Below are 47929 nucleotides of genomic sequence, written 5' to 3' on the forward strand. Positions count from 1 at the left end.
GTCCACCGGCGTCCAGGCGGCGATGACGGCGATCCTGTCGAAGGTCGGGATCTAGGCCCTCCGGGCCGGTGCGCCTTTCTGGTTGTTCCAGCAACCAGAAAGGCGCACGGGTGGCGGAGCCGCCTCAGTGGGTGGTCAGCGGCGCATCCGCGGTGGCGTCCCCGGCGTCCACGCCGGTCTTCTCGAACCGCAGTCGCGACACGGCGAGTCCGGCGAGGACGAAGGACACGGCCACGAGGATGTACAGCTGGGTGGGCGACCAGTCGCGGTCGAGGAGGGCGCCCGCGACGATCGGGGACGCGATGGCGCCGACGCGGCCGATGCCGATGCCCCAGCCGACGCCGGTGGCCCGGACGGCGGGCGAGTAGACCGACGGCGTGATCGCGTACAGCCCGGCGATGCAGCCGTTGGCGAAGACGCCGATCAGGGCGCCGAGCCCGAACGCGATGACGATGGACGCGGTGGCGGGAACGAAGACGACGAGCAGTACGCCCGCGATCGCCATGTAGGCGATAAGCACACGCTTCAGGGCGAAACGTGCGGACAGCGCCCCGAGCAGGGTGGCGCCGAAGATGCCGCCGAGGTTGAGGAGCACTCCGCCGGTGACGCCCTGGTTCGCGGACATGCCCGCCTCGACCAGCAGTTTCGGGGTCCAGCTGGTGACGAAGTAGAAGCCGAACATCGCCATGAAGAATGCGAACCACACCAGGAGTGTGCTGCGGCGGCGCTGCGGTGACAGCAGGACGCGCATCGCGAATCCGGCGTCGGCGGTGGCGGCGGCACGCGGTGCGGGCAGCTCGTCGAGTCGCGGCTGACCGACCCGCTGGGCGAAGGCATTGATCCGGTCGAGTGCGTTGGCCGGTCGCCGGACGAGCAGGAAGTCGATCGATTCGGGGAGCCGGGCGTAGACGACGGGGATGATGGCCGCCGTGCACAGTCCGCCGAACAGGAACACCGAGCGCCAGCCGAGCGAGTTCTGCAGGACGACGGCGATGATTCCGCCGAGGGTGGCGCCGACGGCGTAGCCGGTGGAGTTGAGACTCACCGCGAGCCCGCGCCAGCGGTTCGACGCGTACTCACTGGCGATGACGTTGCTGCTGGCGAGGATTCCGCCGATGCCGACGCCGGTGAGGGCGCGGAGCAGGCCGAGTTGCATCGCGTTCTGGCTGACCGCCGACAGCAGCATGCCCGTCGACGCGAGTGCCAGGCACAGCAGGATCATGGCGCGGCGGCCGATGGTGTCAGCCCACGGCGCCAGGAACAGCGATCCCGCGGCCATGCCGAACAGTCCGGCGCTGAGCAGGAGGCCGACGACCGAGCCGGACAGATCCCACTCCTGCGATACCGACTGGGCGGTGAACGCCATGACGAGGACGTCGAAGCCGTCGAGCACGTTGAGTAGACCGCAGATGGCGATGGCGCCCCATTGGTAGCGCGTCATCGGGCTGTTGTCGATGCGTTCGCGTAGGTCGAATTGCATGCGCGGGACCTGTTCTTCCTCGGAGGTGGGCTGTGATGTGGCTCACGACTCACCTACCGTGGCGGACGGGTCACTCGTTTCCAACTTCGCTTCCGAATGTCGGAATACAGAAGTGGCGGTTGCACGCGGTACTGGGCCATGATTTCTCTGTTGACAACTGGAAGGGTCCGGGCGACCGGCAGTGGGCGAAAGGTCCATGGATGTGACTGGCTCGGGTTTCGGTAATTCCTGGTCGGCGGAGCGGTTGTTCGCCGGGCCGGGCGAGACACGGGAGCGGCTACGCCGCACCGATTGGGCGGCCACGCCGCTGGGCCCGGTCGAGACCTGGTCTGTCGAGTTGCGGGCGGCGGTACGCACGGTGCTGCCCTCCGAGGTCCCGATGTTGCTCTGGTGGGGTCCTGAGCTCGTGCAGATCTTCAACGACCCGTACACCCGGGTCCTCGGCGTCAAGTATCCCGCCGCGATCGGCGAACCCGGGGCGCAGTGCTGGGCGGAGATCTGGGACGAGGTGGGACCGCTCGCCGAGCAGGTGATGTCGGGCGGCGCGGCGACCTACACGGAGAATCGGCCGCTGTACCTGCTGCGGCACGGGTACCTCGAGGAGACGTACTGGACGTTCTCCTACAGTCCGGTGCAGGACGAGGACGGGAACGTCGCCGGCATCTTTGTGGCGACGACCGACGTGACCGCGACCGTGCTCGGGGAGCGGCGACTGGAGACGCTGCGGCAACTGGGCACGGTATCCACCGCGGGCGGCGACGATCCGCTCGTCGACGCCTGCCGTGCGGTCGTGCGGGTACTCGGCGACAGCGGACAAGACGTTCCGCTGGCCGCGATCTACCTCCGCCGGGAGGTCGCCGGCGGCTCGGGCGACGACGCCGCCGACGACCTCGTGCTCGTCGGTGCCGTCGGAGTGGACGACGACGGCGAGTTCAGGCCCGCCCGGATCCCGGCGACCGACGTCACCAGCCACCGTGTCCGGGTGCCGGGCGAGTTCGAGTCCGCCGGGTCGAAGGCGGTGACGGAGGTGCGGCTGTGTCCGTTGATCGTGACGGGTCACGCGGAGCCGGTGGGTGTGCTCGTGCTCGGGATCAGTCCGTATCGCGCGTTCGACGACGCGTATCGGGGCTTCGCCGAGTTGGTGACGGCAAAGGTGTCGACGCTGATCTCGGACGCTCTGGCCTACGAGTTCGAACGGGACCGCGCGGCTGCGCTGGCGGAACTGGACGCGGCGAAGACGCGGTTCTTCCAGAACGTCAGTCACGAGTTCCGTACCCCGTTGACCTTGCTGCTGGGCCCCCTCGAGACTCTGCGAGAGCGGACCGGGGACGAGTCGCCCGCAGATCAGCGTGACGCTATCGCGGCCGCCCACCGGGCAGCGGTCCGGCTACAGCAGCTCGTCGACGACCTTCTCGATCTGTCCAAGGCGGAAGCCGGCCAGCTGCTGCCCCGCCCGGAGCCGACCGATGTCGGCCGGTTGACCGCCGAATGCGTGAGCATGTTCGATTCCGCCGCCGTGCAGGCCGGACTCGCGCTCCGGGCCGACATCGACGAAGGCGCCGGTCCGGTCGAAGTGGACCGCGAGATGTGGGTGAAGATCGTGCTGAACCTCGTGTCGAACGCGGTCAAGTACACCCGGTCCGGATCCGTATCCGTGGCGCTCCGCCAGGACGCCGGCCGGCTGGTGCTCAGCGTGACCGACACGGGTGTGGGCATTCCCGCCGAAGAACGGGAACGCGTATTCGACAGGTTCTATCGCGTCGAGGCCGGCGGATCAGGCGGCGTCGGCATCGGGCTTTCCCTGGTGGCCGATTTCGCCGCTGCACTCGGTGGTTCCGTCGATCTCGACAGCGCACCGGGCCGGGGCAGCACCTTCACCGTCCGCCTACCGCGGGTCCCGGCGCCGGACGGCGTGACCCCGCGGGCAGACGACCGACCCGTCGGCGCGGTGACGTCCTTCGGCGACATCGACCAGCGGGAACCGTTCGCCGAGGTCGCGCCGTCGACCGAACCCGGAGCGGACCGCCGCCGCATCCTGCTCGTCGAAGACCATCCGGACCTGCGGGCCTATCTCACACGATTGCTGCACGAGCAGGGCTGGCACGTCGACGCCGTCGCCGACGCGGAGTCCGCGCTGAAGCGCGTCGCCGTCCGCACGCCGCATCTCGTGCTCAGCGACATCATGCTTCCCGGTCGCGACGGCATCGACTTCCTCCGCGAGCTGCGATCGGAGCAGTCGACGGCACGGCTCCCGGTCGTTCTGCTCACCGCCCGAGCGGGAACGGAGTCGACCATCGACGGACTGAACCACGGCGCCGACGACTACATCGTCAAACCGTTTCAGCCGAGCGAACTCGTCGCGCGGGTGCGTGTTCATCTCGAAATGTCGTGGCTTCGTGAAACTCTGGTCACGGACAGCGAGCTCGAAACGGAACAACTGCGCAAAGCACTGGATACGCGAACAACCCTCAGCCAAGCTGTCGGGCTGACGATGGCCGCCTTCCAGTGCGACGCCGACACCGCCTTCGACAAACTCGCTTCCTATTCGCAGAACCGCAACGTCAAACTTCGGGAGATCGCGGCAGAGGTCGTCGCGAACTTCACCGCAGGCACCGACCGCGAATAAGGCCCCAGTTTCCCCGACCTGCGTTCCGGGTAGGCGTGACCGATGAACGACGATCAGCACGCCGAACCGGAACCCGACGATCCGCGTAAGCCGGATTCGCCCGCGGACCTGACGAAACCGTCCTGGTGGTACGTCATCAGGAAGACGGCGCACGAGTTCACGCGCGACCAGTGCACCGACCTGGCCGCCGCTCTGACGTACTACGCGGTCCTCTCGCTGTTTCCTGCGCTGCTGGCGCTGGTCTCGTTGCTGGGAGTGTTCGGTCAGGGACAGCGCACCACCGACGCGGTCCTGCAGATGGTCGACGACCTCGGGCCGTCCTCCGCCGTGGACACGTTGCGCGACCCCATCGCGCAACTGGTCGCAGCACCGACCGCGGGAATGGCTCTCGTCCTCGGCCTGCTGGGTGCGGTGTGGTCGGCGTCAGGCTACATCGGGGCGTTCGGACGCGCGATGAACCGCATGTACGAGGTCGAAGAGGGGCGTCCCGTGTGGAAGCTCCGGCCCCAGATGCTGGCCGTCACCATCGTCGGCCTGGTCCTGGTCGCGGCCGCTGCGGCGATGCTCGCCCTGAGCGGCCCCGTCGCACGCTCGGTGGGTGACACAATCGGATTCGGCGACACCGCCCTGACCGTGTGGAACATTGCCCGCTGGCCGTTCGTCCTCGGCATCGTCGTGGTGGCCGTGGCCATCCTCTACTACGTCACGCCCAACGTGAAGCAACCCAAGTTCCGCTGGATCAGCGCCGGCGCGTTCCTCGCCATCGTGACGTGGATCGTGGCGTCGGTCCTGTTCGGTCTGTACGTCGCCAACTTCGGCAGCTACAACAAGACGTACGGCTCCCTGGCCGGCGTGATCGTGTTCCTGCTCTGGCTCTGGATCACCAACCTGGCGTTGCTCTTCGGCGCCGAACTGGACGCCGAACTCGAACGCGGACGGGAATTGCAGGCTGGCATTCCGGCCGAGGACGAACTGCAATTGCCGGCCCGCGATACGCGGGTCTCCGACAAGAACGCCGAGAAGTACGAGCAGTACGTGCAGGAGGGCAAGGCGCTGCGCGAGAGCGAGGCCGCGGGCCCGTGAGTACTTGTTAACCGCGGGCGGTTAACAAGTACTCACGGGCGGAACGCCATCGCGTCGTCCAGGATCTTGCCGTGCCGCAGCGCAACCAGGTCGCGGAAGTAGTTCATCCGCAGCCGCCACGGCGCTTTCGAACCCTGCTTCGGGAAAGATTCCACCGACCGCAGCACGTATCCGGCGGCGAAGTCGAGGAACGGCTCCTCCTCGACCGAACTGTCGCGCTCCGGGGCGCACTGCGTGAAGCCGTTCGCGTCCATGTGCGCGAGCAGACGGCAGACATACTCGCACACCAGGTCGGCCTTGAGCGTCCAGGACGCGTTGGTGTACCCGATGACGAACGCGAAGTTGGGCACCCCGCTGAGCATCATTCCCTTGTACGCCATGGTTTCGGTGAGGTCGATGTCGTGGCCGTCGACGGCGAGCGTCATCCCGCCGAACGCGAGCAGGTTCAAACCTGTTGCGGTGACGACCACATCGGCGTGCAATTCCTCACCGGACTTCAGCGTGATCCCGGTTTCGGTGAAGGTGTCGATGTGATCGGTCACGATCGACACCTCGTCGTTCCGAATGGCGCGGAACAGATCCCCGTTGGGCACCAGGCACAGTCGCTGATCCCACGGGTTGTATCGGGGCGTGAAGTGGGTGTCGATGTCGTACCCCTTCGGCAGCCACTTCTCCTGGAGTTGCCGGATGCGGCCCTTCATGAATTCCGGGTATCGCTGGCACAGTTGGTAGATCGCGGTGGCGACCGATGCGTTCTTCAGGCGGGTGAGGTCGTAGGCGAGCTTGGCGGGCAGGTGACGTCGCAGCCTGTTGGCCAGCTTGTCCTTCGCCGGCATCGAGATGATGTAGGTGGGCGACCGCTGCAGCATCGTCACGTGTGCGGCGTCGGCGGCCATGGACGGCGCCAGCGTCACCGCGGTGGCGCCGCTGCCGATGATGACGACCCGCTTGCCCGCATAGTCGAGGTCCTCGGGCCACTGCTGCGGGTGCACGACGCGACCACCGAAGCGGTCGAGCCCGGGGAACTCGGGGGTGTAGCCCTCGTCGTAACGGTAGTAGCCGCTGCAGGACATCAGGAAGTCGGCGGTGAACCGGACCGTCTCGCCGGTGTCTGTGCGCTCGGCGTCGACCGTCCAGCGCGAATCGGCGGTGGACCACTCGGCACGAACGACCTTGTGCTGGAACCGGATGTTCCGGTCGATCCCGTGCTCGGCGGCGGTTGTGCGGACGTACTCGAGAATCGACGGCCCATCCGCGATGGACTTCTCACCCGACCACGGCTTGAACCGGTAGCCGAGGGTGTACATGTCGGAGTCGGAGCGAATGCCGGGGTAGCGGAACAGGTCCCACGTGCCGCCGATCGATTCGCGGCTCTCCAGGATCGCGTAGGTCCGTCGGGGAAAGTTGTCCTGCAGGTGGTACGCGGCACCGATCCCGGACAGTCCGGCCCCGATGATCAGCACGTCGACGTGTTCGACGGGCGTCTTCGCCCCGGTGGTCTCGGCGGCGGTCTCGGTGTGTGACATGAACACTCTCTCGCTGGCGGGGAAGGGTGGTTACTTCGGGTCTACGGCGACGTCGCCGAGAGCGACATTACGTGCGCTGGTGGACCGGCCGAGTTTCGCGGCCTCCTCGTCCATCAACGGAAGAATCCGGGGAACGGGCGGCAGCAGGGCGCGGTCCCCGATCCGCGACGTCACCACCGCCTTCAGCCAGGCGAAGATTCCGACCCACCGGGGCACGTAGACCCGGCGTTTCCGCTTGGCCAGGGCATCCACGAACGCGTCGACGCAGGAGCCCACCGATGTCGTCTTGCCGAGCGGTCCCGGCAGCGAGGCGAGAAATTGGTTGAACGCGGTGAGGTCGGCTTTCGCGTCCTGGACGAGTGGTGTGTCGATCCACGACATGTGGGCCGAGCCCACGGTGACGCCGTGGTGCGCGACYTCGAGRCGSAGGGCGTTGGCGAARTGCTCGATGCCGGCCTTGCTCGCGTTGTAGGCGGTCAACCCGGCCACGGGCGCGAACGCGGCGAACGACGAGACGACGAGGATGTAGCCCTTGCGTTCGATCACGGACGGCAGTGCAGCGCGGACGGTGTGGAAGACGCCGAGAATGTTGATGTCGATGACCCGCTTGAACGTGGCCGGATCGACGTGCAGGACCGAGCCGAAACTGGCGATGCCGGCGTTCGCGAGTACGAGGTCGATGCCGCCGAACTTCGCGACACCGGCGTCGACGGCCTTCTGCACGGCGGCCAGATCGCACACGTCGGCGGCCGCGGCGACCGCGACGTCGTCGCCGAGTTCGGCGGCGAGCGCCTTCAGCGGTTCGGCGTCCAGATCGATCAGAACCAGTTTGACGCCCTTGCGGGCGAGGGCGCGCGACGTTTCTGCGCCGATGCCCCGCGCGGCTCCGGTGACGAGTGCGACTTTGTTCCTGAGCGTGGGCATGGGATCTCCTGGCGTGTGATCTGGCACCGTTCGGTGTCAGTTTGTATCTGGAACTGGACGGTGTCAATATGGGGGTCGTGAGTTCGCCCAGGCTCGACGACACGGGCCGCACCTACCGCGGTGCGGGTCCGCGCCAGCGTCAGGAAGAGCGCCGCGTGCGCCTCGTCGATGCGGCCGTCGAAGTGTTCGGGACCAGCGGTTACCGGTCCGCGACGGTGGAGAAGATCTGTTCGACCGCCGGGCTCACCAAGCGCTACTTCTACGAGTCCTTCGACGGCAGCGAGGCCCTGCTCCTGGCCGCGTACGCGAGTGTGACCGACCGTCTGCGGGACAGCGTCCTGCGCGGTGCGGGGGACGGCGGCGCCGATCTCGATGCGCGGGTTCGCGGTGCGCTGACCGCGTTCTTCCGATCCGTCGCCGACGACCCACGAATCCCGCGGATCGCATTCCAGGAGGTCCTCGGTGTCGGGCCGGAGGTCGACAACGCCTATCGCCGCGTCACCCTGTCGTTCGTGGACGCCGTTCTCGTCGTCATCGGTCCGGCCGTCGACCGGACCGCCTTCCCCGACTTCCACCTGCGCACTCTCGCGACCGGACTGGTGGGAGCCGTGCTGATGATCGCCCAGCAATGGGTGCTGTCGGAGAACCCGCAGCCGATCGAGTCCGTCATCGGCAGCGCGCACACCATCCTCTCGGCCGTGCTGGGCCAGCTCGGTCCCCAGCCTATGTGAGTGGCAAGGCGTCCGGGGGCACGCTTTGCCACTCACGTGCGCTGACCTGGGATTGCATTGCGCCGGCGGCAATCCGGGCAAACCCCTGACGCCATAACATATATGTTGTTAAATACCTGACATGCCCGGTGCTGTGCACTGCCAATCACCGTGGGTCCGCACCACGACGATCCGCGCGGTGCTCGTCGCGCTGCTCGGGGTGGTCGCGCTCGTGGCGCCGACGCCGATCGTCGCGCACGCCACCGACTATGAGGGCCTGCTCGACATCACACCGGCGAACGCGGCGGCGGAGACCATCGGCGGACTCGACCCCCGGCTGCCCACCGACTCCGCCGTACTCGGCGCCGCGCTGGCGGCCGCCCGCTCCGACGGTGTCGCTCCGACGCGGTATTCCGCTCTTCTGCAACAGTATTGGCTCGCTCGAGGATCCGAGGCGTCCGGCATCGACCTGGCCGCCTGGGATCCGAACGCAGGGCTGATCGCCAACGCAGCGGTGGTCGACCGGGTCTACGAGAGCTACGGCCGGTACCAACTCCAGCGCACCGAGCTCTACTGGTCCGGCATGGCCGGGTTGGCGGGAGGGTCGTTCGCCGCCGGCTTCTGGGACCTCGACCTCGGCCGCACCGTGCTCGGGGTCGACGCCGTCCACACCCTCGGCAACGCCGTCGCGTCGACGGTCCGGGGGTTGCCCGGCGAGGCGATGACGCTCCTGCCTGCGGACCCGAGAACGCTCGCCACCGTCGGCCCGGCGATGACCGCCGAGGACATGGACTGGTACCAGAAGCGCCTGCTGATGATGCAGAAGCACATCTACTTCGACATGGTGCCCATGCACGAGGCGTACCTGCACGAGGGCACGGCCGCTGTCGAGGAGATGGCCGCCGCCGGACTGCTCGACGACAACGCCCAGATCGCGTGGAGCGGCATCTTCTCCGGTACTCCGGCGGGGTACGCGGACGCGCTGTTCCGGATGGCGTCGCGCGAGCAGAATCAGATCATCGCCGATCAGTGGGACGTCACCGCGGCAGCCCGTGACGGCGTCGGCCGCGCGCTCACGTACGCCACCACCGTCGCGGCGCAACCGTCGGTTCCCGGCTCGCGCGCACCGGGACAGGTTGTGCCGATGTCGGTCGACGGCGACGTGAACGGCTCGGCCTACCGTCTCCGCACGCCCCTGCCCGGTTTCAACTGGGCCGATCGCGAACCGCGCTGGCAGTACATCGTCAGTGACATCGCGTCGTCCTACCAGCGGCTGGCCGAGGGTCGTCCGGGAGAGTTGCGGGCCCTGCTGGCCATCCCGTTCCGCGACTTCGTCGAGAGCCAGCGGGTGCTGCGGCGGGTGCCCGACCTTGCCCGCGACATGAGCACCGGCTGGGAGTTGTCCCCGGTGCAGCCGTAGCCGTTGCCGTCCCCGGACGAACGGGACGCTCGTTCGATCTGACGCAACGACCGTCCCGTTCGCCCGGGGCGCGAGGCCGGCTTTCCAATGGATGGATGTGACGTTGCGCACGCGTAGGTGCGGTTGGCACGTTGTGTCACACCACGCCAGGCCCGATCGCAGGAGAGTCGATGAACGTATCCGCCGTCACGCACGACAGCCCGACGACCGCGACACCCACCGAGGTCGCGAAGACGCCGAAGAAGGCGGCGCTCGCGTCGTTCCTCGGAAGTGCGCTCGAGTACTACGATTTCTTCATCTACGGATCCGCCGCGGCCCTCGTCTTCGGGCACACGTTCTTCCCGGCCGGCAACGACGCGATCGGGACGGTCGCCGCGCTCGCGACGTTCGGCGTGGGCTACGTGGCCCGGCCCGTCGGCGGAATAGTGCTGGGACATTTCGGAGACAAGCTGGGCCGCAAGAAGATTCTGCTGCTGACCCTGCTCATCATGGGTCTGTCCAGTCTCGCGATCGGATTCCTGCCCACGTACGAGCAGATCGGCATCGCCGCCCCGATCCTCCTCGTGCTGTGCCGCCTCGCGCAGGGGTTCTCCGCGGGCGGTGAGGCCGCCGGCGCCAGCACCCTCACGCTCGAGCACTCACCCGAGGGGCGGCGGGCGTTCTTCACCAGCTTCACCATGACGGGATATGCCGCCGGGATGGTCCTCGCGACCCTCGTCTTCATCCCCGTCGCCGCGCTGCCGAAGGACCAACTCGACAGCTGGGGTTGGCGAATCCCGTTCTGGTGCAGCGCCGTGATGCTCGTGGTCGCCTACTTCGTGCGCACCAAGCTCGACGAGACCCCGGTGTTCGAGGAGTCACGCGAGCACGCGGAAGTGCAGAAGCTGCCCGTCGTCACCGTCGTGACCACCCAGTGGCGGGACGTGCTGCGGATCGCGCTGTGCTCGCTGTTCGCGGTCGGGCAGACGGTGTTCACGGTCTTCGGGCTCGCCTACGCCACCGGACCCGACGTCGGCATCGACCGCACCACGATGCTGTGGGCGTCGTCGGTGTCGATCGCGGGCTCCATCGTCGCGATCCCGCTGCTCGCCAAGCTGTCGGACCGCGTCGGACGCCGCCCCGTCTGGATCACCGGTGCCCTCGGGTGCGCCGTGACGATTTTCGGGTACTTCTGGGCCATCTCGGTCGGCTCCATTCCGCTGATCTTCCTCGCCGCACTGCTCACGATGACGCTGTTCTACTCGATGGTGAACGGTCTGTGGCCGAGCTTCTTCACCGAGATGTTCGCGGCGCCCGTGCGCTACTCCGGTTTCGCGGTCGGTACGCAGATCGGCTTCCTCATCGCCGGCTTCGCCCCGGCGATCGGCTGGGCACTCCTGGGCACCGGGGTGAACGCGTGGATCCCCGTCGCGGTGTTCACGGCGCTCTGCATGCTGGTCTCGTCCGTCGCCGCCTTCACCGCCCGTGAGACGTACCGGGTGCCGCTGGCCGACCTCGGGCGTCCGTCGACCCCTCGGGAGTAGCCGGAGGACAATAGGGCGATGTCACGGACACCGACAGGAGAATCGGTCACTGCCCGCGTCGTGAGGGTCTTGTCCTCATTCGACGCGGACACACCGTCCCTGTCGGTGTCCGACATCGCGCGTCGATCCGACCTCCCCGTCGCGACGGCGCACCGCATCGTCGGGGAACTCGTGAAGTACCGCCTCCTCGAACGCAACGACACCCGAATCAGCATCGGCGTGCGGATGTGGGAACTGGGGTCCCGCGGCTCACACACCCTGAGCCTGCGCGAAGCCGCGATGCCGTTCATGGAAGACGTGAACGCCGCGATCAAGCAACACACCCAACTGGGCATCCTCGACGGCAACGAGGTGCTGTTCGTCGAACGGCTCTCCACCCGCGGGTCCGTCGTCAACGTCACCAAGATCGCCGGACGTCTGCCGGTGCACGCCTGCTCGTCCGGTCTGGTCCTGATGGCCAACGCGTCCCGTGACGTGCAGGACGAACTGCTGTCGCAGCCGCTCGAGCGCTACACCGACGCCACGGTCACCGACCCCGAACAGATGCGACGTCTTCTCGCCGAGGTCCGGCACCAGCACTTCGCGGTAGCCGCAGGTCTCATCACACCCGGAGCGACGGGAGTCGCTGTGCCCGTGCGGGACACCGACGGCGGCAGGGTGATCGCCGCCCTGTCCGTCGTCATACCGCACGATCAGGCCAACCCGCAGTCGGTGGTCGCGGCGCTGACGACGGCGTCGCGCGGCATCACCCGGGCGATGACGCGCGGATCGCGGCACTGACAGAAACCCTTTCCATCCATTGGAGTCGCGCTGTGGCTCGGGTCTCGAGTCGGTCAGAGTGGTTGTCACGAACACACCGTCACCGATCACGCATCGCGATTCGAAAGTCACTGCACACCAGAACTTTCGCCGATGCCTGATCGAATGCCGACTCTCCAGGGAAGGTCCAAGCATGAGCTCGAAAACTGTCAAATGCGACCTGTTGGTCATCGGATCCGGGGYCGCAGGCATGGCCGCCGCACTCAAGGCGGCGAGCGAGGGCCACAGCGTCATCGTCGCCGAGAAGTCGCAGTGGCTCGGCGGCACCACCGCGATCTCGGGCGGCTGGGCATGGGTTCCCGGCAACAAGCAGGGCGTCGCGCAGGGTGACACCCGTCAGGACATCGAAACCTACATCCGCGCCCTCGCCAAGGACTGTTACAAGGCCGAGATGGTCGACACGTTCCTCGACGAGGTGCCCGAGGCCATCGACTGGCTCGAGTGCGACACCGACGTCGAATTCGTCTATCCGGAAATGGCTCCGGACTACCAGATGGACGCGCCGGGCGCGAAGCCGTCGGGCCGCGCGATCTCCGGCAAGGTGGTCGACGCGCGCACCCTCGGCGAGAACCGGCTGCGGTTGCGCCCCTACCTCGACACCTACACCGTCTTCGGTTACATGCCCGAGGTCGGGCCCGACATCGCACAGTTCCTCCACGCCAACCAGTCGTGGAAATCGTTTGCCTACGTGTCGAAGAAGCTCCTCAAGACGTGGGTCGAGACGGTCCTCTGCCGCCGATCGTTCGACCGGACCAACGGCAATTCGCTCATGGTGCGGATGGTGTCGTCCGCCGCGAAGCTCGGAATCCGGATGTGGACCGAGACGCCGGTGACGAAGATTGTGCAGTCGGAGAACGGGGTCGTCACCGGGGCGGTACTCGGGGGCGTGCACGCGGGAACGGTCGAGGCACGGCTCGGCGTCGTCATCGCGGCCGGCGGTTACTCCTCGGATCCGGCGCTGCGAGCCGAGTACTGGGGTCACGATCCGCACGGCGACAACCACTTCACTCCCACGGTCGGGCACGACGGCGACAACGTGCGCCTGGCCGCGCCGCTCGGCGGGCACGTCGACACCGACGTCCACGAGCCGGCCGCGTGGGCCCCGGTGACGGTGTTCACCGGTCTGCGCGGGCAACAGCGGATCTTCCCGCACCTGCGGGCATTCGGACTTCCCGGACTGATCGCGGTGAACCGCAAGGGCGAACGCTTTGCCAACGAGTCGAGCTCCTACCACGACTTCGGCATGGCGATGATTCAGGACAACGCCGGCCAGGACGAGACATTCGGCTACATCATCGCCGACTCGAAAGCCATGAACAAGTACGGCATCGGCTACGCCAAGCCGTGGCCGATCCCGCAGGGCTATTTCAAGAAGACCGGTTTCCTCCACAAAGCCGACACGGTCGAGGAACTCGCCCTCGAGATCGGTGTCGACGTCGCCGGGCTGAAGAAGACCCTGGCCGAGTTCAACGCGGGAGCCGCCAAGGGCGAGGACCCGAAGTTCAACCGCGGGTCGAACTGGTTCCACCACTTCAAGGGCGACATGGAACACCAGCCCAACCCGAACCTCGAGCCACTCGACAAGGGACCGTACTACGCCGCGAAGATCGAGATGGGCGACCTCGGAGCCTATTCCGGTCTGGCCGTCGACCGGCACAGCCAGGTCCTCAACGACGACAACCAGCCGATCCCCGGCCTTTTCGCCGCCGGGTCCGCGGCCGTGAGCATCTTCGGCGGCGGCTACCCGGGCTACGGCGCCAACATCGGGCCCGCCCTCGTCTTCGGATACACCATCGGCCGGGACGCCGAGATCCTCGCGTCGCTGCGCAGCGAGTCCGTCGAGCCGACCGTCCTGGAAGAGGTCTGACATGCCGTTCTTCCTCGTCCGCTACGTATACACCGGCGACACGGCCGGCCGGGACGAGCACCGTCCCGAACACAAGATCCATCTGCAAGCCGCCACCGACCGCGGGCTGATCCTCGCGTCCGGACCGTTCGCGGCAGGAGAAGAACCCGGCGCGGCGATGATCTACGAGGCCGCGGGCAAGCGGGACGTCGTCGACGTCGTCGAGGGCGACCCGTTCCGGACGCGCGGGTTCGTCGCGTCGTACGACATCACCGAATGGAATCCGATGATCGGCCCGTGGGCCGTCGCTGCAGTGGGAGGCAGGTCGTGACGGGTCGAGTGGCAGGGAAGGTCGCCGTCGTCACGGGGGCGAACGGTGACCTGGGTGGCGCGACCGCGCGGATGCTCGCACGAGAGGGCGCGCTGGTCGCGGCCCTCGACCTCAAAGTGCCTGATGCGCCGTGGGATTCGACGGCGATCACGTCGTTCGCGGTCGACGTCACCGACGAGGCCGGCGTCGCCGAGGCCGTCGCAGCGGTGGTGGAGACTGTGGGTGTTCCCGACATCCTGGTCAACTGCGCCGGCATCATCGGGCGGCCCGCGCCGTCGCACGAGGCGTCGGTCGCCGAGTTCGACCAGATCTTCGACGTCAACGTCAAGGGTGTCTGGTTGACCACCAAGCACGTGCTGCCCCACATGATCGGCCGGAAGAAGGGCAGCATCGTGAACTTCTCGTCGATCCACGGGCTGACCGGAGGCTCCAACGTCCCGCTGTACCACGCGTCGAAAGGTGCTGTGCGACTGCTGAGCAAGGCAGACGCCGTCACGTACGGGCCGCACGGAATTCGCGTCAACTCGATCCACCCCGGGTCGATGCGGACGGCAATGAGTCAGCGGTCGGCCGAGGGCAGCGCGATCGGGCCGGAGGAGTACTACCGTCAACTCGTCTCGGGCAACCCTCTCCCGCGGCAGGGGGAACCCGACGAGATCGCGTACGGGGTGCTCTACCTCGCCTCGGACGAGTCCGGCTTCACCACCGGCACCGAACTCGTCGTCGACGGTGGGTACACGGCGCACTGACCCGGTTGTCGCGCCCAATGTCACACTGGTTCAGTCCGACTGCACCGGTGTGACATTGGGCGCGGATGTCAGTCGAAGTGTCGCACCAGACGGCGGTGCCGGTGGGCGAAGAACGCGCCGAGGACGCGGGCGAGCACCGGCGTCAGCGGCACCAGCGGCAGCCTCGGCTCGAACGTGATCCGGTCGTGGACGCCGGTGCTCCCGTCGTCGAAGGGCCGCAGCGTCCGTTCGTGCTCCCACCGGCGCATGCTCAGCATCGTCGACTTCTCGTGGAACCGCCGACACGGTTCGAGTTCGGCGATGGTCAGATCGTCGTAGTCGAACGGGACCAGCCCGAACAGCCGCAGCCACGCCCGCCCGAGCGGCTCACCGACCGGGCCCGAGTCGATGGTGAGCGACTCCCGACCCCGCGGGATGCTCATCGTCATCCACGGACGCATTTCGTCGTTGATCCCCTCCGGGTCGACGACCCTCGCCCACACCTGCCCGATCGGTGCGCCGACGACCGAGCTGCGTTCGATGATCACCGTTCCATCTTCGTTCGACCTCGCATGGGTGTGCAAGCCGCCCTGAAGCCCGGTCCGGTCCTCGGCGCGGCACCGGACCGACCGGGTCTATGCCGGCGACTGGCGGGCTTCTGGGCTGGGGTGAGACGCGCGGGCGCCGTGCGTTGCCGTCGCACCCGGTCTCGCGTCGCCGCCGACGTGGCCTATGCCGCCGACACCGTCGACAGAGAGGGAGCGCGCTATTCGCCGTCCACGTTGAGTCGGTGGGTGTGGGTAATCGGGCACTACGACGCGGACCGCGTGCCTGCAGAGTCCGGCAGCGGAAGCTTGGTTTCCTCGAACCTGTCCGGGGATCCGACGGCACTGAACCGCCGCGGCCGATCCAGGACGCCGCGGGCTGCGTTGCGGGTGGAGGACATCGTCGCCCTTGTATCCACTCTGCCCGGCAGGCTGTTACTGGCTGGGCGGTGGGGTCCACGAATGGATCTCACTGTGCGAACGACGATACGGTCGACGATTATGGCAGCAAACTCCCATTACGGATTCTCCCACTCTCACTATATGGCGGGAAGTGGGGCTTGCGGCAAGGCCCCTGACGTGCTGCACAATCGTCCGACGAGAACAACGGATGGGGTTGTTGTGACGAAACCTTTCGAAGTGCACGAGTCGGGCGCGCTCCTTCACGGCACCAAGGCAGACCTTTCGGTGGGTGATGTGCTGGTGCCCGGGTACCTGTCGAACTACGGGGTCGGGCGCCTCGCGAACCACGTTTATGTGACGCAAACATTGGATGCCGCAGTGTGGGGAGCGGAGTTGGCTCTAGGCGAGGGCAGGGGGCGCATCTACATCGTGGAACCGGAAGGCGCATTGGAGGACGACCCCAACGTGACGGACAAGAAGTTTCCCGGAAATCCGACCCGCTCCTACCGCACACGGGAGCCCGTGAGAATAGTCGGCGAGATCACGGACTGGGTGGGGCATTCACCCGAACAGCTCCAAACCATGCGGGACGGTTTGGCCGACCTCGAGCGCCGGGGACTTGCCGTCATCTACGACTAGCTCCCGGACGCGCCGATCGAGTGGGCGCCGCGGGCCCAGGGGAGGGTGTGGAGTTTGGTGTTTGTCCTATGAGCGCCAGGTGATGATGATTAGGCGCCCCTGTCCGGGGTAAACACCGCTTACGCACCCCGCCGGGAACGGTTCCGTGATGTATCTCGCCGCCCACCGACGCCGAGGTGCGGGGTGACAACTCGGCAACTGCGGGTGAGGGTGATGAAAACCAAAGGTCGTTTGGTGGTGGCGGTCGGGGCCGGCTTTCTACTGAGGGGCTGGACCGCGAAGCTCGCGAGTTCCCCGGAGGTCGCCAAGCTGACCGAGTCTATTCGGGGAGAGCTGATGAACGCCGCGAAAGCCGCGGCGGTCACCGCGACCAGCTCGCGCATCGATTCGCTGAACAACCGCCTCCAGTCGAGCGCCGGACACCTCGTGGGTGGCGTGGCCGAGGAGGCCGGCACCAAGCGGAGGTCGGGCGAGAACCGCGACCTCCGCGTAGTCGAGCCGGAAAAGAGCGAGGAAGAACCTGCGGGTGACGAGTCCGCGGAGGACGAACAGGTGTGGGACGGCGGAGAGTTGCCGGAGGACGAAGGAGACGAGCAGTCCGAGGTGACGGGCGAGAACGACGAGGGCGAAGAGACCGAGCAGCCCGAGGAGGAGGAACGGCCGACGCGCCGTTCCCGCACTCGACGGCCCCGGGGCGGGGGCACGGCCAAGGAAGTCCGGGAATGGGCAGTCCAGCAGGGCTACGAGATCTCCTCGCGCGGCCGGATACCCGCGGACATCGAGCAGGCTTTCCTCGATGCCCACTGACGACCGAGCGGACCTCACCGGACTCGACCTCACGGTGGGCGCGCATCGTCTCGAACTGCACATCGGTCTGGTGCTCGGCAGATTCCTCGGACTGTTCCCTAGTCTCTGACGCCGCCTCGCGGAGGAGTCATCGGACCGTCGACGATGACGACGCCTGCCGGTGGCGTCTTCCCGGCCCGGGGTGCCGGCCGGAGATCGTCAGGCGTCCTCCGGCGGGAGGGGTTTTCGTCGATCCGGGCCTGACGTCGTCACCGGACCGGCGCTCGGACTCCGTGGTACCGCCCCAGATCCCGAACGGCTCGCGCACCGTCTGCGCGTGAGTGCGGCATTGCTCGAGGACCGGGCAGGTCTGACAGATTCGGGTGGCGAAGTTTTCCCGGTACCGCCGGGCCTCCCGCGTTTCACCGTCGGGGGAGAAGAACAGATCGGTTCCCATGCTCCGGCACGTGGCGTTCATCTGCCAATCCCACAGTTGGGTCGAGGGCGCGTAGAGGTGTGTGGTCAGAGCGGTGGACTTCATGACTACTCCGATCTTGTCCAGAGGGTGTGAGCGGCAGCAATATCGACGGTGGGTTCCCCTCCCGTGTGGGCGACGCCGGGCATACGGCTGCGGCGCCCGCCCTGCGCAGAGAACAGGGCGGGCGCCACGTTTCGCACGACGGTCGACGCCGGGCAGGACGACCCTCGGGTTGAACTATCGACCGTGGTTGTGCATGACGTGCTTGGTGCGCGAGTAGTCGTCGAGGGCATAGATCGACAGGTCGCGTCCGTAGCCGGATCCCTTGAACCCACCCCACGGAACTTCGTTGGCCAGCACGAGATGGGAGTTGACCCACACCGTTCCGGCGTCGATCCGCGCGGCAACTTCGTGGCTGCGCCGGGCGTTCTCGGTCCAGACCGATGCCGAGAGGCCGAACGGGACGTCGTTCGCGCGGCGGATCGCCTCGTCCTCGTCCGTGAACGTCTCGACGGTGACCACCGGCCCGAAGATCTCCTCGCGAGCGCACTCGGCGCCGTCGGGTACTCCGACGAGCACGGTCGGTGCGACGAAGTACCCGGGTCCGTCCAGTGCAGATCCACCGATTGCGGCGGTGATTCCCTGCTGCGCCGCACGTTCCAGATATGCGGTGACCCGCTCGAAGTGCGCCTTCGACACCAGAGGGCCGATTTCCACGGTGTCACCTGCTCCTGGCTCGCCGACCACGAACGTGCTCACCTGCTCGACCAGCTTCCGGGTGAACTCCTCGGCGACCGACTCGTGCACGAGAATCCGGCATGCTGCGCCACATTCCTGGCCCGAGTTCCAGTAGCTCGCCGCACGCAACGACACCGCGGCGTCGTCGAGATCGGCGTCGGCGAAGATCACCACGGGTGCTTTGCCGCCCAATTCGAGATGGACGCGCTTGAGCGTGTCTGCGGCCCCGCGTGCGACGGCCTTGCCGCTGCCCACGGATCCGGTCAGGGCGATCATGTCGACGTCGGGATGCTCGGCCAGCCGCGCTCCCACGGTCGGTCCGAGTCCGGACACCACATTGAACACGCCCGCCGGAAGCAGGTCACCGACGAGTTCGGCGAATTTCAGTGTCGTCAAAGGGGTCTGTTCGGACGGCTTGATCACCACCGTGTTTCCGGCCGCGAGGATCGGAGCGATCTTCCACGCCGCCATCAGCAGCGGATAATTCCACGGGGTGACGACGCCGACCACACCGAGCGGTTCACGCAGGATGACCGACAGGTGGTTCTCGGCGTAGTCTCCGGCAGCCATCGACGTGGTCGCACGTAGTGCGCCCGCCATGAACCGGAAGGTGTCCACGGTACCGGCGACGTCGTCGTTCGAGACTTCGAAAGGTTTTCCGGTGTTGGCGGATTCGAGCCGCGCCAGCACCTCGGCGTTCTGCTCGATTCTGTCCGCGATGCGGTGAAGCAGAAGGGAGCGTTCCTTGGGAACGAGTCTGGCCCAGTCGTTCTTGGCTGCGACCGCGGCTGCGACCGCTCGGTCGACATCGGCCGCGGTCCCCTGGGGTACCGCGGCGATGACCTGTTCGGTACTCGGGTCGACGACGTCGGTGCGGGGACCGGAGTTGTCGACGACGTCGAACGCTCCTGCGATGTAGTGCTGGGTCGGGGGCAGGTCGTCCCGGACGTTCAAGGAACCTCCAGGTGCTCGGCTGACAGCGACATGTCCGGTGAGGGTGGTGTTGGGCATCTGGAAGAACCTCCAAGATCGACTGGGATGATGCGGGCCGACGCGAGAAGCGCCGGCCCGCAACGGGTTGCGCTGGGTGATCAGCTATCGCGTGACGGACAGTTGCGGCAAACTCCTCACCGGGAGACGCTGTGTCCGTTGACGGTGTTCGATTCCCAGAACTCGGCTCCGTCGATGCCGAGCGCTGTGGGATCGAACGCGGGGTCGAGTCCACGCTTCTTCTGTTGTTCGTAATCGCGGTAGACCCGGTAGACGAGCGGGAAGAGTAGTACCAGGCACATCAGGTTGACCCAGGCGATGAGCCCGAGCCCGATATCGCCGATCGCCCAGACAAGTCCTGCGTTCACGACGGATCCTACGAACACGATCGCGAGCGTGCCGAGTTTGAGGACCAGCTTGGACACCGGCCCCTTCCGCCCGTTAAGCAGGAACAACAGGTTCGAGTTGGCCACGTAGAAGTACACGATGAGGCAGGTGAAACCGAACAGGAACACGGCTACCGCGATGAACGCTGCGCCCCACCCGGGCACCAATGTGTCGATGGCCTTCTGGACCCAGTTCGGACCGGCCTCCACACCCGGAAGGTGCTGGACGAGGTAACCGCCCGAACCATCGGAGACGTTGTACTGCCCGGACACCACCATCATCAGCCCTGTTGCCATGCAGATCAGCAGCACGTCGATGTAGATGCTGAACGTCTGGACGAGACCCTGCTTGCCGGGGTGCGACGTCCGCGCCGCCGCCGCGGCGAACGTCGCCTCACCGATTCCGTTCGCCGATGCGAAGACTGCCCGGCGCACGCCCCATGCAACTGCAGCGCCTGCGATGCCGCCCAGTACAGGGTCGATACCGAACGCTGAGTTCACGATGAGCGTGATCGCTTCCGGCACATTCTCGATGTTCGCGGCGATCACCGCCAACGCCAACGTCAGGTATCCGATTGCGAGAATCGGTACGAGAGTCTGTGTGACCTTGACGATTCGAGTGGTGCCGCCGAAGATCACCAGAGCGATCAGCACGGTGATGAGCACTGCCGGCACCCAGGTCGGTGTTCCGAATGCCAGCTCCGCACTCGAGGCAATGGTGCTGACCTGGAATCCGGGGAACATGAATCCGTAGCCGACCAGCCCGAGGAACGCGACGAGGCCCGCGACCTTGGGGAGCTTCAGTCCATACTTGATGTAGTACGGCATGCCGCCGATGTCCTCGTTGGCCTTCTTCCGGTCCTCGTCCTCCACCTGACGTTTGAACACCTGCGCGAGGGTTGCCTCGGCATACCCGACGGTGCAACCGACCAGTCCTGTCACGGCCATCCACAGCAGGGCACCCGGTCCACCACCGCCGACTGCTGTTGCGACACCGGCGATGCTCCCGACACCCACACGGCTGGCGAGCGCGAGGACAAGCGCCTGGAAGGAGGACAGTCCTCCTTCGCCTTCGCTGGATTCCTTCAGCTGTCGGATCATGTCCGGGATGCGTCGGAACTGGATGCCTCTGGTGGCGACGGTGTACGCCACCCCGAGGCCGAGGACCACGTAGGCCATCGGTCCCCAGATGGCGTCCGCCACGGTCGTGAGCATCTCGGCCCAGTCCAGGCTTGCCATGATTTACCCTGTCCGCCCTGCGAGGGTCTTCAGTGCCTGTCCGATCTTCTCGACCTGCTCTGCGGGGAGTTCTGCGGTGGGCCGGCGGGGCGCTCCTACCGGTTCTCCCTGCAGAGCGAGACCGGCTTTGACGGCGGAGATGAAGGGAACGGAGATCATCGCGTCGATCACCGGGTACAGGTTCTTCCACTTGGCGAGCGCGCCGTGCAGGTCGCCCTCGCCGATGAGCCGGTTCACTGCGACGATCTCGTCCGGAACGACGTTTGCGGCACCGGCCATGACCCCGGCAGCGCCCTCGACCAGTGCGCTGTAGATGTAGGAGTCCCAGCCGATGAAGGTGCCGATCACGTCGCTGTGGTGGTGGATCAGCTGCAGTGCCTGTTCCCAGTTCGCGCTCGAGTCCTTGATGTACCGAATGTTGTCGACCTCTTCGGCCAGGGAGCGAACAGTGCTGGGATCGAGGTTCACACCCGTGACCGCGGGGATGTTGTACAGCATGACCGGCAGCTCCACGGCGGAAGCGACATCCTTGATGTACGCCACCGTCTCTTCGGTCGAGAGCGGCTCGTAGAACGGTGTGATCAGCATGAGCACGTCGGCGCCCGACTTCTCGGCGGCGCGGGAGAGCCGGATGGCCTCTGCGGTCGTCGTGGCACCGGTCTGGGCGATGACGGGAACCCGGCCGTCGGTGTGCTCGATGACCGTGTCGACGAGACGCAGGCGTTCGTCCGACGACAGCGCCCCGACCTCACCGGTCGATCCTGCCGCGACGACACCGTCGACGCCTGCCTTGATCGAGCGGTCCACCACGAGCTTCAGCTTGTCCGTGTCGATGAGCTCGTCGGCGTCGAACGGGGTGGTCAATGCTGTGAGGACACCGCTGAGTTGCTTGGACATGAAAATGACTCCTAGATCGTTGACGAGTGTTTGGTGTGGGGAAGGTCAGGCGCTGGCGGGCTGAACGGTGAGCATCTCTGGTTGACGAGTCTGGCGATGGGTGGCGAGCACGCTGGCGACCTCTTGAGCAGCGGAGAACCCGGACGTGATCGACGTTTCCGTGTAGAGCGTTCCGAGATAGTCGCCGGCGAGGAAGACTCGGCCGGCACCGCGCGTCAAGGTGGGCTGAAGCTTTGCGCGACCGGGGAAGCTGTAGGGCGACGCGTTCTTCCACCGTGCGGCCTTGGCTTCCACGACGGTGTCGGAGAACCCGGGCCCGAGGATCTGCTCGAGGTCGGCGAGGTGAGTGTCCACCACTTCGTCGTCGCTCTTGTTGAGCAGGGCGCTACCCAGCGCCGCAGGCGAGAACGTCATGAAGCTGCCGCCGGGCTGCCGGACGGACTCGGTGCCGCGGACGATGCTTGCCTGGTTGAGCGCGATGGCGAACGAACGCTTGGGGGCGGCGATGGCGTAGATGTCGTCCCACGGTTGCGCCGTCGTTTCGTCGGTGAGAAACGCCGAGCTGACGTGGGGGCCGTACTTGATCTGAGAGAGCGCATCGCGCAGGTCCTGCGGCAGGTCGACTCCGACCCGGTGGGACACGTCCGCGGTCGTGGCCAGCACGACCGTTCGCGCCTCGACTTCGTGGTCGCGTCCGTCCTGGCGGTAGCGCACGATCACCGAGTCCTTCTTGTGCACGACCTCCTGCACCGCGGCACCCAGCTGAACGCGGTCGCCCAGCGACGCGGCGAGGGCTTCGGTCAGTGTGGACGGCCCGCCGACGATGCCGCGGCTGAGGCCCTGCCCGAAGCCGAGCACCAGGCTGAAGTATCCGATGCCCGCGCCCGCCGAGATCTGGTCCATGTTTCCAGCGGATCGGGTGACGGTGGTCTTGAACAGTGCGGCCGCGTCCTCCGGCAACTCCCCGACGAAGTCGAGGAAGGATTCGTCGTTCGCGAAGTCGTAGATCCGCTGCTGGCGCATTGCTCCGGACTCACCGGCGCGCTTGCGCACCACTCCGGTGTACTTTCCGACGCCCGCAACGACCTTCATGCCGGCGCGCATGGTTGCCACCCGGGCCGAGAGCGACATCGGGATCCGGAACGGATATGTGGCGATGTGACCCTTGCGGAGGAACTTCCCGTTCATCGTGAGGGCCTGCAGCGACCCGGGGATGTCGACCGACATCACCCCGGCCTCGTTGAGCAGGGCTTCCGTGGACGATCCGGGGCCGGCGAACACGTGGCCACCCCAGTTCAGCCAATACGACCCGCGACGTTCGGAACGGATGCGTCCACCGACGCGCTCCTCGGACTCCAAGACAAGTGTGTCCCAGTGACGCAACCGCCAGCCTGCCGACAGACCGGCGAGGCCGGCACCGACTACAACTACATCTCGCACTTCGATATCTCCTTCACTGGGGCCATGTCTCTCGCCGGGAGTGGTGGCGTGTTCGTGGCAAGTTGTGATTCGGGACGCGCGCACCTGCCGTGCAGTGGTTGCGTGCGATACACGCAGTCCGGACGCGTCGTTCTCTGGGATAAAACAGTGATGCCGGTCATATCCGCTCCACTGAGGATAAAGTGTGATCACAGATCACACAAGAGCGATGTGATCGGCGGCGCCTCGTGCGCGAAGACCCGACCGCGACGGATCGGGCTACGTCGAGATCGGGGAGAGAGGGGCGAGGGCCACATGACTGCGATGGAATCGGTTACTCGTGAGGGCGAACGAGCTGCGAGCCGTGCGACCCAACGTTCGGGAGAGTCCTGCTCAGGCCCCGCTGGGATCGCCCCGGCGACCGTTCCGCAGAAGGTCGCGCCGACTCTCCTGACGGATCAGGTGTACTCGATGATCCATCAATCGATCATGAATGGCGATATGCCTGCCGGGACGAGATTGCGCATCCGCGACCTCGCCGCCCAGGTCGGCACGAGTGTCATGCCGGTTCGAGAGGCTATCCGCCGGCTCGAGGAGGCAGGTCTCGCGGAGCGGGTCCCGCACCGGGGTGCTGTCGTGAAGGGACTGAGCTTCGCAGAGCTGGTCCATGTCTACGACGTCCGACTGTTGTTGGAGGTCGAGGCTGCCCGGCTCGGTGCCACTCGAATCACCCGCGCCGACGCCGAGCGAATGAAGACCGAATTCGAGGCGATGAGGGTCGCGATCGTCGAGGGCCGCGTCGTGGAATTGTTGGAACACGACGAGGAACTGCTGTCGATTCTCTATCGTGCGACCGATAACCCGGTGCTCGTCAACATGATTCGCAATCTGTGGCACCACTGCAGGGCCTACAAGATCGTCGGTGCCCGGGGCACGCTGGACTCCGGGGACGTCGAGTCGTTGGTGGTCTTTCAAGAGCGTCTCGTCGAGGCTGCGCTTCGAGGCGACGACGTCGCGGCTGCGAGCGTCAATCACGATTCGCTCGTCAATGCGACGGATCGAATCCGGGCTCTCCTCGAAGCGCAGCACCGAGATCAGGCGTAGACGTCAGGACTGGGACGCTCGTGCGGGCGACACCGGTGAGCTGGCGACCCCGAGCGAGGCGCTCTCGGTCAAGGACAGTCCTCGGGTTTCCGGTGCCCAGAAGTGGGACAGCACAGCTCCGAGCAACGTGATCACCGCGGCGATGAGCATCGTCGCTCCGATGCCGAGGCCGCTGAGGGACAGTGGTACGAGGAATGTTCCGACTGCCGCACCGATGCGGCTCAGAGAGGAGGCCATACCGACTGCGGTGCCACGGATCTCGGTGGGGAAGAGCTCGTTCGGGTAGACCCACTGCAGGATCTGCGTGCCGCCGATCAGTACGGCGTAGGCAGCGAAGAAGACCATGATGATCGAGGTGGGGGCCTCGGGGAACACTCCCATCAACAGCAGTGCCAGACCGGCCCAGAGGAAGCTGTGAATCAGGAGGGGGCGGCGTCCCATCCGGTTGACGAGGAACAGAGCGATGATGCATCCGACCAGGAACAGGATCGTGATGACGGCAGAACCGATATGTGCCGCATCTTCTTCCAGTTTGAGGGCGCTGAGAATGGCTGGCGCAAACGCGTAGACGGCAAACAGGGGGACGATCGAGCAGGTCCAGAACAGAGTAATGAATGCCATCCGCTTTCCGTATCCGGAACGGACGAGCTCCTTGACGCTGACGCTGTTCTCGTCCTCCACGGGGAGGTCGGCGACGGAGACGCCTGGGCCGAACACCTTACGCAGCACCTTGTTGGCTTCGTCGATCCTGCCCTTGCCCACCAACCAGCGCGGCGACTCGGGAGTGCCTACGCGGGCTACCACGATCAGCACTGCAGGCACCGTGGCGCTGGCGAGCATCCAGCGCCAGGCGTTGTCGTTTCCTGTTTCGGCAAGTATCTGGCCCACGACGTACGCCGCTGCAGCGCCGACGAACCACATGGCGACGAATGCGCCGAGGAACGGCCCGCGGTACTTGCGAGGGGTGAACTCCGTCAGTAGCGACGTGGCGATCGGGTAGTCCGCGCCGACGGCCATGCCGATGAGCAGGCGGAGCACGATCAGCCAGATCACGTCCTGGACGAAGAACTGTGCGACCGAGAATGCGGCGATCGCGATCAAGTCGACGGTGAACAAGACTTCTCGCCCGAAACGATCGGTCAACCAACCGCCGGCGAATGCACCGAGGAGGATGCCGATCAGCGACGATGCGCCGACCAGTCCCTGCTCCACGGACGACAGGCCCCACTGATCCGCGATCTGGATCATCGCGACACCGATGATGGACAAGACGAATCCGTCCAGGAACGGTCCTCCCGACGAGAACACGGCAAGCTTCTTGTGAAACCTGGACAGTGGCGCGTCGTCCAGCGGATTGGTGACCATATCGAGCTCCTCGTTGACGTTTCTGGTCTGGCTTGACGTTGGACCCCGGTAAGACGTGTGCTCGGGGTGCCTGTCGTGGTCGGTGTGAAAGAGATGAGTCGAGCGTCGAGCGCGACGTCCTGCACTGGCGCTCTGGTGGATCCCGATGCACTGAAGGGCAGCGGTATCTGCACCGTGAGACGCGATGAAGATCGCGATTCAGACCCTCACGTCGATGTGATGTGCGTCTCGTCACACAGAATAGGATGAGATCACAGATCACACAACCCTCGATGTGATGTCTTGCGACCGGGACCCCCCGACCCCGCTACCTTGCACGATGCTGATAGCCATATAGTGTTGAACTGATATATCAACACCCGAGGAGATGAAATGAGTCAGACCTGCACGCTCACGCTCAGATATCCGGAGCGTTCGGGCATCGTGCATGCCATCGACTCCCTCTCTCCCGACGGCAGCGATCTGCCCGTGCGTTAGACGCTTCTCGGGAAGGTCGCGGACAAGTTCACGACCTCATCTTTTCGATGGGGCGCGCAGATCCTCGGGGCGACTTCCTTGCCGTCGTCTCCCGCCGCGGGCGCTTGCGGCCGATGGCCGAGGAGACTCTTCGAGAGTGTCGACGAGTGCGACGCCGATCTGGCGGTTCGCGCCGGCTACACGCGTGCCGTGTCCGATGAAGCCTGCCGCCGGCTACGCCGAGTGCCAACAACATTCAACACCCTGTCCTGCCCGGACCTAGTGTTCTTCCGGCGCTCGAGCGTCGAAATCTGTGCGAATTCAATCGGTCTGAACGTTCCGTACCTCGACAGTGGCGTGTCTCACGCATCAACGACCTTGTCGCGTATGTGATCACAGATTACATTCGTATTACCGCAATGTAAGCGGCGGTGTCATCGACTGCCGGTGTGCAACCGAGACCTTCGGTTGCAGCGGCAGTCGTTTCCCTGTGCGACAGGGCGCGAAACTCGTTGCATTCCGGTCGAATCGGTCCGAGCGACGGTGTCACCGAGAGTTCACGAGCACGGTAAAGGAGGAGTGTTGTTGTGAGAGCGACCAAGTCGAGCGGAAGTGCCACCGCGGCGGGGCTGTTGGCGATTGTGTTGTGGAGTTCGATGGTCGGAATGATCCGTCTGGTCACCGATAGCCTGGGGGCGATCGGCGGCGCTGCGATGATCTACTCGTGCTGCGCGATTCTGTTGTCGGTGACTGTCGGATGGCCCAAGTTCAAAGACTTCAGTCGGACGTATCTCGTCACCGGTGCCGTGATGTTTGCCGCGTACGAGGTGTGCTTTGCCCTCGCAATCGGACTGGCGGACACTCCGAGGCAGGCAATCGAAGTCGGAATCGTGAACTATCTGTGGCCGAGCCTGACGGTGGTGTTCGCGATCGTGTTCGCCGGACAGAAGGCTTCGCGCCTGATCCTGCCCGGCATCGTGCTGTCGGTAGTCGGCATTGCCGTCGTTCTCGGCGGTGACGCCGGACTGGACGTCGCAGGCACCGTCGACAACGTGCGCTCGAATCCTCTGAGCTATGGGCTCGCGTTCGCCGGCGCAGTGATCTGGTCGGGCTACTGCACCGTCACCAAGATGTTCGCGAACGGGAACAACGGCATCACCCCGTTCTTCGTGCTGACGGCTGTGGCGTTCTGGTGCATGTACCTGTCGTCCGGTCGCGAGCCGATGCACCTGAGCTTCACCGCGATCGCGGCGACGGTGGTGGCGGCGTGCGCGATCGGCTTCGGCTACGCCTTGTGGAATGTCGGAATCCTCCGCGGAAACATGACCTTGCTCGCCGCTGTCTCGTACTTCACGCCTGTACTGTCCGCCGCATTCTCGTCGTCGATGTTGGCCACGGCACTCGGCCTCACGTTCTGGGTGGGAACCGCTGTGGTGTGCCTCGGGGCAATCCTGTGCTGGTGGGCGACGCGCGGACCGAAGGCACCCGTCGAAGTTTCCGAAGAGGTCGTGTCGCTCGACGAGCAGAGCATCGAGGAGCAGTTTCTCGACGAGACGAGCATCGACGAGCTCACCGGCGTTCGTTCACTTCTCGGTACGCGAGTGGAATGCGTGGTAACCATCGCCAGTGATCGCCGTTCGGCGCCTCGTGTGCCGATCGACGTCGGGTCGGGAAGCTAGCGAGGCTGCGAATATGGCCGCTGTTCCAAGTGATTTCACCGGGACAATCGATTCCTCCGTCGATGATCGGTCGGCTCGACGTACACGGTGCGGGTAGAGCGGCACCTCAGACCGCGCGAGCCGAGCGTTCGACTCTGCACGATCGTAAGTAGTGCCCCCACGTGGCCCGTTCGCCCATCGTGGTGTCGACATAGTCGACGCACCGAGGAGCAGGCACGTGAGCAGTTCAACGATCGAGGCCGAGGCAGTGACCGACCGCGAACTCGAAGACCGGTTCCATCCGATCTTCGACCGGATCGCCGAGGGCGCGCTGGGCCGGGAACAGGATCGCCGGTTGCCGTTCGACGAGGTGGGTCTGCTTCGCGACGCGCGGTTCGGTGCCCTGCGCGTCCCCGTCGAGTTCGGCGGGTTCGGCGCGTCGGTCCGACAGCTGTTCGGTCTGCTGATCGACCTGGCTGCCGCGGAATCCAATCTGCCCCAGGCGCTTCGGATGCACTGGAGCTTCGTCGAGGACCAGCGTCTCGCCGCCCCGACGGTCAACCGCGAGCGGTGGCTGCGCGCGGCGGCGGAGGGGACACTGGTCGGCAACGCCATCACCGAACCCGGGGTGGGAGCCGCCGACCGGTACCAGACGACGCTGCGCCGCGGCGACGACGGCACCTGGGTTCTGGACGGCGTGAAGCACTACAGCACGGGCAGTCTGTACGCCGATCACATCCTCGTCGCGGCCGACCGTGACGGCGAGCGGGTGTCGGTGCTGGTGGACGCCGACGCTCCGGGCGTGACCCAGACCGATGACTGGGACGGTTTCGGACAGCGGCTCACTGCAAGCGGCACGACCACGTTCTCGGGTGTCGTGGTGCCCGAGGACCGGATCCTCGGGCCCGGATACGGCGCGCCCGGCCGCACCTACGCGACGTCCTACCTGCAACTCGTGCAATTGGCCGTCCTCGCCGGGATCGCCCGCCGTGCGGAAACGGACACGGCGGAATGGGTTCGTGCCCGTACCCGCACGTTCACCCACGCCGCCGCCGACCTGCCCCGGCACGACCCGCTCGTGCAGCAGGTGATCGGCAAGCTGTCCGCCGCCGCATACGGCGCCCGCGCGACCGTGCTCGCCGTCGCCGACGAACTCGACCGCCTGCTCGGCGCCGGTGGTGAGGACCCTGAACTCCTGGACCGTGCCGAGGCCGCCGCGGCCCGCGCACAGTCCGTGGTGATCGGCCTCGTCCTCGACGCGACCGCGCAAGTGTTCGAGGTGGGGGGCGCGTCGATCACCTCGTCGGAACTCGGTCTCGACCGGCACTGGCGCAACGCACGCACCATTTCGGCCCACAACCCTCTGATCTACAAGCAGCAGTCGGTGGGGGCGTACGTCCTGAACGGTGACCCGCTGCCGTACGCCTGGAGCGCCGGGCAGCGGCAGAGCGTGCGGGACGCGGACGCGCCGGCATGACCCGGCAGATCCGCTTCAACGCCTTCGACATGAATTGCGTCGCCCACCAGTCGCCGGGGCTGTGGCGGCACCCGGACGACCAGTCGCACCGCTACACCGACCTCGGCTACTGGACCGACCTCGCCCGGCTCCTCGAACGCGGGCTGTTCGACGGCCTGTTCATCGCCGACGTGCTCGGCACCTACGACGTCTACGGCGGAACCGACGAGGCCGCGCTGCGGCAGGGCGCCCAGATCCCGGTCGCGGACCCGTTGCTGCTCGTCTCGGCCATGGCAGCGGTCACCGAACACCTCGGTTTCGGCATCACCACGGGGACGGGATTCGAGCACCCGTATCCGTTCGCGCGCCGACTCTCCACCCTCGACCACCTCACCGGGGGACGGATCGGGTGGAACGTCGTGACGGGGTACCTGCCGTCCGCGGCCCGGAACTTCGGTGACGCCGACCAACTCGACCACGACACCCGGTACGACCATGCCGACGAGTACCTCGAGGTGCTCTACAAGCTGTGGGAAGGTTCGTGGGAGGACGACGCCGTCGTGCGCGACACCGAGCGCGGCGTGTACGTCGACCCGGAGAAGGTGCACCACATCGGCCACCGCGGAACGCATTTCACGGTCCCGGGCATCCACCTGTCGGAACCGTCGCCGCAGCGGTCGCCGGTGATCTACCAGGCGGGGGCGTCGCCGCGCGGTGTCCGGTTCGCCGCCGAGAACGCCGAGGCGATCTTCGTGGGGCCGCCGTCGAAGCGGGTGCTGAAGGACACCGTCGCACGGATCCGCCAGGCCCTCGTCGACGCCGGCCGCGACCCCTATTCGGCGCGGATCTACGCGCTGTCCACCGTCATCACGGGCAGCACCGACGAGGCCGCGGCCGCGAAGCAGGAGGAGTACCGGCGATACGCGGACCTCGAGGGCGCACTGGTCTTCACGTCCGGCTGGATGGGGATCGACCTGTCGCGGTACGACCTCGACGACCCGATCGGAAACGTCGAGAGCAACGCCATCCAGTCGGCCGTCGCCGCATTCCAGGAGGCCGCGGACGACGGTCGCGAGTGGACGGTGCGCGATATCGCGGAGTGGGCGAGCATCGGCGGGCTCGGGCCGCGGTTCGTCGGCTCCGGCGAGACCGTCGCAACGCAGTTGCAGGAGTGGGTGGCCGACACCGACGTCGACGGGTTCAACCTGGCGTACGCGATCACGCCGGGTTCGTTCGAGGACGTCGTCACCCACGTCGTGCCGGCGCTGCAGGCCCGGGGTGCCTACCCGACGGGCTACACCGACGGGACCCTGCGCCACAAGCTGTTCGACAAGGGCGACCGGCTTCCCGCCGACCACCGGGGCGCGCGGTACCGCCTCGGCGGCGACCTCTCGACGCGGACCGACCGCTACCGCGCGTACACGAACACCTGAACGACCACCACAACCACCGGGAGGACCCATGAGTACACCCCGCACCGCCGCCGTCGTCGGAGCCGGATTGGCCGGCACCACTGCCGCGCTCGGTCTCGTCGACGCCGGTTTCACCGTCACCCTCTACAGTGACCGCGACCGGGACGCCTTGCGCAACGACGTCCCGGCCACCGGCACCGCCGTCTACTTCGGTAAGTCCCGTGAGGCCGACGCCCGCATCATCGAGGACCTCTACGCCGACGGTCCGCACTCGACCGGGATGAGCACCCGCCTGCACACGGGGGAGGGCGACACCCGCGCCGACGTCCTCGAGTTCGACCCCGACTTCCGGTACGTCGCGCAGGGCGTCGACGTGCGGCTGCGGGCCGACGACCGGCTCGGCCGGTTCCTGGACCGCGGCGGCCGCTTCGAGGTCCGGGCGGTGGACCCCGACGCCCTCGACGCGATCGCCGCCGACCACGACCTGACGCTCGTGGCGACCGGAAAGGGCGGGCTGTCCACGCTGTTCCCGGTGGACACCGAACGGACCGTGTACAGCGAACCGCAGCGCCGACTGCTGCTGGTGACGTTGCAGGGCCTCGGCCACGGCGCGGACACCTTCGGCTACCGGTCCGCGGCGGGCGGCGCGCACAATCTCTTCAACCTGCACACCGACTTCGGTGAGGCCTGGCTCGGCCCATACCTGCACAAGGACGCCGGCGCCACATGGAGTTTCCTCGGATTCGCGAAACCGGGCAGCCCGTGGGAGGAGCGGTTCGCCGCGGTCACCGACGTGCACTCGGCGCGGCAGACCGTCGTCGACTTCTACCGCGACTACTTCCCGCACGACGCCCCCGAGATCCAGCAGTTGCAGGTGATCGAGTCCGACCCGCACTCGTGGCTGAAAGGGGCGGTCACCCCGACGGTGCGCCGCGCGGTCGGGACGACCAGTAGCGGCCACGTGGTCGCGGCGATCGGTGACACCGCGATCGCGTTCGACCCCCTCGCCGGACAGGGCGCCCAGAACACCGCCGTGCAGGTGGCCGCGCTCGTCGACGCGGCGCGTGCGCACGACGGCGAGTTCACCGCCGACTGGTTGTCCGAGCAGTTCGAGAAGCACTGGCACACAAGGGGTCACGCTGCCGCAGAGGTCACCCGGTTGTTCCTCGGCGATCCGAAGTACGCGGTCCACGCCGAATTGCTGTTTCCGGCGGCGACCGTGAGCGAACCCGTCGCCGCGGCCCTGTTCGGGTTCCTCTCCGAACCCGACACGCTGATCGGTATCGACACCAGGGAGGACGTTCTCGCGTTCATCGCCGCCAAGGCCGGGGAACCGGCCGAGGACGTGCTGGCACGGTTCACGCCGAGCGCCGGGTTCACCGCGTCTCCCGCGGCGGCCCGAGTTTGAGCAGGTCCGCTGTTCCCACGCGATGATCCGGCGCCGGTGGTGGCGGTCGTATCGGCATCGACTCCTCACCCGGCGTCTGTGGGGCCCGTTCCGGGGCGATCCTGCTGTTCGCGACGGCGTCGGGCGCGAAAGTTCGCCACGTTGACGCGGTTTCCGCACACCTGGGGCATGCAGAACCGGCGCCGTCCCGCCCGGCTGGTGTCGACGAAAATTCCGTTGCACGAGGGGGATTCGCACGATCGGAACCGGTTCGGCCCCAGCGAAGCCACGGTTCCGAGCAGGCCCGTTCCGATGACGACGGCCAGGTCGTCGGCGAGCGTCGACTCGGGTGCGGTCTCGAGGTGCCACGTCCATGTGCCGTCGTGGCGCCCGAGGAAGGGGACGGTGTGGGCGACGCGTAGGAGTTGGTTGGCTCCGTCGACGATCGCCTCCTCGTTCGGCGCGGCCACGACGTCGCGCACCCGTGTCCGCAGCGCACGGATGTCGTCCAGATCGGTGCCGGTTGCCTGCCGGTCTCCGGGGCCGATGCCGTGCTCGGTGAGGAATGCGTGCAGCGACTCGCCGTCGGTGAGGGCGTCACCGGTCGCGACGAGCACCTCCGGGGCGGTGAGGACGAGCGCCGTCGCCACCGATGCCCCGAAGGTGTAATCGGTGAAAGTCAGTTGCATCACTTACATCCTCCGGTTAGCGTAATGGTTAACATCCTAGTTTAACCATTACGTCTCGGGAGGATGATCATGACTCGACAGCAGATCTCCAGCACGGTCGACACCGACCGGTGGCGCCTGCCCGACCGGCCGACGGTGGACGGCGCCACCATCGCGGCGGGAGTCTTCGGCGACGGACCGCCCGTCGTTCTCGTGCACGGCACGCCCTCGTCGTCGTATCTGTGGCGCGCGGTCATTCCCCGCCTCGCCGAGCGGAACACGGTGTATGTCTGGGACCTCCCGGGCTACGGGGACTCGCCACCGGTTCCCGGCGAGCCGGTGGCGATCCGCACGCACGCTCGCGTGCTGGCCCGGCTGGTCGAACACTGGGGGCTCGACCGGCCTGTGCTGGTCGGCCACGACATCGGTGCGGCGACGGTGCTCCGCGCACACCTCGTCGAGGGAGTCCCGGTCCGGCGCATCGCACTCCTCGACGCGGCGGTGCTCTCGCCGTGGGTGACGCCGGTGGCGCGCACATGCAACGCCACCTCGACGTGTACCGCACGATGCCGACGCACATCTTCCAGCGGATCACCGAGGCGCACCTCGACACCGCGACGCGCCGTCGGCTGCCGGCGTCCGTCGCGGAGGCCTACCTCGGTCCTTTCGCGGGCGCGAGCGGGCAGCAGCGTTACCTCGACCAGGTCCAATATTTCGACGAACGCGACACCGCCGACGTCGTCGAGAAACTCGGCACCGTGAAGGTGCCGGTGCAGATCGTGTGGGGTGCGGACGACGAATGGCTGGACCGGTCGTTCGCCGACGATCTCGCGCACCGCATCCCCGGGGCGCGAGCGACGCTCGTGCCCGGCGCCGGGCACTTCCTCACCGAGGACGAGCCCGCCCTCGTGGCGCAGGCTCTCGCCGACTTCCTCGCGCAGTGAGCGCCGGTGTCACGGTCGGTCGGGAGTGTGCAGTGGGTCGGCGATCGTGATCTCCGCCGTCGGCGTCAGGACGTTTCGGTGGTAGTCGGAGATCGAATCGACGAGTGCCGACACTGCGGGCGCGGCGAAGTGGTCGGGATCCCAGCCCGCATAGAGGGTGACGGCGAGGATGCCTTCGGGGATCTGGATCGGCACGCGGATGAGGTTGAAGAGGGGTTGATCGGTCAGTACGGCTACCCCCTGGCCCGATGCGGCGAGTGCTCTGGCTACAGATGTCACTGACACAACTCGGGGGTCGACGTAGGCGAGGCCTTGGCCGGCGGTGGCGGTGTCGAATGCGAGTCGGGCAGCGTTGTTGCGGTGCATCAGGATGAGCGATTCTCGAACGAGGTCGGCTAAGGAGACTTGGGTCTGTCCGGCCAGGGGATGTTCCGGTGATGCCAGCGCGCACACCGGGGCGCGGCCGATGACTCGGGTCTCCATCGACCCGGGTGGAGGGAACGTCGAGATGCCGATGTCGGCATCTCCGCGCTGGACCACGTCGTACACGGTGCGGGTATCCCGCTCGATGATGTCGTTCAGTCCTGACCTCAGGTATCGACCAGCGAGATACGGTGCGAGGACGTCGGCGATGGTGGTCGCCGGCGCCGCAATCGTCAGCGGGATGTCGCCGCCTCGGGCGAGGTGCCTGAGTACTGAACTCGCTTGGTCGGCCCGCGCCACGAGGTCGCGGGCGAGCGGCAGGAAACGTTCGCCTGCGACACTCAGGCGTAGGGCGCCCGGTCCGCGGCGAAACAATTCGACACCCAACTTCTGCTGCAAATTGTGAAGTTGCCGGGAGAGCGAAGGTTGCGCCACTCTCACCGCGCGGGCGGCCGCCGTAACCGACCCGTGGTCGACGACCGCGAGGAAGTACCGAAGTACACGTATCTCCACCATGCCTCCTAGGCATTGGCCTGCTGCGAAATGGATATTGGACGGTTATAGCAGCACTCTGCACACTTATCTCCACGCACGTGACTGTGAGCCGGCTCATGGCTCCGTTTCTTTCGAGGAGAAGGCATGAACGCTATATCCGGCCCGGTTTCCGAGGCCGTCCCGAACCTTCGCGGGGCTCGGAGAGCAGGCTTCGGCGCGCTGATCGGCACCACGGTGGAGTGGTACGACTTCTTCATCTTCGGTACCGCGGCCGCACTCGCATTCGGGCCCGTGTTCTTCCCGTCGGCATCGCCGACCGTGGGACTGCTCGCCTCGTTCGCGACGTTCTGGTCAGGTTTCCTGGCCCGTCCTCTCGGGGGTGTGGTGTTCGGTCATCTCGGCGATCGGATCGGCCGGAAGAAGACGCTGATCACCACCCTCGTCCTGATGGGTCTGTCCAGTACCGCCATCGGACTTTTGCCCGGCTACGCGTCGATCGGCATCGCCGCTCCAGTTCTGCTCATCCTGCTCCGGATGATTCAAGGACTCGCGTTGGGCGGCGAGTGGGGTGGTGCGGTGTTGATCGCCGCCGAGCACGCGCCGCCCGGCCGACGGATGCTGTTCGGTGCTTTCGCGCAGCAGGGATCGCCCGTCGGCAACATCTTGGCGACCCTCGCCTTTCTGGGCGTCAGCACACTCCCGGCTGACGATTTCGCCTCCTGGGGCTGGCGGATCCCATTCCTCTTCTCGGCGGTACTGCTTCTGGTCGGGTTGATCATCCGAATCGGCGTAGAGGAATCACCGGAATTCCTTGCAGCGAAGGAGCAAGGGGAAATTTCCGAGGCGCCGGCACTCGAAACCATCCGAACCGCTCCCGTCCCGCTCCTTCTCGGAATCGGAGCCGCGGCGATCGGTGTCGGCGGAGCCTATTTCATGGGCACGTTCATGGTTGCGTGGACGACCACGGACCTGGGTGTCAGCCGATCGACGATCTTGTCGGCTTTGCTGCTGGCAACGGTCGTGCAGTTCTTCGTCCAACCCATCGGCGCACTCCTGGCGGATCGCTTCGGGGGGACGCGAATCATGGTGACGGCGCTGGTCGCCACGGTGATTTTGACGCCGCTTGTTTATGCACTGGTCAGCACAGGGGACATCGGTCTGATCTACGTCGGCCTCGCCCTTGGTGCTCTGACGAGTCCGGCGTACTTTGCCGTTTTGGCCGGCTTCCTCGCGCAAGCGTTCGACGCCCGGATCCGCTATACYGGTATCTCTTTGGCTTACCAGTTGTCGGCAACGTTGATCGGCGGAATGGTGCCGTTCATCGCTCAGTGGCTCCTCGCCGGCAGCGGTATCGCCATGGTGGCGTTGTACCACGTGGCCCTCACCTTGCTCACTTTGGCGTGTGTGGTCCTGCTCGCCCGGCGAACGCGAACTCGGCCCGCCCCTCACTCGGAGCGCACAGATGTCAGCCTCAACGTCGCGACCGAGCGTCACGTCGTTGCCGAAGTCGACTGAACAGCACCACCACCATCACGATCACGATCACGATCTAAGGACCATCTCATGAATACACCCGCACGACCGCGCATCGTTCGCGGACGTCGAATTCTCACCTCCGCTGCGGAATCCGCCAACGCGATCGCGATGATCGGTGACCGTATCGTTGCGCTCGGCGACTCCGACGATCTGCACCGACAATTCCCCACCGCATGGGTCGACGACAGGGGAGACGCCGTGATCTCACCCGGATTTCACGACGCACACCTGCACCTTGCTATGGCCGCCGAGAACGAACTGAAGCTCGACGTGTCACCCTCGCAGGCATCCACGCTCACGCAGCTACTCGACAAAGTCGGTGCTGCGGCCAAGGAGGACCCTGCACAGGGCTGGGTCCGTGCGGTGGGCTACGACGACGCAAAGATGCCCGAAGGTCGGGTTCTGACCCGCTGGGACCTGGACACCGTCACCGGGAACGTTCCCACGATCGTCCTCCACGTCGCCTGTCATTGGGGAGTGGTCAACTCCGCAGCGCTCGCCGCGGGAGGCATCACCGACAATTCGGAGCCGCCCAGCGGAGGTGACTTCGGACGGGACGGAACTGGTCGGCTCAACGGCATTCTCTATGAGCGCGCTCTCACCGATTTCGCCTACGCCCAGGGCGATGTCGACGGGAGGACGGTCGTACCCGAGTTGGGACTCGACGAGCGGATAGCAGCGCTAGGGAATGTAATTCGCCGTTGGCACGCAGCAGGGTTGACATCGGTCTGCGACGCATTTGCCGGGCCCGCGGACATTCGCCTTTTCGAGGCAGCTCGCGAGCAAGGCCTGTTGACGATGCGTGTCGGATTCCTTCTCGCCGCCGAGCACTACGACTCAGTACACCGGCTCGGCCTACGCTCGGGTTTCGGCGACGACTACCTGCGCTTCGTCGGAGTGAAGGCGCTCGTCGACGGCGCTGTCGGGGGACGAACCCTCCTGCTGGAAGAGCCGGACCACGACACCGGTCATCACGGCATCCAGGTGCTCACCCGTGAGGAACTCGCGGAGGTGGTCCAGAAGGTGCACGGTGACGGCAACCGAGTCTGCGTCCACGCCAACGGCGACCGCGCCATCCGGCTCGTCCTCGACGAATACGAAACCGCGCAGAAGAAGATGCCGCGACCAGGACTGCGGCACCGCATCGAACACTGCAGTGTGGTGGACGAGGGCATCTTGCGGCGCATGAACGAGCTTTCCGCGATCGCGGTCCCCTTCGGCAACTACGTCCATCAACATGGCAGCCATCTGATCGATTGGTACGGCGAGGACCGGGTAGAGCGGATGTTTGCCCACCGGGCGTTCCTCGATGCCGGAGTCGCAGTGGCGGGGTCCTCCGACTTCCCCTGTGGAGCAGTGGAACCCCTCCTGGCGATGCAGAGCATGGTCACTCGAACCGGGTGGGACGGTGCCCTCGTCGGGTCGTCGCAACGTGTCTCGCCGACCGAAGCCCTCGCGATCTACACAGCAGGATCAGCGGTTGCCACCGGCGAGGAAGACCGCAAGGGCACACTCGCCGCAGGCCAGCTCGCCGACTTCGTGGTCCTGGACGAGGATCCGCTGGAAGTGCCGCACGACCAGATCTCGAAAATCGGCGTCCAATCAACGTTTGTCGGGGGCGCGGAGGTATACACGCGAGACTGAGACGATGAGCCGGCGGGGCGGGGGAACCATTGATGCCTGATCGCTACGGCAACGCCCGCCGGCTGATTGGTGGCGCCTGACCCACCTGCCGGCGAAGGTACGACCCGTCGCTTGAAGGAGTGCCCGGGTGGGGTGTTCCGCGGCCGCCCTTTCGTCGAGGCGCTTGTCGTACTCCTCGTCCACCCATGAGGCGACCGTGTGGCAGACGTCGCGGTTCGCGAGCCATTAGCTGTCTTGCCCCAGAGGGCGGTCATTCGGCATTCGCTGCAAGTCGGCGGGAATTCCAGAACCGTAGGACTAGCGAACGTACGTACGCCTAACGTAGTGTTGAAGACCACAGCAACACTTGTACGGCTCTTGTACGGCTAAGGAGAACGATGTTTACTCTCGTCGACGCTATTCGTCGCAACGAGCGGCTGGTGCCCCAACGCGAAGCGATCTTCGACGGTACGCGCCGGCTCACCCATGGAGAACTCGCGGACCGGGCGTGGCTTATCGCCGCCGGCCTGCGGGCGCGGGGTGTCGAGCCCGGTGACACCGTCGGCGTGCTGGCGGGCAACACTGCCTTCAGTATCGAAACCTTCCTGGGAATCGTTGCTGCCGGCGCCGCCTTCGTCCCTTACAACTGGCGATGGGCAACCGAGGAGCTGGCCCACGGCATCAACGAGACCGGCGCCCGTGTTGTACTCGTCGGCGACGGCTTCGACGCCGCAATCGCGGAGGTCCTGGCCGGTGATGGCCTCGAAGCGCCGGTCGCCGTGGTGCACGAGGGGGACGAATTCGATCACCTGCTGCGATCGGAACCGATCAAGGATGTGCCGGTTCAAGCATCGGATGCTGCCTGCATTCTGTTCACCGGCGGCACCACCGGCTTCTCCAAGGGGGTCGTGCTCTCGCACTCGGCGATCCTGACCAACGCAGTCAACGAAATCGCCGACTGCCGGATCGGTGGCCGCCCGAACGATCGTGGCCTGGTCGTCACCCCGCTCTTCCACTCCGCCGCACTGCTGTGCTGGTTCCTGCCCCATTACGTCACGGGGAACAGCTCGGTCCTCGTTCACAAATTCGTGGAAGAGGAGATCGCCGACCTCGTCGCGCGCGAGTCGATCACCAACATGTTCCTCGTGCCCAACATGATCCGGCGCATGCTCAAGTCGGGCACGTTCGACACTGACGGGTTCCGCAACAATTTCAAGGCCCTCCACACCGGTGCCGGGTTGCTGCGCATGCCGGACAAGCTGGCAGTGTCGGCACTGATCCCGGACGTCGACCTGTTCTTCCGCTACGGCCTCACCGAAGCCGGGCCGATGGTCACCCGTTTGCTCCCGCAGGACATGCTCCGGCCGGAGATCGACGGCTCGATCGGCACCGAATACCTCCTCACCGAGGTCGAGTTGCGTGATCTCTACGACGGTGCCCCGACCGCGGTGGGGGAGATCGGAGAGATCTGCGTCCGGGGCCCCAATCTGATGACCGGATACTTCGGTCGACCGGAGGCCACCAAGGAGGTGCTCGACAACGGGTGGCTGCGTACCGGCGACCTGGCGGTTCGCGACGAAAATGGCTACCTGTACTTCCGCGACCGGGCCAAGGACATGATCAAGACCGGTGGCGAGAACGTATACAGCTCGGAGATCGAGCAGTTGCTCCACACGCACCCGGCTGTCATGGAAGCCGCCGTCCTCGGCGTGCCGAGTGAGGAGTGGGACGAGGAAGTGCGAGCGGTGATCGCCGTTCGGCCGGGTCAGACCGTCACGGAGACGGAGATCGCCACTTTCCTGCGCAAGCACTTGGCTGGATACAAGGTCCCGAAGATGATCGCGCTCGTGGGCCCGAACGCCCTGCCGATGAATCCCAGCGGCAAGATTGTCAAAACCAACATCCGGGCGACGATGGGCTGGTGACAACCGTGCCGACAATCAGCGAGAATAGCGATCGACTAACGTACGATTGTTCCTGAGACCGCTTGCCGGCCCCTTCGGGGACCGTCCAATTTACCTCGGAGGGGGCACAGTGACGCGAGCAACTCGGGTGACACGCGGCGGCGCGCGCACCAACGTCGCTATACGGGAGGCCGCGGCCAGCCTGTTCTACGAGCACGGCTACGAGGCCACGTCGCTGCGCACCGTCGCGAGCGAGGTCGGCATCCAGGTCGGCAGCCTCTACAACCACATCAGCGGCAAAGAAGAGTTGCTGACAGACATCATGGTGTCGGTCATGGACGAACTCCTCGAAGCCGTGAACAAAGCGCTCGTCAGCATCGATGGGAGTGCGCTGGACCGGTTCAAAGCGGCAGTCGACTGCCACATCCGCTACCACGCGGAGCATGCGCGGGAAACGTTCATCGGCAATACCGAGCTCCGGGCCCTGAGCGACGGAGACTTGGAGTTGGTCCTCGCCAAGCGTGCCGAGTACGAGCGCCTGCTGCAGAAACTCATCAAGGACGTGGCCAAGGAGACCGGCGCTGACATCCTCGATGCCAAACTGCAGACGTACTCGATACTGGCTCAGGGTGCGCACGTGTCGTCCTGGTACAAACCCGGCGGACCCAAGTCGCTCGACAAGGTCGTCAACACCTACATCAAGATGGCGTTGCGCCAGCTCGGCGTCGAGAACGCCGGCTGATCCGACCGTATTTCCATTCAGCCCGCGCCCGGGGCTTCAGCCCTGGGCGCGGGCTGACAACTTTGGTGACAAACGGGCGTCCCCCGATCGATGACTACTGCCGCGTACTCACGTGGCAGCGCTGCGCTGTTCGTCCCGTTGGCTCGGTAATACATTCGCGGAGAATGCTTCCCGGGCCCTGTTGATCGTTCTGTGGCCGTAATGTGCCGCAATGCTGCATACAGCGGGCGCCCTCTCCCTCGCCCCGCACGCATGGTTGACATTTGCTGTCGCTCATATCACACTCTTATTAAACAAACGCACGTACGTTTGTTGGTTGCTCCGCCGGCATCGGCAGGGACGTACATCGAGAGATTGGAAACTCAATGAGCCGCTTGGAGGGCAAGGTCGCCCTGATCACCGGGGCCGCGCGCGGCCAGGGCCGTTCACACGCACTGGGGCTGGCCAAAGAGGGCGCTGACATCATCGCCATCGACATCGCCGACCAGATCGGCAGTGTGCCGTACCCGATGGCGTCGCTCGACGACCTGAAGGAAACGGCGCGACTGGTCGAGGAGCTGGGCCGCCGCGTGGTCATCGCGCAGGCCGACGTGCGCAACCTGAAGCAGATGGAGGCTGCGGTCGCCGATGGCCTCGCCGAGTTCGGCCGTATCGACATCGTCTGTGCCAACGCAGGCATCATCTCGGCCAACAAGGTCCTGGACCTGACCGAAGAGCAGTGGAACGACATGATCGACACCAACCTGACCGGTGTCTTCCACACTGTGAAGGCCGCGGTGCCGAACATGGTCGAGCGGGGCGAAGGTGGTTCGGTCATCTTTACCGGATCGACGTCGAGCTTGAACGGTTACCCGAACGTCGGCCACTACGTCACCGCCAAGCACGGCATCGTCGGACTGATGCACACCCTCGCGAACGAGCTGGGCCCCAAGGGGATCCGTGTCAATGCGGTCCATCCGACGAACGTCAACACCAAACTCCTGCAGAACGAGACCTTCTACGGATTATTCCGACCGGACCTCGCGCATCCGACACTCGAGGATTCCCGCGACGCGTTCGCGACAATGCACTCGCTCCCGAACATCCCGTGGGTCGAACCCATCGACATCACCAACGCCGTGCTCTTCCTGGCTTCGGACGAGTCGCGGTACATCACTGGAATCAACCTGCCCATCGACGCCGGCGCAAGTCAAAAGGTCGGCGGCTAGAAGCCGTCGGATTCCGTGGCCGGTTCAAGTCTGGCCGCGGGACCATCCCCACTGCCCCTTCACCCGCGACGGAAACGTTTCGGGTGAAGGGGCAGTGGGCTTTGCGCTGCGTGTCTTCTCGCCTCAGTGAGGGCGGCTCATACGCGCGCCACGGCCGGGCCTGACGTTGACAAAGTGCGCAGTGGAACAGAATGCGACTGGTGCAGGTGATTTGCCGGACTGTTCGGAATCACGCATGTCCTCGACGTGTACGAGGGGTGACTGCGCTTCTTCCCTGCTGGCCGCCACCTGTTCGAGCAACGTTCCTGCGTACTCGCCGGATTCGATGACTCTCGGTGCGTCGTAGGTGGGTGGCCGTGACTGTTCTACCTCATGACGTGCTCGGGTCCGGCGCGGTTCGAGGGTCCGGTGGCGCGACGAACTCCCCGGGCCGGGACGCGAGGCGGGTACGTCTGGTCTGGCGGGCGCGCTCGTTTCGGACATGCCACCCCAGATGCCGTAAGCCTCGGTGGCGGCGAGGGCGTGGGTGCGACATTCGGCGAGCACGGGGCAGTCCTGGCAGATCGGTTTGGCGGCGTGCTCACGCTGGGCGCGGACGTTGCCGCGTTCACCGTCGGGGGAGAAGAACCTCTCGGTGTCGGTGCCGAGACATGAGGCGCGGTGCTGCCAGTCCCGGTCGATGTGGTGGTTCGAATGATCAGGCACTGCGGGGTAGGTCGCTTTCGGAGTCGAGGGTTGACTTGATCCGACGGGAGGCACCGGATCCCGGGCCCTCGTCGTGAGGGCCCGGGATCCGGGTGCTGAAAGTGAATGGCGAGGATGCGCGGCGTCAGAGCGCCATTCCACCATCCACCGGAAGAACGACGCCGGTCGTCCAGTCGTCCTCGAGCGCGAACCGTGCGATCCACCGGGCGGTGTCGACGGGATCGCCGACCCGGCGCAGTGGAATCGCCTCAGCCCGCTCGCGGAGTAGCGTCGACTCTTGCTCCGCGCTCATTCCGGCGGTCCGGTAGATCGCGGTCGGCGTCGGTCCGGGAGCGACGGAATTGACCCGAACCCCCTCAGGCCCCAACTCGAGGGCCCAGCACCGGGTCAGGTGCGCGACCGCCGCCTTCGACGCCGCGTAGTGCGCATTGCTGGCGGTGGGCTTGAGGGCGACCGAGCTGGCCACGTTCACGATGGACCCCCGGCTGCTCTTGAGCGCCGGGAGCAACGCCTGCGTGACCACCGTCGTCCCGAGTACGTTCACCTCGAACAGTGCACGCACCGACGCGGCACTGACGTCGGCCAGCGGACCGACCAAAAACGCGCCTGCGCAGTTGATCACGAAGTCAATGCGGCCCCAGTGCTTCAACGCCGCCGACGCTGCGGATCCGACCACCGCCGCATCAGTGACATCGACGGTACGGGGAGCGACCTCCTCACGCCCGGCAAGATCTGCCAGCGCCTCGTCGCTGCGATCCCACGCGTCGACGCGGGCGCCGTGGTCGACCAGCACTTCGAGGCAGGCCCGACCGATCCCGGTGCCCGCACCGGTGACGACACCGGTGAGACGTTCCCGCCGCGGCGCGAGCACCGGCGCGCTCATACCGGGGTGACGCCATTTCGGCGGGCGGGCGCGGTGCGGTCCCGCTTCCGGTAGAGCGCCAGACGCTGGGTGAGCTCGTTGCGCAGCTCGTTCGCGGGCACGACCGCTTCGACGGCGTTCTCGTTGGCGATCTTGAACACGTCGATCCCGGCGGCGTACTCGGCCTGCTTCTCGGCGATGAACGCGGCCCGCTCCTCCGGATCCTCGATGGCCTGGATGCGGTTGTAGTGGATGCCGTTCACGGCGGCATCCGGGCCCATCAGGGCGGGCTTGGCCGTCGGCAGCGCGATCAGGGCGTCCGGCTGCATCGGGGCACCGGACATTGCGAGGTACCCGCCGCCGTATGCCTTGCGCAGCAGCACCGTGATGCGGGGCACGCGGGCCTCGGAGACGGCGAAGATCATCTTCGCGCCGTGCCGGATGATGCCCTGTCGTTCGACCTCGGAGCCGATCATGTAGCCGGCGATGTCGACCAGGAACAGGATCGGGATGTTGTAGGCGTTGCAGATCCAGATGAACCGGGCGGCCTTGTCGGAGGAGTCGGGGAAGATTACCCCGCCCTTCACGGTGGGCTGGTTGGCGACGATGCCGACGCTTTGGCCGTTCAGGCGCGCGAATCCGGTGACCAGTTCCGGGGCGAACAAATCCTTGTACGGGAAGAAGCTGGCGTCGTCGACGAGGGAGTCGATCAGCTCGTGGATGTCGAAGATCTCGGATTCGACCTCGGGGACGATCTCCTTGATGGTCCGGGCGCCGGACGGGTCCGCCGGTGCGGTGATCGGGGGCTCCTGCTGCCAGTTCGACGGCAGGAACGACAGCCATACCCGCACGGCGGCAATCGCTTCGGCGTCGTCCTCGACGAGGACGTCGGAGAGACCGGAGACGGTCGAGTGCATCTCCGCCCCACCCATCTCTTCGAGGGTGACGTCCTCACCGGTCACCATCTGAGCCAGGCGGGGGGAGCCGAGGTAGGCGGTGGCGTGACCGCGGACCATGATCGTCAGATCGCACAGCGCGGGCACGTAGGCCGAGCCGGCGGGGGAGGGCCCGAAGAGGGCGCAGACCTGGGGGACGCGGCCGGAGATCTGGACCTGGTTGTAGAAGATGTTGCCCCAGGCACGGCGGCCGACGAAGCTTTCGAACTGTTCGTCGATGCGGGCGCCCGCGGAGTCGAACAGGTACACGATCGGGGTGCCGGTGGAGTCGGCGAGTTCCTGGGCGCGGACGATCTTCTCGAAGGTGCGCTTGCCCCAGGTGCCGGCCTTGACGGTGTAGTCGTTGGCGATGACGACGACATCGCGGCCGTCGACCTTGCCGACCGCGGTGACGACGGCGTCGCCGGGCAGGCCTTCGTCGTAGCGGGCGAGCAGGCCGTCCTCGAAGGACCAGCTGTTGTCGAACAGGAGTTCCAACCGGTCGCGCACGAGCATCTTGCCGGCATCGATCTGCTTCTGGCGTTGCTTCTCCGAGCCACCGAGCCGGGCCTTGGCCAGCCGCGTCTCGAGCTCTTCGTGCGGGCCGACCGGGGCCGCTGTGGTCTTCTCGTCGAGAATGTCAGTCATGATCTTTCCAAACTGTTTCGGAGGTAGTGGATTACGAATCGTCGGTGGGGGCGCTACTTGTAGCTGAACAGCAGGGAGGCGCCGCCGTCGATGACGGTGGTGGTGCCGTTGACCCCGCGTGAGGTGCGGCCCGCGAGGAAACCGATGACCGCGGCGACGTCGTCGGGGTCGAGAATGCGTCCGGTCGGTGTCTTGGCCGCCATCCGCTCTGCCGCGGGGCGGTCGAGCATCGGGGTGACCATCGCGCCGGGGGCGACGGCGTTCACGGTGACCGCGGTGCCCCAGAAGTCGAACATCAGGGAGCTGGTCAGGTTGATCAGTGCGGCCTTGGAGGCGGCGTAGGCGGGGTACTCGTAGCCGCGGGTGCCGGCGAAGGACGCGCAGTTGATTACTCGCCCGTACTCGGCGGCCTTCAGATCGTCCGCGAAGGCCTGGGTGAGCAGGAACGGGGCGGTGACGTTGACGTCCATGACCTGCCGCCAGGAGTCGGCGGTGGTGTCGGCGAGATGGGTGCGGCGCAGGATGCCGGCGATGTTGACCAGATGGGATACCTGGCCGAGGTCGACGTGCACCGCGTCGACCAACGAGCCGGCCGCCGATTCGGAGGTGATGTCCACGCCGTACGCGGCGCTGGTGACCCCGTTGTTGCCCAGTTCGGTGGCGGTGCGCTTGGCCGCGACTTCGTCGATGTCGACGCAGGCCACCGCCAGGCCGAGTTCGCCGAGCACCGTGGCGGTGACGGCTCCGAGTCCGCCTCCGGCGCCGGTGACGACCGCGACCGGCGGCCCTGCGGGTGTGGTCATCTCACTCACCTGCCGCCGCGACGGTGGCCAGGGATGCTCCGGCCGCCACGACCTGCCCGACCTCGACGTGCAAGGACTCGACGACACCGTTAACGGCGGCGCGGATCGGGTTTTGCATCTTCATCGCCTCCAGCACCATCAGCACCTGCCCCGCCTCGACCTGGGCGCCGACCTCGACGTCGATCTGCGCGACCGTGCCCTGCATCGGGCTCTTGGCCTCACCGCTCGCCGCGGCGCCGCCGCCCCGCTTCTTCCGTGGTCCGCCGGTCGCGGCGCGGCGCGCCTGCGGCTCGGCGACGGGCGCGGCAGCGGCCGGGCCGGCGGGGGTGAAGAACGGGATGACGTAGCGGCGGTCACCGACCCACGCCTCGTTGCGGGGCAGCATCTCCTCGGTGTCCTCGGCATCGGTGTCGGACAGGTCCTCGACCGGCGGCAGCAGCGAGGCGAAGTCGATGTCGCGCTCGAGCCAGTTGGTGTGCATGGCGACGTTGCGGAAGTCCTTGTGCGCAATGATCTGTCGTGCGGCCGGGACGGTGGTGGGCACGCCGTCGATGATCAGCTCGTCGAGGGCGAGGGTCAGCCGGTCCAGGGCGCGGTCCCGGGTCGGCGCCCACACGATGAGCTTGCCGACCAGGCTGTCGTAGTACGGCTGGACCTCGTCGCCGGATTCGTAGCCCCCGTCCCAGCGGACGCCGGCGCGCGTCGGTGCCTGCACGGTGGCGATCGGGCCGGGGCTGGGCATGAACAGGGCGCCGCGGGTGTCCTCGGCGTTGACGCGGACCTCGATCGCGTGCCCTCGCGGGTCGGCGCCGGACTCGGTGATCGACAGCGGCTCGCCGGCGGCGACGGCGAGTTGCTCGGCGACCAGATCCAGGCCCAGGGTCATCTCGGTGACCGGGTGCTCGACCTGGATGCGGGTGTTCATCTCCAGGAAGTAGAAGGCCTCCCGGTCGGCCTCGACGAGGAACTCGACGGTGCCGGCGCCGACGTAGCCGACCTGCTTGGCCAGGCGGACCGACGCCTCGCCCATGGCGCGGCGCAGCTCGTCCGACAGGCCGGGGGCGGGTGCTTCCTCGATCAGCTTCTGGTGCCGGCGCTGCACCGAGCAGTCGCGGTCGCCGATCCATACCGCATTGCCGTGGGTGTCGGCGAAGACCTGGACCTCGACGTGGCGAGCGCTGGACAGGTACCGCTCGAGGTAGACGTCGTCACGACCGAACGCGGCGGCGGATTCCTGCTTGGCCGAGGCGAACGCGGATTCGGCGTCCGAGGCCGAGGCGACCATGCGCATGCCGCGGCCGCCACCGCCGTAGGTGGCCTTGATCGCCACCGGGTAGCCGTGCTCGTCACCGAACGCGATCACGTCCGCCACGGAGGCGATGGTGCCCTGCGAGCCGGGGACCTGCGGGACGTCGGCCTTCGCGGCGAGATCGCGGGCGGCGATCTTCGAACCCATCACCTCGATCGCCGAGGAGGGCGGCCCGATGAAGATCAATCCCGCGTCTTCCACGGCCTTGGCGAACGCCGCGTTCTCGGCCAGGAAGCCGTAGCCGGGGTGCACGGCCTGCGCACCGGTGCTCTTGGCGGCCTCGATGATCTTGTCGATCGCCAGGTACGACTCCGACGCGGAGGCCGCGCCGAGCAGGACCGCCTCGTCGGCCAGCCGCACATGCAGTGCCTTCTCGTCCGCCTCCGAGTACACGGCGACGCTGGCTACACCGGCCTCTGCACACGTGCGAATGATGCGGACCGCGATTTCGCCGCGGTTGGCGACGAGGACCTTGGACAACATGCCCGGACTCCTTGGGGTTTCGAAATACCTGTTCGATGGACGCCCCGGTGTGGGGTCGCCTYCGTAAGACCATGTCGCTTAGACAAACAATCGTACGTTCGCTTACGGTACCGTCAGATGTGGTAACGGTCAACGATGGTCCCCGCCGCATCCGTGAGGTGGGGTCGACGACAGAGAGGGCGCGGACGGTGATTGCCTCTGCCGAAGAACTCGAGTCCCTGGTCGACGCTCTGCGAGTGACCCCCGCGGGGGTGAGCCGGTTCGATGG

General features: G+C 66.3%; 37 protein-coding genes and 3 pseudogenes. 23 read left to right on the forward strand and 17 right to left on the reverse strand.

Annotated elements, in window-relative coordinates; translation table 11 throughout:
- Positions 1–124 precede the first annotated feature (124 nt).
- Positions 125–1480 carry an MFS transporter gene (locus AC1D1G_RS15260; protein WP_280781124.1) on the reverse strand — a complete coding sequence of 452 codons (1356 nt, stop codon included), beginning with the start codon at positions 1478–1480 and terminating at the stop codon, positions 125–127.
- 196 nt (positions 1481–1676) lie between these two features.
- Here AC1D1G_RS15260 and AC1D1G_RS15265 point away from each other — a divergent pair, with 196 nt between their 5' ends.
- Together AC1D1G_RS15265 and AC1D1G_RS15270 are read left to right on the forward strand one after the other, a co-directional pair.
- The gene (locus AC1D1G_RS15265) at positions 1677–4106 is read left to right on the forward strand and encodes a response regulator (RefSeq protein ID WP_317568668.1); all 2430 of its coding nucleotides are present in this window, start codon (positions 1677–1679) and stop codon (positions 4104–4106) included.
- A 42-nt stretch (positions 4107–4148) separates the two neighbouring features.
- Entirely contained in the window at positions 4149–5189 is a 1041-nt protein-coding gene (locus AC1D1G_RS15270) for a YihY/virulence factor BrkB family protein (protein WP_317568669.1), read from the forward strand.
- Between the two features lie 32 nt (positions 5190–5221).
- Here the strand turns inward: AC1D1G_RS15270 and AC1D1G_RS15275 are convergent, their stop codons facing one another.
- Together AC1D1G_RS15275 and AC1D1G_RS15280 are read right to left on the reverse strand one after the other, a co-directional pair.
- Entirely contained in the window at positions 5222–6715 is a 1494-nt protein-coding gene (locus tag AC1D1G_RS15275; RefSeq protein ID WP_477952712.1) for a flavin-containing monooxygenase, read from the reverse strand.
- 30 nt (positions 6716–6745) lie between these two features.
- Positions 6746–7639 carry an SDR family oxidoreductase gene (locus AC1D1G_RS15280; protein ID WP_477952713.1) on the reverse strand — a complete coding sequence of 298 codons (894 nt, stop codon included), beginning with the start codon at positions 7637–7639 and terminating at the stop codon, positions 6746–6748.
- A gap of 77 nt (positions 7640–7716) precedes the next feature.
- Here AC1D1G_RS15280 and AC1D1G_RS15285 point away from each other — a divergent pair, with 77 nt between their 5' ends.
- From AC1D1G_RS15285 to AC1D1G_RS15315, 7 genes are all read left to right on the forward strand, one after another.
- On the forward strand, positions 7717–8370 hold the full coding sequence (locus AC1D1G_RS15285; RefSeq protein ID WP_283332217.1) for a TetR/AcrR family transcriptional regulator: 654 nt from the start codon (positions 7717–7719) through the stop codon (positions 8368–8370).
- Between the two features lie 121 nt (positions 8371–8491).
- A complete protein-coding gene (locus AC1D1G_RS15290; protein WP_477952714.1) occupies positions 8492–9769 on the forward strand; it encodes a hypothetical protein in 1278 nt (425 codons plus the stop codon).
- 170 nt (positions 9770–9939) lie between these two features.
- Complete coding sequence (locus AC1D1G_RS15295; protein ID WP_477952715.1) at positions 9940–11292, forward strand: MFS transporter; 1353 nt, start codon at positions 9940–9942, stop codon at positions 11290–11292.
- An 18-nt stretch (positions 11293–11310) separates the two neighbouring features.
- A complete protein-coding gene (locus tag AC1D1G_RS15300) occupies positions 11311–12072 on the forward strand; it encodes an IclR family transcriptional regulator (RefSeq protein WP_005575358.1) in 762 nt (253 codons plus the stop codon).
- Positions 12073–12244: 172 nt separating this feature from the next.
- The gene (chcC2, locus tag AC1D1G_RS15305) at positions 12245–13978 is read left to right on the forward strand and encodes a 4-oxocyclohex-2-ene-1-carboxylate 5-dehydrogenase (protein WP_477952716.1); all 1734 of its coding nucleotides are present in this window, start codon (positions 12245–12247) and stop codon (positions 13976–13978) included.
- Position 13979: 1 nt separating this feature from the next.
- Entirely contained in the window at positions 13980–14288 is a 309-nt protein-coding gene (locus AC1D1G_RS15310; protein WP_477952718.1) for a YciI family protein, read from the forward strand.
- On the forward strand, positions 14285–15037 hold the full coding sequence (locus tag AC1D1G_RS15315; RefSeq protein ID WP_283351219.1) for an SDR family NAD(P)-dependent oxidoreductase: 753 nt from the start codon (positions 14285–14287) through the stop codon (positions 15035–15037). The genes AC1D1G_RS15310 and AC1D1G_RS15315 overlap by 4 nt, the downstream gene beginning before the upstream one ends.
- A gap of 68 nt (positions 15038–15105) precedes the next feature.
- Here the strand turns inward: AC1D1G_RS15315 and AC1D1G_RS15320 are convergent, their stop codons facing one another.
- Positions 15106–15564: a hypothetical protein gene (locus tag AC1D1G_RS15320; protein ID WP_477952719.1), complete on the reverse strand. Its 459-nt coding sequence runs from the start codon at positions 15562–15564 to the stop codon at positions 15106–15108.
- Positions 15565–16104: 540 nt separating this feature from the next.
- Here AC1D1G_RS15320 and arr point away from each other — a divergent pair.
- Both arr and AC1D1G_RS15330 read left to right on the forward strand, forming a co-directional pair.
- Positions 16105–16602 (forward strand): NAD(+)--rifampin ADP-ribosyltransferase, encoded by a 498-nt coding sequence (arr, locus tag AC1D1G_RS15325; RefSeq protein WP_411194586.1) that lies wholly within the window; start codon positions 16105–16107, stop codon positions 16600–16602.
- 690 nt (positions 16603–17292) lie between these two features.
- Positions 17293–17409: pseudogene (locus tag AC1D1G_RS15330) on the forward strand (Lsr2 family DNA-binding protein); the annotation flags it as partial.
- A gap of 127 nt (positions 17410–17536) precedes the next feature.
- Here the strand turns inward: AC1D1G_RS15330 and AC1D1G_RS15335 are convergent.
- The 5 genes from AC1D1G_RS15335 to AC1D1G_RS15355 form a co-directional block, all read right to left on the reverse strand.
- Positions 17537–17929 carry a WhiB family transcriptional regulator gene (locus tag AC1D1G_RS15335; protein WP_477952720.1) on the reverse strand — a complete coding sequence of 131 codons (393 nt, stop codon included), beginning with the start codon at positions 17927–17929 and terminating at the stop codon, positions 17537–17539.
- Positions 17930–18103: 174 nt separating this feature from the next.
- Positions 18104–19615, reverse strand: a complete 1512-nt coding sequence (locus AC1D1G_RS15340; protein WP_477952721.1) for a gamma-aminobutyraldehyde dehydrogenase — start codon at positions 19613–19615, stop codon at positions 18104–18106.
- 116 nt (positions 19616–19731) lie between these two features.
- Positions 19732–21219 (reverse strand): alanine/glycine:cation symporter family protein, encoded by a 1488-nt coding sequence (locus AC1D1G_RS15345; RefSeq protein WP_477952723.1) that lies wholly within the window; start codon positions 21217–21219, stop codon positions 19732–19734.
- Positions 21220–21222: 3 nt separating this feature from the next.
- Positions 21223–22116, reverse strand: coding sequence for a 4-hydroxy-tetrahydrodipicolinate synthase (dapA, locus tag AC1D1G_RS15350; RefSeq protein WP_477952725.1), 894 nt, complete (start codon positions 22114–22116; stop codon positions 21223–21225).
- Positions 22117–22161: 45 nt separating this feature from the next.
- Complete coding sequence (locus AC1D1G_RS15355; protein ID WP_317568681.1) at positions 22162–23556, reverse strand: protoporphyrinogen/coproporphyrinogen oxidase; 1395 nt, start codon at positions 23554–23556, stop codon at positions 22162–22164.
- Positions 23557–23850: 294 nt separating this feature from the next.
- On the opposite strand from AC1D1G_RS15355, the gene AC1D1G_RS15360 reads away from it, so the two are divergent.
- Positions 23851–24639 (forward strand): GntR family transcriptional regulator, encoded by a 789-nt coding sequence (locus AC1D1G_RS15360; protein ID WP_283351472.1) that lies wholly within the window; start codon positions 23851–23853, stop codon positions 24637–24639.
- A gap of 3 nt (positions 24640–24642) precedes the next feature.
- Here AC1D1G_RS15360 and AC1D1G_RS15365 read toward each other — a convergent pair whose 3' ends face one another.
- On the reverse strand, positions 24643–26004 hold the full coding sequence (locus AC1D1G_RS15365; RefSeq protein ID WP_317568682.1) for an MFS transporter: 1362 nt from the start codon (positions 26002–26004) through the stop codon (positions 24643–24645).
- Positions 26005–27047: 1043 nt separating this feature from the next.
- Here AC1D1G_RS15365 and yddG point away from each other — a divergent pair.
- The 4 genes from yddG (at position 27048) to AC1D1G_RS15385 (ending at position 32394) form a co-directional block, all read left to right on the forward strand.
- Positions 27048–28139, forward strand: a complete 1092-nt coding sequence (yddG, locus tag AC1D1G_RS15370) for an aromatic amino acid DMT transporter YddG (protein ID WP_317568683.1) — start codon at positions 27048–27050, stop codon at positions 28137–28139.
- Between the two features lie 217 nt (positions 28140–28356).
- Positions 28357–29595: an acyl-CoA dehydrogenase family protein gene (locus AC1D1G_RS15375; protein WP_477952726.1), complete on the forward strand. Its 1239-nt coding sequence runs from the start codon at positions 28357–28359 to the stop codon at positions 29593–29595.
- Positions 29592–31007, forward strand: coding sequence for an LLM class flavin-dependent oxidoreductase (locus AC1D1G_RS15380; protein ID WP_005563103.1), 1416 nt, complete (start codon positions 29592–29594; stop codon positions 31005–31007). The genes AC1D1G_RS15375 and AC1D1G_RS15380 overlap by 4 nt, the downstream gene beginning before the upstream one ends.
- Before the next feature lie 28 nt (positions 31008–31035).
- A complete protein-coding gene (locus tag AC1D1G_RS15385; protein ID WP_477952727.1) occupies positions 31036–32394 on the forward strand; it encodes a styrene monooxygenase/indole monooxygenase family protein in 1359 nt (452 codons plus the stop codon).
- 65 nt (positions 32395–32459) lie between these two features.
- On the opposite strand, the gene AC1D1G_RS15390 is transcribed toward AC1D1G_RS15385, so the two are convergent.
- Complete coding sequence (locus AC1D1G_RS15390) at positions 32460–33062, reverse strand: CGNR zinc finger domain-containing protein (protein WP_477952729.1); 603 nt, start codon at positions 33060–33062, stop codon at positions 32460–32462.
- A gap of 69 nt (positions 33063–33131) precedes the next feature.
- Between AC1D1G_RS15390 and AC1D1G_RS15395 the strand changes: the two are divergent.
- Together AC1D1G_RS15395 and AC1D1G_RS15400 are read left to right on the forward strand one after the other, a co-directional pair.
- A pseudogene (locus AC1D1G_RS15395) lies at positions 33132–33506 on the forward strand (alpha/beta fold hydrolase); the annotation flags it as partial.
- Positions 33507–33553: 47 nt separating this feature from the next.
- Complete coding sequence (locus tag AC1D1G_RS15400; protein ID WP_477952736.1) at positions 33554–33985, forward strand: alpha/beta fold hydrolase; 432 nt, start codon at positions 33554–33556, stop codon at positions 33983–33985.
- Between the two features lie 9 nt (positions 33986–33994).
- Here the strand turns inward: AC1D1G_RS15400 and AC1D1G_RS15405 are convergent, their stop codons facing one another.
- Complete coding sequence (locus AC1D1G_RS15405; RefSeq protein WP_477952730.1) at positions 33995–34924, reverse strand: LysR family transcriptional regulator; 930 nt, start codon at positions 34922–34924, stop codon at positions 33995–33997.
- Between the two features lie 123 nt (positions 34925–35047).
- On the opposite strand from AC1D1G_RS15405, the gene AC1D1G_RS15410 reads away from it, so the two are divergent.
- From AC1D1G_RS15410 to AC1D1G_RS15430, 5 genes are all read left to right on the forward strand, one after another.
- Positions 35048–36418 carry an MFS transporter gene (locus AC1D1G_RS15410; protein WP_477952731.1) on the forward strand — a complete coding sequence of 457 codons (1371 nt, stop codon included), beginning with the start codon at positions 35048–35050 and terminating at the stop codon, positions 36416–36418.
- Positions 36419–36466: 48 nt separating this feature from the next.
- Positions 36467–38083, forward strand: a complete 1617-nt coding sequence (locus tag AC1D1G_RS15415) for an amidohydrolase (RefSeq protein WP_477952732.1) — start codon at positions 36467–36469, stop codon at positions 38081–38083.
- A 377-nt stretch (positions 38084–38460) separates the two neighbouring features.
- Entirely contained in the window at positions 38461–39987 is a 1527-nt protein-coding gene (locus AC1D1G_RS15420; RefSeq protein ID WP_477952733.1) for a class I adenylate-forming enzyme family protein, read from the forward strand.
- 109 nt (positions 39988–40096) lie between these two features.
- Positions 40097–40708, forward strand: coding sequence for a TetR/AcrR family transcriptional regulator (locus AC1D1G_RS15425; protein ID WP_283351235.1), 612 nt, complete (start codon positions 40097–40099; stop codon positions 40706–40708).
- A 365-nt stretch (positions 40709–41073) separates the two neighbouring features.
- Complete coding sequence (locus AC1D1G_RS15430) at positions 41074–41916, forward strand: mycofactocin-coupled SDR family oxidoreductase (protein WP_005250628.1); 843 nt, start codon at positions 41074–41076, stop codon at positions 41914–41916.
- Between the two features lie 370 nt (positions 41917–42286).
- On the opposite strand, the pseudogene AC1D1G_RS15435 reads toward AC1D1G_RS15430, so the two are convergent.
- From AC1D1G_RS15435 to AC1D1G_RS15455, 5 genes and pseudogenes are all read right to left on the reverse strand, one after another.
- Positions 42287–42621, reverse strand: a pseudogene (locus AC1D1G_RS15435) (WhiB family transcriptional regulator).
- Between the two features lie 124 nt (positions 42622–42745).
- Complete coding sequence (locus AC1D1G_RS15440; protein ID WP_283332193.1) at positions 42746–43504, reverse strand: SDR family NAD(P)-dependent oxidoreductase; 759 nt, start codon at positions 43502–43504, stop codon at positions 42746–42748.
- Positions 43501–45066, reverse strand: a complete 1566-nt coding sequence (locus AC1D1G_RS15445; RefSeq protein ID WP_005563089.1) for an acyl-CoA carboxylase subunit beta — start codon at positions 45064–45066, stop codon at positions 43501–43503. The genes AC1D1G_RS15440 and AC1D1G_RS15445 overlap by 4 nt, the downstream gene beginning before the upstream one ends.
- Positions 45067–45119: 53 nt before the next feature.
- Positions 45120–45869 (reverse strand): SDR family NAD(P)-dependent oxidoreductase, encoded by a 750-nt coding sequence (locus AC1D1G_RS15450; protein WP_064080348.1) that lies wholly within the window; start codon positions 45867–45869, stop codon positions 45120–45122.
- 1 nt (position 45870) lies between these two features.
- Positions 45871–47661, reverse strand: coding sequence for an acetyl/propionyl/methylcrotonyl-CoA carboxylase subunit alpha (locus AC1D1G_RS15455; protein ID WP_283351238.1), 1791 nt, complete (start codon positions 47659–47661; stop codon positions 45871–45873).
- Positions 47662–47929: the final 268 nt, after the last annotated feature.

Source organism: Rhodococcus sp. P3_B8 (genome assembly GCF_056402775.1).

What these genes read in the sequence shown, in the direction of transcription:
- AC1D1G_RS15295 (WP_477952715.1), top strand. Translation starts at nt 9,940, where the DNA reads ATGAACGTATCCGCCGTCACGCACGACAGCCCGACGACCGCGACACCC.
- AC1D1G_RS15445 (WP_005563089.1), bottom strand. Translation starts at nt 45,066, where the DNA reads ATGACTGACATTCTCGACGAGAAGACCACAGCGGCCCCGGTCGGCCCG.
- AC1D1G_RS15455 (WP_283351238.1), bottom strand. Translation starts at nt 47,661, where the DNA reads ATGTTGTCCAAGGTCCTCGTCGCCAACCGCGGCGAAATCGCGGTCCGC.
- AC1D1G_RS15275 (WP_477952712.1), bottom strand. Translation starts at nt 6,715, where the DNA reads ATGTCACACACCGAGACCGCCGCCGAGACCACCGGGGCGAAGACGCCC.
- AC1D1G_RS15420 (WP_477952733.1), top strand. Translation starts at nt 38,461, where the DNA reads ATGTTTACTCTCGTCGACGCTATTCGTCGCAACGAGCGGCTGGTGCCC.
- AC1D1G_RS15340 (WP_477952721.1), bottom strand. Translation starts at nt 19,615, where the DNA reads ATGCCCAACACCACCCTCACCGGACATGTCGCTGTCAGCCGAGCACCT.
- dapA (WP_477952725.1), bottom strand. Translation starts at nt 22,116, where the DNA reads ATGTCCAAGCAACTCAGCGGTGTCCTCACAGCATTGACCACCCCGTTC.
- AC1D1G_RS15300 (WP_005575358.1), top strand. Translation starts at nt 11,311, where the DNA reads ATGTCACGGACACCGACAGGAGAATCGGTCACTGCCCGCGTCGTGAGG.
- arr (WP_411194586.1), top strand. Translation starts at nt 16,105, where the DNA reads ATGGCGGGAAGTGGGGCTTGCGGCAAGGCCCCTGACGTGCTGCACAAT.
- AC1D1G_RS15415 (WP_477952732.1), top strand. Translation starts at nt 36,467, where the DNA reads ATGAATACACCCGCACGACCGCGCATCGTTCGCGGACGTCGAATTCTC.
- AC1D1G_RS15390 (WP_477952729.1), bottom strand. Translation starts at nt 33,062, where the DNA reads ATGCAACTGACTTTCACCGATTACACCTTCGGGGCATCGGTGGCGACG.
- AC1D1G_RS15385 (WP_477952727.1), top strand. Translation starts at nt 31,036, where the DNA reads ATGAGTACACCCCGCACCGCCGCCGTCGTCGGAGCCGGATTGGCCGGC.
- AC1D1G_RS15265 (WP_317568668.1), top strand. Translation starts at nt 1,677, where the DNA reads ATGGATGTGACTGGCTCGGGTTTCGGTAATTCCTGGTCGGCGGAGCGG.
- AC1D1G_RS15430 (WP_005250628.1), top strand. Translation starts at nt 41,074, where the DNA reads ATGAGCCGCTTGGAGGGCAAGGTCGCCCTGATCACCGGGGCCGCGCGC.
- AC1D1G_RS15440 (WP_283332193.1), bottom strand. Translation starts at nt 43,504, where the DNA reads ATGAGCGCGCCGGTGCTCGCGCCGCGGCGGGAACGTCTCACCGGTGTC.
- AC1D1G_RS15345 (WP_477952723.1), bottom strand. Translation starts at nt 21,219, where the DNA reads ATGGCAAGCCTGGACTGGGCCGAGATGCTCACGACCGTGGCGGACGCC.
- AC1D1G_RS15335 (WP_477952720.1), bottom strand. Translation starts at nt 17,929, where the DNA reads ATGAAGTCCACCGCTCTGACCACACACCTCTACGCGCCCTCGACCCAA.
- AC1D1G_RS15380 (WP_005563103.1), top strand. Translation starts at nt 29,592, where the DNA reads ATGACCCGGCAGATCCGCTTCAACGCCTTCGACATGAATTGCGTCGCC.
- AC1D1G_RS15450 (WP_064080348.1), bottom strand. Translation starts at nt 45,869, where the DNA reads ATGACCACACCCGCAGGGCCGCCGGTCGCGGTCGTCACCGGCGCCGGA.
- AC1D1G_RS15365 (WP_317568682.1), bottom strand. Translation starts at nt 26,004, where the DNA reads ATGGTCACCAATCCGCTGGACGACGCGCCACTGTCCAGGTTTCACAAG.
- AC1D1G_RS15290 (WP_477952714.1), top strand. Translation starts at nt 8,492, where the DNA reads ATGCCCGGTGCTGTGCACTGCCAATCACCGTGGGTCCGCACCACGACG.
- AC1D1G_RS15310 (WP_477952718.1), top strand. Translation starts at nt 13,980, where the DNA reads ATGCCGTTCTTCCTCGTCCGCTACGTATACACCGGCGACACGGCCGGC.
- AC1D1G_RS15360 (WP_283351472.1), top strand. Translation starts at nt 23,851, where the DNA reads ATGACTGCGATGGAATCGGTTACTCGTGAGGGCGAACGAGCTGCGAGC.
- AC1D1G_RS15405 (WP_477952730.1), bottom strand. Translation starts at nt 34,924, where the DNA reads ATGGTGGAGATACGTGTACTTCGGTACTTCCTCGCGGTCGTCGACCAC.
- AC1D1G_RS15260 (WP_280781124.1), bottom strand. Translation starts at nt 1,480, where the DNA reads ATGCAATTCGACCTACGCGAACGCATCGACAACAGCCCGATGACGCGC.
- AC1D1G_RS15270 (WP_317568669.1), top strand. Translation starts at nt 4,149, where the DNA reads ATGAACGACGATCAGCACGCCGAACCGGAACCCGACGATCCGCGTAAG.